Source organism: Sphingomonas metalli (assembly GCF_014641735.1).
Classification (GTDB): domain Bacteria; phylum Pseudomonadota; class Alphaproteobacteria; order Sphingomonadales; family Sphingomonadaceae; genus Sphingomonas; species Sphingomonas metalli.
This window is the reverse complement of record NZ_BMIH01000002.1, coordinates 618,742-675,273: the sequence shown is the minus strand read 5'-3', so window position 1 is coordinate 675,273 and position 56,532 is coordinate 618,742. Positions and strand designations below refer to the sequence as shown.

Below are 56,532 nucleotides of genomic sequence, written 5' to 3'. Positions count from 1 at the left end.
CGCGACGGCCGCACCTTCGTCTATCGCTGCCGCGCGGACGCCGGTCGGCGGTACGAGGTTTGGTTCAACGACGACACGTACAGAAATTTCCGTGGCACGAACGGCGCGGCGGCCGAACCGCATACGCTGACTTTCACGAGCGCGGCGTGGTAAGGCATTTCGCCCCCTCGCCATCCCGGCCTCGCGCGACCTTTGCCCGGGCCGGTTCGGTGCATAGCGTTCCGTCACCCCGGACCTGTTCCGGGGTCCACCGTGCCGCACAAACAATGGCTTGATCGCGTGCGGGGCCGTGGATGCCGGGACGAGCCCGGCATGACGGATGAGGTTTGCCAAGATCCGGCCCGCGCCGGGCCGATGAGGACGGTCGCAAGTGCAAGAATGCGGTCCGACCGGCCGCCACCGGCGAGATTACGCCACGCTGACCAGCAGCTTGTCGATCCGGCGGCCGTCGAGGTCGACGATCTCGAACTTCCAGCCCTGCTCGACGAAGCTCTCGCCCTCGCCCGGCAGGCGGCGGAGGATGGCGAGGGCGAGGCCGGCGACGGTGGCGTAGTCGCGGTCTTCGGGCAGGTCGATGCCCAGCCGCTCGGCGAGCGCGTCCGCGGCCATGGTGCCGGCGACGAGCAGCGATCCGTCGTCGCGGACGACCACGTCGGGCGCCTCGTCGGGATCGGCGTCCGACGCGAAGGCGCCGCCGATCGCCGCGAGCAGGTCGGCGGGCGTCACGATCCCTTCGAAATGCCCGTATTCGTCGTGGATCAGCGCCATCGGCACCTCCGCCCCGCGCAGGGCGAGCAGCGCGTCGGGCGCATCGAGCCGGTCGATCACCACCGGCGCCTTGCGCATCAGCCGCGGCAGGTCGAGCGGCTCGCCGCGCAGCAGCGCCGCGGCGATGTCGCGCGCCTGGACCACGCCGAGCACCGAGTCGATCGATCCGTCGCCGACCGGCAGGCGGGTGTGCTGGCTGACGCTCAGCTTCTCGCGGATCGCGGCGGGATCGGCGCGACAGTCGAGCCAGTCGACCTCGGTGCGCGGCGTCATCACCTCGCGCACCGGCCGGTCGGCGAGGCGGACGACGCCGGAGATGATCGAGCGCTCATGCTCCTCGATCACGCCGGACTTGGACGCCTCTGCGACGATCAGTTGGAGCTCCTCCGCCGTCACCTGCTCGTCGCCGTCGCGGTCGAGCCGCAGGAGCTTGAAGATCAGCGCGCTCGACGAATCGAGCACCCAGACGAGCGGCGCGGTGATCTTCGCGATCCAGCCCATCGGCCGCGCCACGACCGAGGCCACCGCCTCGGGCGAGCGGAGCGCGATCTGCTTGGGCACCAGCTCGCCGACGATCAGCGAGGCGAAGGTGGTGAGGCCGATGACGAGCGCGAAGCCGAGCGACTGCGCCGCCTCCGCCGGAACGCCCGCCGCCTGGAGCCTCGCCGCGGTAGGAGTGCCGAGGCTCGCCCCCGAATAGGCGCCGGCGAGGATGCCGATCAGGGTGATGCCGATCTGCACGGTCGAGAGGAACTTGCCCGGATCCGCGGCGAGCGTCATCGCCGCGCGCGCGCCGCCGCGACCGCTACGCGCCATCGCCTCCAGCCGCGCCTTGCGCGCCGAGACAAGGGCGAGCTCGCTCATCGCGAACACGCCGTTCAGCGCGACCAGCGCCAGGATGATCGCGACATCGATCCAGGGAAAGGGGGGAAGGGGTGCCATCGGCGTGTGCGCACCTGTAATGGCGGCAAAAGCGGCGCGCGACAACCATGCGTGTGCGGGGTGCGTAATTTCGTTGCGGGACCGGCCTCGCCGCGGCGGGGAACTAGGACCGGTGCGGCCGGGTTGATCCGGTCTGACAGCAAAAGGGCAGTGCATGCGTATCCAGCGTCTTCTCCTCGCCGCCGCGGCGGCCTCCACCCTCGCCACGGCGGGCTGCACCACCGACCCGGAGACGGGGCAGCGGCGCATCTCCAAGGCGGCGATCGGCGGGATCGGCGGGGCGCTCGGCGGCTATCTGCTGGGCGACGTGGTCGGCGGGCGGCGCGACCGGACCGAGAAGATCGTCGGCGCCGGGATCGGCGGCCTCGCCGGGGCAGGGATCGGCGCCTATATGGACCGGCAGGAGCGGGCGCTGCGCGAGCGGACCGCGGGCACCGACGTGCAGGTGATCCGTCGCGGCGACGATCTGGTGCTCAACATCCCGTCGGGCATCACCTTCGCCTATGACAGTGCGGACGTGCAGCCGCAGTTCCGCCGGACGCTCGACCAGGTCGCGGACACGCTCGCCGAATACAACCAGACCTATGTCGACGTGTACGGCCACACCGATTCGACGGGCAGCGACGCCTATAACCAGACGCTGTCGGAGCGGCGCGCGACCTCGGTCGCCGACTATCTGGCGAGCCATGGCGTGCAGAGCGCCCGGATCGGCACGCGCGGCTATGGCGAGACGCAGCCGATCGCGTCGAATGATACCGACGAGGGCCGGGCGGCGAATCGCCGGGTCGAGATCAAGATCGTGCCGGTGACGCAGAGCGACGTCGCGCGGTAATGACGTCTCGAAGCTGAGCCAATTGGCCGCACCCGTCGCCCCAGCGCAGGCTGGGGCCTTTTGCGGCTTTTGTCCCGCGCAACAACCGGGAGATCCCAGCCTTCGCTGGGATGACGGACTGGTCTGAATGGATCGCGGCCTACCGCCGCGCGGCGAAGAAGTCCCTGAGCAGCCTGGCGGCCTCTGCCTCACCGATCGCCGGATAGACGTCCGGCCGGTGGTGGCAGGTCGGCTGGGCGAAGAGGCGCGGGCCGTGCTCGACCGCGCCGCCCTTGGGATCGCTGGCGGCGTAGAAGAGGCGGCGGAGCCGTGCATGGGCGATCGCCCCCGCGCACATGGCGCAGGGCTCCAGCGTCACCCACAGGTCGCAGTCCTGCAAACGATCGTCGCCCAGCGCGGCGGCGGCGGCGCGAATCGCCAGCATCTCGGCATGGGCGGTGGGATCGTGGAGCGCGCGCGGGGAATTGGCCGCGACCGCGATCACCGAATCGCCCCGCATCACCACTGCGCCCACCGGCACCTCGCCCGCGCGTGCCGCCTCGGCAGCGGCATCGAGCGCGCGGCGCATCGGCGGGGGCAGCGGGATCATCGCGCCGCCCTGCCGCGCGCGCGACGCGCCTGTCAAAGCCTCAATTGGCGTTGGCGGGACGCTCCACCTCGACCGTGGGAACCGCCACCGTCTTGTTCTCCGTCCCGACCGAGACGCGGGCGACATCCGCCTTGAACGCAGGCGCCTGCACCACCGCGGGGCGGGTCTGGTCGATCGAGATCAGCTGGAAATGCATCGCCACCGCGACCCCGAGGATGACGACAGCCAGGATGACCAACAGCGCGCGCATGGACGTTCCCTCTCCGGTTGTTACGCCAGGATAACGCCGCGCGCGGCGGGCCGTTGCATGGCGTGGATGTTGACGTGCCCGCCAGCCTTCGCTAAGCGCGCGGCCTTTCCGGGCAAACCCCGAAACCAGGATATTCGATCATGTCGCGCATTTGCGAGCTGACCGGCAAGGGCCGGCAGGTGGGGAACAACGTTTCCCACGCCAACAACAAGACCAAGCGCACGTTCCTGCCGAACCTGCAGAACGTCACCCTGCTGTCCGACGCGCTGGAAACCGGCGTGCGCCTGCGCGTCTCGACCCACGGCCTGCGCTCGGTCGAGCACAATGGCGGTCTCGACAACTGGCTGGTGAAGACCAGCGACGACAAACTGTCGCTGCGCTGCCGCCGCCTGAAGCGCGACATCCTCAAGAAGCGCGCCGCCGTCGCGGCCTGATTCGCAGGCGGCCCCCTTCCGGGGCTGCTGCGAATTGCGTGGACATCGCCCCTGCCGGCCTTGCCGGCGGGGGTTTCGTCGTGTCGTTTTGCCGGGCATTCCCGCGTCATCCCGGCTAAGGCGAGACCTTTGCGAGAGCCGCGACGGCAACCCCTCCCAGTCGTCATCCCGGACTGGTTTCGGGATCCACCGTTCCGCGGATACCATAGCATGTGCGCTTGCCGCGCCGTGGATGCCGGAACAGGTCCGGCATGACGAGGTCACTTTCGCAGAGGTCTCGCCTTCGCGGCGATGACGCAAGATTGGCTAGTGCAGAGGTGTCCGGCTGCCGGTGATGGCGCACGGCAGGGACCGCATGAGGCGCCAGCCTGCGCCGGGCGACGGTTCAGAATGGCTGCATGATACTCGAATCCGGAAGGGTGCCCTCGGGACATTTCGAGTCGTCCCGCCTCACCCCACCGGCTGAAAGTTCCGCAGCGGCCCGCCCTGTGACGGATCGGGCGCGAAGGCGCGGAGGAAGCAGCGGGCGACGCGCGTGGCGTTCTCGTCCATCTCCGCCGCGGTCATCGTCCGGTTGTTCCACAAGAGCCGCGTGTGCGGGCCGGCACTCATGTTGCTCAGGACCTCCGCCATATGGGCGGGGCCCGAGTCGCGCAGCCATCCCGCGGCGATATGGTCGGCCAGGAAGGCCGCGAGCCGCGCCCGGGTCGGCTCGACCGCCTGCTGGTAGAAGATCCGGCCGACCTCCGGAAACCGCCCGCTCTCGCCGACGACCAGCCGGTAGGTGGCAATCGAATCGGGATTGTTGAGCTTGCGCATCAGGCTGCGGCAATAGGCGGTCAGCGCGGGTTCCAGCTCGGTCGCGGTCGACAGCGCCTCCGCCATCTCGAGTCGCGACGCCTGGGTCAGGTCGGCGATCACCGCGGCGAACAGCTCTTCCTTCGAGCGGAAATAGCTCCACAGCGTCGCCTTCGACCCGCCCAGCGTCTTGAGCAGTCCGGACATCGACGTCGCCGCATAGCCGTCTTCGAGAAACGAGATCTTCGCCGCATCGACAATGGCCTGGCGGCGGTCCTGTTTGCGCTGCTCGCGTCGGGTGGCGCAGGGGTCAGCAATCTCCGGTGGCATCTGCGTACTATAGGGTACAGTTTCCCATTGACAAGCCGCACCGGCGGGACCACTTGGCGCACCTGTACCCAACAGTACGGCTTTTGCCATGGACCGTCGCTTCTCTCTCCCACGGATCGCCGCACCGGTGGCGCTGCTCGGGCTGGCCCTGGACCTCGGCGCGTGCGCCGCCGTGCCGCATCTCGGCGCCGCGCCGGAGGTGCGCACGCCCGACAGCTTCGCCGCGTCCCGCAGCCTGAGCGCCGACGGCGATGCGCCGGCCGCATGGCCCGTCGCCGACTGGTGGCACAGCTATGGCGATCCGCAGCTCGACGGCCTGATCGCCGAGGGGCTGGCCGGTTCGCCCGACCTTGCCGCCGCACTGGCGCGCGTGCGCCGCGCCGATGCGCTGGCCGAACAGGCCGGCGCGGCGCGGCTGCCGTCGCTCGACGTCGGCGCGACGGTCGGCGCGACCAAGCAGAGCTATAACAACGGCATTCCGGCGGATTTCGTCCCGAAAGGGTGGAACGACACCGGCCGGCTCGAGGCGGATCTCGGCTTCGATCTCGATCTGTGGGGCCGCAACCGCGCCGCGTTCGCGGCCGCGCGCTCGGATGCGGAGGCGGCGCGGCTTGATCGCGAACAGGCCGCGCTGACGCTGACGACCGGGATTGCCGGCGCCTATGCCGATCTCGCCGCGCTCTATGCCGTGCGCGCGATCCAGCAGAATGCGCTGGAGGTGCGGCAGGGCACGCAGAAGCTGACGGCCGATCGCGTCGCCAACGGCCTCGACACCCAGGCCGAGCAGAAGCAGGCGGATGCCGCGGTACCGGCCGGTCGCGCGGCGATCGCCGCCACCGACGAACAGATCGCGCTGACCCGCAACCGGCTGGCGGCGCTGCTCGGCAAGGGACCGGACCGCGGGCTCGACATCGCCGCGCCGGCGCTCCCCGCCTCGGTGCAGGGCGTCCCCGCCGGGCTGACCACGGACCTGATCGGCCGCCGTCCGGACATCGTCGCCGCCCGCGCCCGCGTCGAGGCCGCCGCGAGCCGCATCAAGGTGGCGCGGGCGGACTTTTATCCCGCGATCAACCTGTCGGCGATCGTCGGTCTGCAATCGCTGGGCCTCGGCAATCTGCTGAAGGGCGGATCGACCTTCGGCACCGCGGGGCCGGCGCTCAGCCTGCCGATCTTCCGCGGCGGCGAGCTGCAGGGGCGCTATCGCGGCGCGCGGGCGGATTATGACGAGGCGGTCGCTTCCTACGACCGTACCGTCACCGATGCCTATCGCGCCGTCGCCGACGCGCTCGCCAGCCGCCGCTCGCTCGGCGTGCAGCTCGACGAATCGCGCCGCGCGCTCGCCGATTCCGAAGCCGCCTATCGCGTCGCCCGGCTCCGCTACGAAGGGGGGCTGTCGCGCTTCCTCGACGTGCTCGCCGCGCAGGACCGGGTGCTGGAGGCGCGGCGCAGCGTCGCCGACCTCCAGGCGCGCGGCTTCTCCCTCGATATCGCCCTAGTCCGGGCGCTGGGCGGCGGCTTCACCGCGCCCCAGCTCGCCACCCGGACCAGCAGGAACTGACCGCCGTGACCGACAGCACTTCCGACATCGTTCAGCCGAAGAACGGCAAGCGCCGCAAGGCGCTGACCGGCATTGCCATCGCCGTGCTGGCGATCGGGCTGGTCTATGGCATCTGGTACGCGCTCGCGGGGCGCTTCCATATCGAGACCGACAACGCCTATGTCGGCGCGGATACCGCGCAGATCACGCCGATGGTCGCCGGACAGGCGGTGGCGGTGACGGTGTCGGATACCGACCGCGTCCGGCGCGGCGACGTGCTGGTGCGGCTCGACGACAGCGACGCGCGGATCGCGCTCGCCTCCGCCCAGGCGGACCTTGCCAAGGCGCGGCGGCAATTCGGCCAGACCGCAGCGAGCAGCGACGCGCTCGACGCGCAGGTGGAGGCGCGCGACGCCGACATCGCCGCGGCGCGCGCGACCGTCCAGTCGGCCGAGGCTGCCTTCGCCAAGGCGCGGGTCGATCTCGACCGCCGTACCAGGCTGGCCCCGCAGGGTGCGGTGTCGGGCGACGAGCTGACCAGCGCCACCAACGCCTTCGCCGCCGCGCAGGCCGGGCTGGCGCAGGCGCGCGCGGCCCTGCGCCAGGCGCAGTCGCAGCGCGGCACCGCACGCGGCAACCTGGCCGCCAACGAGGCGCTGATCCGCGGCACCACCGCCGCGACCGCGCCCGACGTGCTGGCGGCGGAGGCGAAAGTGCGGCAGGCGCAGCTCGACCTGCAACGCACCGTGATCCGCGCGCCGGTCGACGGCGTCGTCGCCAGCCGCAGCATCCAGGTCGGCCAGCGCGTCGCCGCCGGCACCACGGTGATGCGGATCGTGCCGATCGACCAGGTCTATGTCGACGCCAACTTCAAGGAAGGCCAGCTGGAGCGGGTGCGTCCCGGCCAGCGCGTCACCCTGACCTCCGACCTCTATGGCGGCGGCGTCGAATATCATGGCCGGGTGGCGGGCTTCGCCGGCGGCACCGGCTCCGCCTTCGCGCTGATCCCGGCGCAGAACGCGACCGGCAACTGGATCAAGGTGGTGCAGCGCCTGCCCGTCCGCATCCGGCTGGACCCGAAGGAGCTGGCCGCGCATCCGCTGCGCGTCGGCCTGTCGATGACCGCCGAGATCGACGTCAAGGCGCAGGACTGAAGGGAGTTCGGGCGATGGCCGGAGCCGACGACTTTCCGCCGATCACCGGCGCCCGGCTGATCGTCGCGGGGCTGGTGCTGGCGCTGACCAACTTCATGGTGGTGCTCGACACGACCATCGCCAACGTCTCGGTGCCGCACATCGCCGGCTCGCTTGGCATCTCGTCGAGCCAGGGGACGTGGATCATCACCTCCTATGCGGTGGCGGAGGCGATCTGCGTGCCGCTGACCGGCTGGCTGGCGGGGCGGTTCGGCGCGGTGCGCACCTTCACCTGGGGCGTGATCGGCTTCGGCGCCTTTTCGATCCTGTGCGGTCTGTCGGTCAGCCTGCCGATGCTGGTCGTGTGCCGGATCGGCCAGGGGCTGTGCGGCGGCCCGCTGATGCCGCTGACCCAGACGCTGCTGCTGCGCATCTTTCCCAAGGAGCAGCATGGGCAGGCGATGGGCCTGTGGGCGATGACCACGGTCGTCGCGCCGATCCTGGGGCCGATCCTGGGCGGGACGATCAGCGACAGCTGGTCGTGGCACTGGATCTTCTTCATCAACATTCCGGTCGCGATCGTCTGCACGATCGGCGCGGGGCGGCTGCTGCGCCAGGTGGAGACGAAGGTGCAGGCGATGGGCATCGACCTGATCGGGCTGATGCTGCTGGTCCTGTGGATCGGCGCGCTCCAGATCATGCTTGATATCGGGCGCGAGCATGACTGGTTCGCCGACGCGACGATCGTCTGGCTGGCGATCGTCGCCGCGATCGGCTGCGCGGTGTTCGTGGCGTGGGAGCTGACCGACCGGCGTCCGGTGGTCGACCTGCGCGTCTTCCGCCATCGCGGCTTCACCGTCGCGGTGCTGGCGCTCGCCTTCACCTATGGCACCTTCTTCGCCTCGGCCGTGCTGATCCCGCAATGGTTGCAGGCGACGATGGGCTATACGGCGACCAATGCCGGCTACGTCACCGCCTTCTCCGGCGTCGGCGCGGTGATCATGGCGCCGGTCGTCGCACGGCTGGTGAACAGGGTCGATCCGCGCGGGCTGGTCTGTTTCGGCATCGCCTGGCTCGGCTTCACCGCGCTGCTGCGCGTCCACTGGACGAGCGGATCGGATTTCTGGACGCTGGCGATCCCGCAGATGCTGCAGGGCATCGGCATGCCCTTCTTCTTCATCCCGGTCACCACCATCGCGCTCGGCGCGGTGGCACCGGGCGAGACGGCGTCGGCGGCGGGCGTGATGAGCTTTCTCAGGACCATGGCGGGCGCGATCGGCACCGCCATCTCGACCACCGACTTCGCCAACCAGACCACCGTCGCCCGGTCGGAAATCGTCGCGCGGATGCATACGGATGCGACCGCGACCGCGTTGCAGAACAACGGCTTCTCGCTCGAGCAGGTGCGGCTGGCGGTGGAGCGGACGGTCAATCAGGAAAGCGCGGCGCTGGCGATCAACCACGTCTTCCTCGTGTCCGCGATCATCTTCGCCCTGTCGGCGATGCTGATCTGGGCGGCCCGCCGCCCGCGCCGGCCGGTGGAGGCCGGCGCGGCGCATTGAGGTGTGGACGGGTGTGGTGACACGATATGTGGCCGAGCCACCCCCCTCCCCTTCAGGGGAGGGCTAGGATAGCGACTTCACCCCGCCACCGCCTCCAGCGTCACGCGAAACGTCGCGCCTTCGGTCGTGTCGACCAGATCGATCGCGCCGCCATGCGCCTGCAAGAGCGAGCGCGCGATCGGCAGGCCGAGGCCGGTCCCGCCCTGCGCCCGGCGGGCGGTGAAGAAGGGTTCGAAGATGCGGCCACGGTCGCCAGTCGGGATGCCCGGCCCGTCGTCGGCGACGGTCAGGACGATCCGTGCGCCCTCGCGCGCGGCGGCGAGCGACACGCTTCCGGCCCCCGCCTGCCGGCTGTTCTCAACCAGCGCGGTCACCACCGCCTCCACCGCCACGGCGGGGATGGCGGCGGGTGGCAGGTTCGGCGCGATCTGCAGCGCGATCGCAAAGCCGGATGCGCGGTGGGCGTCGGCGACCCGCCTCAGCGCGCCGGCCAGATCGGTGGCGGCCCCCGCATCCGCCGCAGCCATGTCCGCGCGCGCCAGATCGAGCAGCCGGCTGGTCAGCTGGTGCAGCCGCACGGCGTCGGCGGCGATGTTGGACAGGAAGCGCGCGCGATCGGCCGCGGCCATGTCGGGATGGTCCTGCAACAGCTCGATTGCACCGCCGATCCCGGCGAGCGGCGTCTTGAACTCGTGGCTGACCGCATGCGCGAAGTCGCGCACATAGCGCGAACGCCGCTCGATCGCCTCTGCCATGGTCGCGAAGTCGCGATAGAGCGCCTGGATCTCGACCGCAGCGGTGGTCGGCGGCGGATCGACCGTGCCGCCCTTGCCAGATGCCACGGCCCGCGTCGCCGCGCCCAGCGCCTCGACCGGGCGGACGATCCCGCGCGACAGCAATCCGCTCAGCGCCACCAGCGTCGCGAAGATCAGGACGATGCCGATCGCGATCTTGCCGCCGTCCGCCATCAGCCCGGTGACGAGCGCGCGCGGGGTGCGCGCCAGGAGGATCACGCCGACCACCTTTCCGCCGACCAGCACCGGCCGGGCATGATGGATGCGCAGGTCTGACGCGCGGCTCAGCCATTCGAGCGGGTAGTGCTGGCGATAGGCATCGTTGCGGCGGAGCACGGTCGCCGGCCGCCCTGCGAGCGCGGCGCGCACTTCCGGCAGCATGGCCCAGCTGCCCGGCGCGGGACCGATCAGGATGCGGCCGCCTCTGTCGAGCAGGGCGATGCTCGCGCGCGTCGTGCGCGCGGTCTGGCGTAGGACGGGGGCGAGCTTCGCGCTCCATCCGGCGTCCTCGCTCCCGGCGGATGGATCGGGCAGCGGGTCGGGGCGCTCGGGCAGGATCGGCGTCAGGCTGAGATCGATCGATCCGAGCTCGGGCGGCGCCCGAACCGGCAGCGCGCCGCCGCCGGGCCACTCGACCGCCGCGATCGCCGCCAGCGCGCTGCCCTGCGCCACCAGCTCCGCCTCGGTCTGGCGGACCAGCGCATTCTCGTACACCCGCAGGAACAGCGCGCCGAAGCCCGGCAGCGCGGCGACGAAGGTGAAGGTGAGGAGCAGGATCGTGCGCAGCCGCAGCCGCGGCCAGTGGCGCCGGACGACGCGCTTGAACGGCTCGATCATCCCGCCCCGCAGCTGCCGAGCCGATAGCCGATGCCGGGCCGCGTCTCGATCACGTCCTCGGCGCCCGCGCGCGCGAACTTGCCGCGCAGGTTGCGGACATGGCTGTCGACCGTGCGGTCGGTGATGGCGAAGCCGGGACCATGCAGCCGGTCGATGATCGCGTCGCGGCTGAACACCTTGGACGGCATCGCGGCGAGCGTGCGCAGGATGCCGAACTCCGTCACGGTCAAGGGCACCTCCCGGCCGTCCCACGCCGCCTGCCAGCCATCGGGATCGAGGGTGAGCCGGCCGTGCCGGAGCGGCGCGGTCGCGCCGGCTGGGGCGGGTGGCCGGGCGGCGGTGCGGCGCAGGATCGCGGTGACGCGGGCCACCACCTCGCGCGGGGAGAAGGGCTTGGTGACGTAGTCGTCCGCGCCGAGCTCGATCCCCAGCACCCGGTCGATCTCGTCGTCGCGGCTCGACAGGAACAGGATCGGCAGCTCGCCCGCGGCGCGCAGGCGGCGGCACACCTCGATCCCGTCGAGCCGCGGCATGTTGATGTCGAGCACCACGAGATCGACGCCCCCCGCCGCCACGGCGGCGAGCGCCGCCTCGCCATCCTCCGCCTCGACCGTGTCGAGCCCCGCCTTGGCGAGCGCGAAGACGAGCAGCTGCCGGATATGCGCATCGTCGTCGGCGATCAGGATGGTGCGCGGCATGGGACAGGGGATCATCGCTCGTCTCCCGCGGGTCAAGACCAGGGCGCGTCGACGATCGCGCCGTTGCAGTCGCGGGTCTTGCCCTTGGGCAGGGACAGGGGCGGCGACGGACGCGGACCGAGCGCCGCCTGCGCCGCCGAGAGCCGCCGCGCGCCGCGCGGGGTCCATTGCCGCCAGTCCGCCTGCCGCGTCGCGAGGCGTTGCAGCATTTCCGCCCGGATATAGGCGATGCCGTCTCGCGTCGCGGGATCGGCGGTGCGCGCCTCCAGCGCGATCAGCGGCAGCAGCGCGCCGTCGCCGACATTGCGCAGATAGCAAAGGTCGACCCGCGCGGGATCGGCGGCGCGCACGTTCCACGCGGCGACGAGCGCGCCGAGATCGAGCATCGCGCAGGCCGCCAACACCAGCGCCGCCGCGCCGGCGTTGAGATTTACCAGCCAGCGCGCGCTGTGACCCTTGGCGATCCGCCAGCCGATCGAGAGCAGCCCGAGGGCGACGAGCGCCATCCAGACCAGCGCCGCGATCCGCCAGGCGGTGAGCATCGAGGCGGCGATATAGTCGAGCGTGCGCAGCGCGCTGGAGGCGACGAGGATCAAATTCTGCCCGACCCAGACCGTCACCAGCAGGCGCGCGCGGCGATCATCGGCGGCGGGGCTGCCGGGGCGCAGCATCGCCAGCGCCATCACGCCGGCGATTAGCGCGGTGACGATCAGCGGATAGGCGCCCTGATGGACATAGCCGGCGCGGCTGGTGCCCGCGGGCAGCGGGGCGCCGCTCCACAGGAACAGGATGTCGAGCAGATTCTGTACCGCGAACAGCGCATTGAACAGCGCCAGCGCGATCAGGACCGAGGGCAGCGAGGTGCCCGGCAGCAACGGCTCGGGTTCCGGCAGCCGGTGCGCGATGCGGATGGCGAGGGGATGCGGGCGCAGGCTCGCCCAGACGAAGAGCAGCGCGAAGCCCCAGAGCAGGATCCGCCACACGGGCGGCAGGCGGAGCGCGGCGAGCAGCTGGCCAATGAGCGGATTGGCGGCGGCGAAGAGCAGGAGGAAGAGCGTCCCGCCGATCGCCGGCAGCGCCAGCGTCGCGGCGACGGCGCGACCGCCGATCCGGATCCGCTTCTGGCTGCGGAGCAGCGCGGCGGCGTCGATGACGGGGCGGAACAGGCCGGTCAGTCCGTGCACGGCGAGGCGTGCGGACCATCGCCACGCATCGTCGAACCGCGTCGTCCGCGGGGCGAGCGTCGCGAAGGAGAGGGCGACCCAGAAGAGCAGCCAGGCGAGCGGACCCGGATCGTCGGCCAGGCTGAGCGCTAACCACGCCGCAGCGGCCAGGCCTGCCCATGCCAGTCGCCGTCGTCGCACATCGGCGCGGGCAGCCACCACCCCGATCAGCCACCCGCCCGCCAGCATGCCGAGGCCGATGCCCTCGACCTCGAAGGCGACGATCCGGTCGAGCAGCCCCACCAGCATCGCGGCGACCGCGACTTTCCACCAGAAACCGAAGCGCATGGAACGAAGCCTCCCTGTGATCGGGGAGGGGGGTAGTGGTCCGATATGGGGATGCTGTGGTGGATGTCGTGCAGAAGCGGTGCAGGAGGTGGCGCGGGTGGGTGGTGAGATTGCAGCCACTACCGGCCCGGCCTGGTTTGATGCGTGGGCGACAATCGTCATCCCGACGAAGGCATGACGGACACGCGCTCGTCCGTCGTTCGTGCGAAGGCGAAACCTCTGTGAAACTCACCCCGTCATGCCGGACCTGTTCCGGCATCCACGGCGCGGCAAACGCACAAGCTGTTGCTTTGGCGGAACGGTAGATCCCGGAACAAGTCCGGAATGACGGATGGGAGGTTGCCGTCGCGACTTTCGCAAAGGTTTCGCCTTCGCTGCGATGACGCCGGTTCAGCGTGAAACATGGCAGATCGACGCCTTACGGCAGGGCGGCGATCTGGGCCTGATTGGCGCGCATCTCGTCGGTCACCAGCAGTTCCGGATCCAGCCGCGTGCCGCTGACGAACGCGTCGGTCACCACCACGGTCGTGCCCAGTTGCGTCGTCTCGAACAGCTTCTTGGCGAACCCGGCCGGCAGGCGGACGCAGCCGTGCGAGGCGGGGAAGCCGGGATTGCGACCGGCGTGCAGGGCGATCCCGTCCCAGGTCAGCCGCTGCATGAAGGGCATGGGCGCGCTGTCGTAGAGGTTCGACTTGTGGTTCTGGTTCTTCTGCAGGATTGGGTAGATGCCGGTCGGTGTCTCCTTCCCGTCCTTGCCCGTCGACACGCTCGACGCGGCGACCAGCGTCTCGCCGCGATAGACGAAGGCGCGCTGTTGCGGAATGCTGACGACCACCGTCACCGGTTCGGCGGAGCTGGCATCGTCCTTCCAGACATAGGCGTTGGGGGTCAGCGTTTCGGCCGCTTCCTCGATCGCGGCATCGCTTCCCGCCGCCGCGAATGCCGGGGCGGCCGGCACCATCGCCATCGTCGCCAGAGCAAGGAACAAGGCGCGCTTCATAACAGACCCTCTTTGTCAATACCCTTTCGATGATTTCAACGCGCCTCGTCGGATTTGGTGCCATCGCATTGTCGACGCGGCGAACCGTTAACGCGTCGCGACCAGCGGAGGTTTTGAACATGCAACCAAAGCCGATGCGGGGCGGATGTTAACCCTTTTCCGTGCTATAGAGGCCGGCACTGGGGGATCATCTTCACGATCCGGAATGTCGATGCACGAACAGCCTGCCGCGCGCAGTCGGCGCGCGCTTTTGAAGAATGGCCTGACCCTTGCCGGGGCGCTGGCGGTGCCGGGCGCGGTGCACGGGTTCACCCGTCGGCTCAGCCTGCCGATCCAGCCCCAGCCGGCCGCGCCGGCGGGCGCCGCGGTGCCGGGCCTGGTCTCCGCCAACCCGATCCGCCCGGAGCTTCTCCGGCGCGCCATGGCCGCGCTCCAGCAGCATGGCGGCCAGGTCCAGCGCGACAGGATGGCGATCGTCGATTTCGCCACCGGCTCCGCCCAGCCGCGCTTCCACTTCGTCGATCTGGTCAATGGCCGGTCGAGCGCGCTGCTCGTCGCGCACGGCAGCGGCTCCGATCCGGCGCATACCGGCTATCTGAAGCGCTTCTCCAACGATTTCGGCTCCAACGCCTCGTGCGAGGGCGCCTTTCTCACCAGCGACTATTATGTCGGCAAGCACGGCCGCTCGCAGCGGCTGATCGGGCTCGACCCCACCAACAGCAATGCGCTGGGTCGCGCGATCGTGGTCCATTCGGCCTGGTATGCGAATCCCGACATGCTGCGCACCCACGGGATGCTGGGCCGCAGCCAGGGCTGTTTCGCGGTGGGCGAGCGGGACCTCGACCAGGTGTTCGCCCGGCTGGGCCAGGGGCGGATGATCTACGCCGCCAAGGTGTGACGGTCAGGCGGTGGTGAGGGTTCCGCCCTGCACCGCCACCGGCCAGGGCGTGAGCGACTGGCCCATGCACGGCCCGCCGACGCAGGCGCCGTCCGCGATCCGGAACAGGGCGCTGTGCCAGGTGCAGGCGATCAGCCCGCCGTCCGGCGTCAGATAGTCGTCCAGCGCCTGCGCCAGCGGAAAGCCGACATGGGGACAGCGGTCGACATAGCCATGCACGGCCTCCCCCTGCCGGACGACGAAGCCGTGGAACCGGCCCGCGCGCATTTCCAGAACGAAGCCGCGCGCCTTGCCGTCCGGGATCAGGTCCAGCGGGCCGAGCGCCACCCCGGCGGGCGTGGCGTAGAGGCGCGCGACCTCGCTCACCCTCGCGCCGGTGCGATGCGCGCGCGGCACTCGCCGAAGCCGATCGGTACATAGCCCTCGGCTGCGGCATGGGCGGACAGGATCAGCTCGTCGCCATCCTCCAGAAAGCTGCGCGTCTCGCCGCCGGGAAGTGCGATCGGCGCCGTGCCGCCGCGGCTGATCTCCAACAGGCTGCCGAGCCCGTCATCCGTCGGCGCGGAGATCGTGCCGGTGCCGAGCAGGTCACCCGGCCGCAGGTCGCAGCCGTTCGACGCGTGATGGGCGACGATCTGCGCGATCGTCCAGTACATGTTCGACGCGGGACCGCGGCTGAGGCGGTGCGGCGGCGTACCCTGTGCGCGCATCGCGGCAGTGGAGAGATGGACTTCCAGCTCGATCGCCAGCGCGCCCCGCGCCTGATCCGCCGCGTCGGCCAGATAGGGCAGCGGCGCGGGGTCGCCGTCCGGCCGCGGCGGCTGGGCGATGCGGAAGGGGGCCAGCGCCTCCGCCGTCACCACCCAGGGGCTGACGCTGGTGTGGAAGTTCTTGGCAAGAAAGGGCCCGAGCGGCTGATACTCCCAGGCCTGGAAGTCGCGCGCCGACCAGTCGTTGAGGAGCGACAGGCCGACGATGTGCTCGCCCGCCTCCGCGATCGGGATCGGCTCGCCCAACGCATTGCCGCGGCCGATCCAGACGCCCAGCTCCAGCTCATAGTCGAGGCGGCGGGTGGGGCCGTAGTCGGGCGCGTCCGCCTGGGGCGGCTTGCGCTGGCCGCGCGGCCGGATCACCGGCTCGCCCGAGGGCCGGACCGACGAGGCGCGGCCGTGATAGCCGATCGGCACCCATTTGTAGTTGGGCAGCAGCGGGTTGTCCGGCCGGAACTGGCGGCCGACATTGGTCGCGTGGTGGATGCCGACATAGAAGTCGGTGTAATCGCCGATCGCCGCGGGCAGGTGGAGCGTGCAGTCGGCGGCGCGGTGCAGCGCCGGCTCGACCACATCGCGCTGCCCCTCGTCGCTCAGCAGCGCCGAGACGCGGCGGCGCAGCGCGCGCCGGTCGGCGGCGGGGAGCGCGAACAGGGGGTTGAGGGTCGCGCCGCCCAATGCGCGTGCGGGGGCATCGGGCAGCAGCGCAGCGACGGCTTGCAGGTCGAGGATCCGGTCGCCGATCGCGATGCCCGGCCGCGGCGCGCCGCCGGCTGGCGCGAAGATGCCGAGGGGCAGGTTCTGGACGGGATACTCGGCATGTCCCGCCGCGCTCTCCACCCAGCAGCGCAGGTCTGGGTCGTGGGTCTCGTCGATCATGGCAGCACGGCTTTCGGGAAATCGGACCAGACGGCATCATAGTCGAGTTGCGCATGGTCGAGCGCGTAGGATGTCGGGCGGTAGGGCCAGCAGCTTTCGATCATGAAGGCCATCGTCCCCTCGATCCGGTGCGGCTTCAGCTCCGCCTGCGACGCGGCCTGCCAGCTGGCGTGGTCGGGGCCATGTCCGGCCATCAGATTGTGCAGCGACAGCCCGCCGGGGCGAAAGCCTTCCGCCTTCGCGTCGTACGCGCCGTGGATCAGCCCCATCGCCTCCGACATCACGTTGCGGTGGAACCAGGGCGGGCGGAACGTGTCCTCCGCCACCATCCAGCGCGGCGGAAAGATCACGAAATCGGCGTTGGCGCGGCCGGGCACGTCGCTGGGGCTGGTCAGCACGGTGAAGATCGACGGATCGGGATGGTCGAACGACACGGTGTTGATCGTGTTGAAGCGCGACAGGTCGTAGCGCCACGGCGCGAGATTGCCGTGCCACGCCACCACGTCGAGCGGCGAATGGTCGAGCGTGGTCGTCCACAGCGAACCCATGAACTTCTGGATCACATCGGTGGCTGCATCGCGATCCTCGAACCAGGCGACCGGGGTCTCGAAATCGCGGGGGTTGGCCAAGCCGTTGGCGCCGATCGGGCCAAGATCGGGCAGGCGGAAGAGCGCGCCGTGATTCTCTGCGACATAGCCGCGCGCCGTCCCGTCGGGCAGCAGCGCGCGGAAGCGGACGCCGCGGGGGATCAGCGCGACCTGCCCGGGCGCGATGTCGATCCGGCCCATCTCGGTCAGCAGCGTCAGTCGCCCCGCCTGCGGCAGGAACAAGAGCTCGCCATCGGCATCGACGAAGACGCGGTTCGTCATGTCGCGATTAGCGGCATAGACGTGCACCGCGACCCCCTCCAGCTCGGCGGGATCGCGATTGGCGAGCATCGTCGTCATGCCGTCGACCAGATCGGTTCCGGGCGCCGGCTCCGCTACCGGATCCCAGCGCAGCCGGTTGGGGGCGAGCGGCGCGTCGCTCGTCCCGGGCGCGAAGCGTGGTGCGCCGTCATAGCGGGTGAAGGCGGGATGCTCGGCGGTCGGCCGCATCCGGTAGAGCCAGCTGCGCCGGTTCTCGTGCCGCGGGGCGGTGAAGGCGGTGCCGGAGAGCTGCTCGGTATAGAGGCCGAAGGCGGGCCGCTGCGGCGCATTCCGCCCGACCGGCAGCGCGCCGGGCACGGCCTCGGTCGAGACATGGTTGGCGAAGCCGGGGATGTAGTCGGTCATCTTCACCTCAAAGATCCTCCCCGGCACGGGGAGGGGGACCAGCGAAGCTGGTGGAGGGGGGTATCCACCAGCGATACCGTGTGCGGCCAGCCCCCTCCACCAGCCTGCGGCTGGTCCCCCTCCCCGCGGAGCGGGGATGATTCAGGCATCCACCTTGATGACGCCGCGCCGGATCTGGTCCAGCTCAATGCTTTCAAACAACGCCTGGAAATTCCCGTTCCCGAACCCCTGATTGCCCTTGCGCTGGATGATCTCGAAGAAGATCGGCCCGACCATATTCTCGGTGAAGATCTGGAGCAGGATGCCCTCGTCGCCGACATTGCCGTCGATCAGGATGCGGTTGCGCTTGAGCCGCTCCAGATCCTCGCCATGGCCGGGGACGCGCTTGTCGACCAGTTCGTAATAGGTCTCGATCGTGTCCTGCAGCCGCACGCCGCGGGCGCGGAGTTTCTCCACCGTGTCGTAGATATCGTCGGTGGTCAGGGCGAGGTGCTGGATGCCCTCGCCCTGATATTCGCGGATGAACTCCTCGATCTGGCTGTTGTCGTCCTGGCTCTCGTTGAGCGGGATGCGGATCGCGCCGTCGGGCGCGATCATCGCCTGGCTGAACAGGCCGGTCGCCTTGCCCTTGATGTCGAAGTATTTCTGCTCCTCGAAGCCGAACAATCGGCCGTAGAAGCTCGACCAGGTCCGCATCTCGCCGCGGCGGACATTGTGGGTGAGGTGGTCGAGCAGGTCGAGACCGACGCCATTCTCCGCCGCCGCCTGCTCCCAGCCGGGCACCTCGTTCCAGTCGGCATAGAGATCGGCGCCGGCGCGCACGAGATAGAGATAGCTGCCGCCGATCCCCTCGATCACGCACGAGCCCTCGCCCAGCGTGCCGCGTGCGGCATCGACCGCGGTCGCGCCCTCGGCGATCGCGTGGTTGTAGGCAGCGGCGGGATCGGCGACGCGAAAGGCCATGCCGCTCGCCGAGGGTCCGTGCGCGGCGCGGAAGTCGGCCGCCTGCCCGGTCGCCTCGCGGTTGAGGAGCAGGTTGATGCGCCCCTGGCGGTAGCGGGTGACGTCGCGGGCCGGATGCGTATGCGACGCGACGAAGCCCATCGCCTCGAACTGCCGCGCCAGCAGGTCGGGATCGGGCGAGGTGAACTCGCAGAACTCGAATCCGTCGAGGCCCAGCGGGTTGTCGGCCGCCGTCACCGCCCCGGGCGTCTCCATCGTCGTCACCATGGCATCCTCCAATCCGGTATCATTTGCAACTGGATCGCATGGTTGCGGAGATGGTGTCAAATGCTACCATCATGCGATGGCTTCTTCGGACGCATCCTCTTCCGAGCCGGCGCAGCTCAGGCTGGACGATTTCCTGCCCTATCGCCTGTCCTTCACCTCCAACCTCGTCAGCGACACGGTAGCGGGAACCTATATCGCGCTGTTCGACCTCCGGATCCCGGAATGGCGGCTGATCGCGGTCGTCGCCGAGGAAGAGGGTGGGATCACCCAGCAGGGCATCGGCGCGCGGACCCGGATGGACAAGGTGACGGTCAGCCGCGCCGCGATCGCGCTGGTCGAGCGCGGGCTGATGGCGCGAATGCCCCATAAGGGCGACAAGCGCTCCCACCATCTCGTGCTGACCGAGGCGGGGCGCGAGCTCTATGCGGCGGTGGCGCCCAAGGCGCTGGAACTGGAACGCCGCATCTTCGCGCGCTTCGATCCGGAGGAGCTGGCGGCGTTCACGCGCATGCTGCGCCGGATCGATGCGGCGATTTTGGACGGGGTGTGATAGTCGAAGAGTGAAGTGTCCGGCTTCGGACCCGCTTCCTTTCACCAGAAGCGCGTCATCCCAGCAAAGGCTGGGATCTCCTGGCGACGGCGCGAGGCTGGATCCGCCCGAGGCCCCAGCCTGAGCTGGGGCGACGGTTTCGGCCGAGTGGCTCGAACTTCAAGACGTCAGAACGAGGTCGACAGCTGGACGAACCAGTTGCGCGGCCGGGCGAAGATGCGTTCGGCATAGCCCAGCGTCGCCAGCGACGCGTTGCCCTGGATGAGATAGCGCTCGTCGAACAGGTTGTTGACGCCCGCGCTCACCTCGATCCCGCTGTTCAGCTTCAGGATCAGTGAGGCGTTGCCGACGAAATAGCCATTCTCCTCGATCAGCGGGATGCTGCCGGTGATGAAGGTGAACTTCGAGCTGTAATTGCCGTCGAAGCGCGGCGTCAGCGAGGTGCCGCCGCCCAGTTCGATCTTGTAGCCGATGCCGACATTGGCGGTGAGATCGGGGGTGAAGGGCAGGTCGTCGCCCGGCGCGACGGTGGCGGTGGCGCCGGGGATCTGGGTGATGCTCTTGATCTTGTCGCCGAGCACGCTGATCCCGCCGTCGAAGATCAGGCCCCAGGGCGCCCGATAGCTCGCCTCCGCCTCCAGCCCGCGGATGCGCGCCTTGCCGGCGTTGAACAGCAGCGGCACCACGCCCTGGCGGAAGATCAGTTGGATATCGTCATATTCCGCCTGGAAGGCGGCGAGGTTCAGCCGCAGCCGGCCGATATTGGTCTTCACGCCGATCTCGTAGCTCGTCACCTTCTCGTCGGCGAAGGGGACGGGCAGATTGTCGGTCGTGGCGGCGTTGTAGCGGGTGTTGAACCCGCCCGACTTGAAGCTGCGCGCCCAGGAGGCATAGGTGCTGATCGCGTCCGACCAGCGATATTGCGCGCTGGCCGAGCCGGTCAGCGCCGCGAAGTCGCGGACGAACGGCCGGTTGAAGATGAACAGCGGCCCGCCCTGCGTCGTCGCCAGCGAGGGCAGCGGATTGGGATCGGGCTGGGTCGCCGGGAAGAGGTTGAGCACCGTCCCCTGATAGTATTTGCGGTCCGAGGTGTAGCGCAGGCCGCCGGTCAGCTCGAGCCGCTCGATCGGAGTCCAGCTGACCTCGCCGAAGGCGGCGACCGAATTGGTCTTGAGCCGCGAGACTTGAAGGTCGCGGCTGCCGGGGCCGCCGCGCAGCAGCGACGAGATCACCGGGGGCGAGGGCGGGAAGGCCAGATAGACGGTGGCGCGCTCGTCGGTCACCTCGTCGAAATAATAGCCGCCCAGGATGCCGCTGACCTTGCCGAAGTCGAGCTGGAGCTGGACCTCCTGGCTGAACTGGTGCGACTTCGATCCGACATCGGTGGTGATGAGGGTGAGCGGCGTATTGTCCGCATCGCGCACGCCGCGCGACGTCGTCTCGCGATAGGCGGTGATCAGCTTGATCAGTGCCTGCTCGGTCAACCGGATGTTGGCGGTGTTGGCGAGGCCCCACACCTCCGACATGCTCATCACCGGCGCGGTGCCGCCGTTGGTGAAATCGCCCTTGGCCTGGAAGTCGTTGGCGCAGCGGGGATCGTTGATCTGCGGTACGTTGGGCGCGCCGAAGCGCGGGTCGCCGCGCACGATCGGGCTGAACGGGATGGTCGCGCCCGGACAGCCGGCGGCGACGCTGGCAATCGCCGCGACTGGCGCCTGTTCGTTGATCCCGGCGAAGACGAAGGGTGCGCCATGCTCGTCGCGGCGCGAATAGTCGCCGCGCAGGAACATGTCGAAGGCGCTCGACGGCTCCCACTTCAGCGCGCCGTTGAACGAATAGCCGTTCTCGTTGCCCAGATCGAGATTGTCGGAGGCGCGGCGGACATAGCCGTCGCGCTTGCGGAAGCCGGCGGAGACGCGCGCCGCCAGCGTCTCGCCGATCGGAATGTTGAGCGCGGTGAATCCCTCGAAGAGGTTGTAGTCGCCGACGCGCACGCGCGAGCGGGTCGACCAGACACCCAGTTCGGGCTGGCGGGTGCGAACCAGGATCGCGCCGCCGATCGTGTTGCGGCCGAACAGCGTGCCCTGCGGACCGCGCAGAACCTCCACCCCGGCGATGTCGCCGAAATCGATCGCGCCGCCGACCGCGCGGCCCAGATAGACCTCGTCCAGATAGATGCCGACACCGGGATCGACGGCCGCGGTCGGGTCGACCTGTCCCACGCCGCGGATGAACACCACCGAAGAGGCACTGTTGCCCGAGAGCTGCCCGGCGGGCTTGAACTGCAGGCTGGGCGTGACCTTTTCGAGGTCCTGGGTCTGGACGATCTGCCGGTCCTGCAGCGTTTCGGCGCTCAGCGCGGTGATCGCGATCGGCGTGTCCTGCAGGCTCTCCTCGCGGCGGCGCGCGGTGACGACGATGTCGGCGTCCTCCGGCGCTGCGCTCGCCTCCGGCGCGGCGGCGGGCGGCACGTCCTGTGCGATGGCCGGCGTGGTCAGCGTCAGAATGGCGGCGGTGCTACAGGCCAGCAGCGCGCGCACGGTCGATCGATGCCCGGTCATTCCATCCTCCCGATGTCGAAAAGGTCTTCGCCCCTTCTTTGCGACCGGATGGTAGAACTGGATCAGCTATTGTCAATAACTGTAATGGCAGAAAACTATATTAGAAGGTCAGCAGAGGCTAACTATCCGTTTGTTCAACATCTTCATCGGCGGACACGATCCGGCCCTGCCGCTCCTCGGTCAGGATCCGCCAGCCGGTCAGGAACAGCGCCGCGACCAGCGGGCCGACGACGATGCCGCTCAGGCCGATCAGGTCGATGCCGCCCAGCGTCGTCACCAGCACCAGCCAGTCGGGAATGCCGGTATCGCGCCCCACCAGGATCGGCCGGAGGATATTGTCGGCCAGTCCGATGACCAGCACGCCCGATGCGATAACCACCGCCCCCTGCCAGATCGCGCCGGTCGCGAGCAGATAGATGGCGACCGGTCCCCAGATGATCGCGGGGCCGATCGCCGGCAGCAGCGCCGCGATCGCCATCAGCACGCCCCACAGGAGCGCGGCGGGCAGGCCGACGATCCAGAAGGTGATCGCGCCGAGCGCGCCCTGCGCCAGCGCGACGAGGCCCGAGCCCTTGATGGTCGCGCGCACCACCGCAACGAACTTGGCAGTCAGTCGCTCGGCCACGGGCCGCGGCAGCGGCAGCGCGCGGATCACCGCGGGGCCGATCCGCTCCCCGTCGCGCAGCAGGAAGAAGGTGACGTAGAGCCCGACGCCGAAGGCGAGCAGGAAGGCGGCGGCATTGGCGCCGATCGACAGCGCCCGGCGCGCGAGCATGCTCGCGCTATTGCCCAGCGTCTGCGACACTTGCTCGCGCGCGCGGTCGAAACTGCCGAAGCCCGAACTGTCGACCAGATGCTGGAGCCGGGCGGGCAGGGCATCGTGGATCTGCTCGAAATAGACGGCGAAGTTGATCTGGCCGCTGCGCAGCTGGGCATAGACGCCCGCCGCCTGGTCGGCGACCAGGCTGGCGATGATAGCGGCCGGCAGGATCACCGCGACCGTGATGATCAGCAGCGTCGCCGCTGCGGCGCTGTTGCGCCGATCCGGCCAGCGGCGCAGCAGGCGCCGGAACAGCGGCTGGAACAGGATCGCCGCGAGCACCGCCCAGAGCAGCGCGCCGATAAAGCTCGAGACGATCGCGATCAGCCCGAGGGTGATGAGGGCGAGGAACAGGATCAGGCCGCCATGTTCGACCCGGTCTTTGGAAATCAGCATCGTCCGCCCGTCTCTGTCCCTGGGACGATCAGCCTTGGCACGGGGGCGGGCGCATGGCGAGCGACAACAGCCCGCCCGCCGCGGTCAGCGCCGCCAGCGCGATCAGCAGCGGGCTGAAATTCTGCGGCGTCGCCAGCCACCAGGTCAGGATCGGTCCGATCACGGCGGGAATGGTGTTGGACAGGTTGTACAGTCCCAGGTCGCGCCCCCGCCAGGCGGGGTCGGGCAGCAGCCGGAACGAGAAGCCGATATGCAGCGCGAGGAAGATCGCGGAGCCGGCGGTGTAGACGTAGAAGGCCGCGATCGCCGTCCGCCAGTCGCCGGCGGCGGCCATCACCGTCATCCCCAGCGCCGCCACCAGCCCGGCGGCGACGAGGAACAGGCGGCGCTGCTGGATCCGGTCGGACAGATGGCCGAGCAGCAGGGCGATCGGCACCGGAATGACATAGCCGATGGTCAGCAGGGTGCCGACCCGGGCCGCGAGCTCGGCCTGCGGGATCGGTCCCGACACAGACTCGAGATAATAGAAGAGATAGAGGCCCAATACGCTGCCCGCCGCCTGCACCAGCAGCCGCGCCGCGATCGCCAGCGCCAGCGCCCGGCGGCTGGCGGCGGCCTCGACGGGGGCGGGGCGCGGTTCGGGCGGCAGGGGATCGCTGCCGCGCAACAGGAAGGGCAGCATGCCCAGCGCGATCAGCACCGGCAGCAGCAGCAGCCGGGCCGCCTCCGATATCGCGGGCAGCGAGACCATCAGCGCCAGGATCGCCGCCGCGATCGGCTGCCCCAGCGAGAGCAGCCCGCCGAGCTTGCCGCGATCGGCTTCCGGCACCTCGTCGGCGAGCAGCGCAAGAAAGGGGGCGAGCACGGCGTTGAAGCTCACCTGGACCGCCACTACCCCCGCGACGATCCCCAGCGGCGTGGTCGCCGCGGTCAGCAGGGCATAGGCGAGCGTGACCGCCACCAGCCCCGCCGCGATCACCGCACGTCGGGCAATGCCGCGTGCGAGCAGCACATCGCTCAGCCAGCCGAACAGGATGTTGGCGACGCTCGCCGCGATGCCGCCGACGACCGCGCTGATCGCCAGCAGCGCGATCCGCATGTCCGGCGCCAGCCGGTCGATCCGCAGGGCGAGCAGCAGGTTGAGGAGCGGCAGCCAGCCGACTACCGTGGCGGCATTGGCGAGCCCGCAAGCAGGAAGGAGCGGGACGGCGAAGCGGCGGACCATGGCTGTGCCCCCGATGTGCCGGACGCCGCCGCCGGTGGCAAGCGCCCGTCGAGCCGCTCTAATCCTCCGCGATCGCGCTGGCGTGGCGGGTGTCGCGCATCCGCAGATAGGTGATGAGCGAGATCGCGATCATCGCCGTCACATACCAGTAGAAGCCCCGCTCCCACCCTGCGTCCTTGAAGCGGAGCGCGACATATTCGGCGCTGCCGCCGAACAGCGTGTTCGCCAAGGCATAGGGCAGGGCGACACCGAGCGCGCGGATGTGTGCGGGGAACAGCTCCGCCTTCACCACCGCGTTGATCGACGTGTAGCCGGTGACGATCACCAGCCCGCCCATGACGAGGAGGAAGGCGGTGACGGGATCGCGCGTCGTCTCCAGCGTGGCGAACAGCGGATAGGTGAGCAGCGTGCCCAGCACGCCGAAGCCGACCAGCAGCGGCTTGCGGCCGATCCGGTCGCTCAGCGCGCCGGCGACCGGCTGGAGCAGCATGAACAGGAACAGCGTGCCGCCATTGATCCGCGAGGCGACCTCGCGGCTGAAGCCGCTCGTATTCACCAGGAACTTCTGCATGTAGATCGAATAGGCGTAGAAGGCGAGCGTGCCGCCCGCGGTCAGCAGCATCACCGTGATCGCCTCGCGCGGGTGATGGCGGAACAGCGCGAACATCCCCGATGACGGCGCCGCCCCGTCCTTGCGAGCATTGGCGAAGCTCTGCGTCTCCGCAAGGCCCCGGCGGATCCAGAAGACGACGATCGCCAGCACCGCGCCGATCGCGAAGGGGATGCGCCACCCCCACGCCTCGAGCGCCGCTTCGGACAGGATCGACTGGAGCAGCAGCAGCACGCCGATCGCCACGAGCTGCCCGCCGATCAGCGTGACATATTGGAAGGACGAGAAGAAGCCGCGCCGGTTCCGGCCCGCCATTTCGGACAGATAGGTCGCGCTCGCGCCATATTCGCCGCCGACCGACAGCCCCTGGAGCAGCCGCGCCAGCACCAGGATGGCGGGCGCGACCAGGCCGACTCTCTCATAGGTCGGTGCGACCGCGATCAGCGCCGAGCCGGCGCACATCAGCGTGACCGACAGCGCCAGCCCGCTCTTGCGGCCCTTGCGATCGGCATAGATGCCCATGATCCACGCGCCGAGCGGACGCATGAGAAAGCCGACCGCGAACACCGCCGCCGCACCCAGCAACTGCGCGGTCCGGTCGCCCGAGGGGAAGAAGTGCGGCGCGAAATAGAGGGTGAAGGCCGCATAGGCATACCAGTCGTACCATTCGACCAGATTGCCCGTCGATCCGCCGACGATCGCCTTGACCCGGTCGCGCGTGGCGGGGCCGGTTTCCGCGGCGGGTGAAGCGGTCATCGCGCGATCCTGTCCTGGCCCATCGGCGCGATGCTCTACCGCACCGGGCGTCAGGGCAAGGTCAAAACCGGCGGTCAGTAGCGGACGCTGATCGTCCCCAGCACGGTGCGCGGCGCGCCGTAATAGCTCTGGTCGACATTGGCGGCGACGAGATACCTGGTGTTGGTGACGTTGCGCAGGTTCGCGCTCACCGAGATCCGATCGGTCAGCGCATAGCGGGCGAACAGGTCGAGCAGCGCATAGTCCTTCTGCCGGAACACGCCCGAGGGATTGACGATGCGGCTCTGATATTGGGCGGACGCGCCGAGCTTCAGCGCGGGCAGGGCCGGCGGGGCGTAGCTGAGGTTCAGCCGACCGGTGTTGCGCGGCACGTAGCGGCGCACGGGCTGGCCGTCCTCGCCCTCGATCCGCATCAGCGTATAGCCGCCGGTCGCCTGCAAGCCCGGCGCGATCTGGCCGCCGAAATCGAGCTCGATCCCCTCCGACTTGGCGTCGATGCCGGTGTAATAGCTGCGGCCGTTGGCGAAGCCCGCATATTCGGCGGTATTGTCCTGCCGGGTCTGGAACACGGCGACGCTGGCATTGAGCCGCCCGCCATACCAGGCGCCCTTCAGCCCCGCTTCCAGATTGTTGCCGCGGATCGGTGCGAGGATGCGGTTGTCCACGTCCGTCTCGGTCTGCGGATTGAAGATCGTGGCGTAGCTCGCATAGGCGCTGACGTTGGTCGACAGGTCCAGCACCGCACCCACGAAGGGCAGGAAGCGGGTCGCATCGAAGCGCGACGGTACGCCATAGGAATAGCCGTCGCTCTTCGCATGGGTCAGGTTCGCGCCCAGCATCAGCTTGAGCGGATCGGCGAGGTCGAGGCGGACCATGCCATAGGCGGTCTCGCGCCGCGTATGCTGGTCGAGGCTGAGCGTGTAGGTCTGCGGGAAGTTCGGCTTCGGATAGGAGCCGGCCAGGATGTCGGGCAGCAGCACCGGCACATCGACCGCGGCGTAGCTCGAATATTGCTTGTAGGTCTGCGCGCTGCGGTTGACGCCCAGCATCACCTCGTGCCGGCGCCCGAACAGGTTCAGCGGCCCCGTGGCATAGGCCTCGAGCGTCAGGTTGCGCGTCGGGGCGAGGAAGGCGCCGGGATAGGCGAGGATGCCGGTGCCCGTCGTCCGGTCCGGATTGCCGTAGACGTAGAAGAGCTCGTTGTCCTCGTTCGTCGCCCGGCGGATCGCGCTGACCCGAACGACCCAGTCGTTGCCCAGCTTGTGGGTGATGTCGCCGAAGATCTGGCGGTCGATCACGTTCCAGCTCGACCAGTCGGGCGCGACGCTCGAGGAGCGGTCGTAATCGATCCGCGTGCCGTCGCTATAGGTCAGCGGCAGGCTGCCCCACAGTGCGCCGTGGCTCTGGTGATCCTGATGGCCATAGCCCCCGCTGATCGTGGTATTCGCGCCCAGGTCCGCCTCGACGATGCCATAGCCGGTCCAGCGTCGCAGATGGTAGCGGTCGAGATGGCTGTCGCCGTCCTGATAGACGCCGACGCCGCGCGCCCGGATGCTGCCGTCGCCGGTCAGCGGCACGCTGACGTCCGCATCGAGGCGCAGCGTGTCGAACGAGCCATATTGCGCGCTGGCGCTCGCGCTGAGCTCGCGGGTCGGGCGCTTGCGGATGAAGTTGACGACCGCCGAGGGATTGCCGGTCGAGGACAGCAGCCCCGGCGCCCCGCGCAGCACCTCGATATGGTCGTAGATCGCCGTATCGATCGATCCCGTCTGGATGCCGAAGGCGAAGGGGACGCCGATCCCGTCGATCTGGAAGGTCTGGATGTCGAAGCCGCGCGCCGAATAGTAGACGCGGTCGCTTTCCACCGCCTGCACGTTGATGCCCGGCACCGTGGTCAACAGCGCGTTGATGTCGTTGAGCTGGAAGTCCTGGATCTGCGCGCGCGTCACCGTGCTGATCGACTGCGGCGTCTCGCGCAGGGTGAGCGGCAGCCGGGTCGCGGTGCTCTGGCTAGAGATGGTATAGTCCTCGCTGCCCTCGGTCCGCGTTCCCGTAACCACGATCTCCTCGCCGCGCTGGTCGACATTGGCCGCCGGAACGGCGGCGCCCTCGACGGTAGCGGCGGAGGGATCGGCAACGGCGGCGAGAAGGGCGAGAGCGATCGACATGCGGGCAAGTCCCTGAATCTGTTGTTGCGAGCCCTTTGCAATTGCTCCGAGGTAAATGCAAGTCGTTATCATTAGCTCTGGTTAGAAGCGCCGGGTGGCGCGATGACGGCTTCCCGGCTATCGGGCGGTGCATGACGACGTCCGGCCTGCTGCCCGAAGGATTCCACGATCGCCTCCCCCCCGCCGCGGACATCGCCGCCGGGGTGGAGAGGCAGGTGCTCGAGGCGGCGCGGCTGCACGGCTACGAGCGGGTCGATCCGCCGCTCGCCGAATATGCCGAGGCGCTGGCGGCGCGGCTCAAGGCGGGCGGCCTCACCAATGCGGTGCGCTTCGTCGACCCGGTCGGCCAGGCCACGCTGGCGATCCGACCCGATCTGACCGCGCAGGTCGCGCGGATCGCAGCGACCCGGATGGGGCATCATCCGCGCCCGGTGCGCCTCTCCTATGCCGGCTCGGTGCTGTCGCTCCGCGCCTCGCAGCTCGCCCCGGCCCGCGAGCGGCGGCAGGTCGGGGCCGAGCTGATCGGCCTGGATTCGGTCGCCGCGGCGACCGAGGTCGTCGGCGTCGCGGTGGAGGGGCTGACGGCGGCGGGGATCGCCGACCCGTCGATCGACTTCACCCTGCCCGATCTGGTCGACACGCTCGCAGCCGGGCCGTTGCCGGTCGCGGTCGAGGCGATCGGTTCCCTGCGCGAGCGGCTCGATGCCAAGGATGCGGGCGGGGTCGCCGCGATCGCGCCCGCCTATCTGCCGCTGGTCGAGGCGGCAGGGCCCTTTGCCGGGGCGGTCACCCGGCTGCGCGCCTTCGACACGTTCGGCGCCCTGACCAGCCGGCTCGACGCGCTGGAGGCGATCGCCGCGACTCTCCCGTCTTCGGTCGCGCTGACGCTCGACCCGACCGAGCGGCACGGCTTCGAATATCAGTCCTGGCTCGGCTTCTCGCTCTTCGCCGCGGGCGCCGCGCGCGAGCTGGGGCGGGGGGGCACCTATCTGATCGTCCACGCCGATGGCCGCGAGGAGCCCGCCACCGGCTTCTCGCTCTATGCCGAGGCGCTGGCGGCGCTCGGCGCGGGCGGGGAGCGACGGCGCCTGTTCCTGCCGTACGGCACGCCGGCGGACGTCGGCGCGCGGCTGCGCAGCGAGGGCTGGGTCACCGTCCGCGCGCTGGAACCGGGCGACTCGCCCGAGGCGCAACTGGCGACGCATGTCTGGGACGGCGCGGCGGTTCGGGCGGTGTGAGGGCTGTTCCGTTCTGGTCCATACGAATCGAACCACGCCGATGACAGCATCGCTGCCGGCCCTTTAGCGCAGGCGTCGGCGGCAATCCCGCCGCCGATCCAATGGGAGACAGCCATGTCGTTTGGCGATGTGTGCCTGTTCCTTGCGGCGCTGTTCGGCTTCGGCACCCTTGTCCTCAAGGTTGTCGAAGTGGCACGTCGCGAATAGGCCAACGGGCGGGGGGCGCGTTGCCGCGCGTCCCCCAAACGATTGAACCCCCGCCATTGCCGTGGCGGGGGTTCATCCAATGGCAGAGCCATGTCGTTTGGCGATGCCGTATATAATCGATCTCGCTTCCCCACGCAACCGACCGCCCTTTCCCGGTTGACCCGCCACCGTCCTGCCGGTAGGCGCGCCACCGCATCACTGGCATCCCCGCCGCGCCGAGTCCTGTCGAAGGGCGCGCCGGGTTCCTCCGGCAGGGGGACGAGGCATATCATGGCGAACGTGGCGGTCATCGGCGCGCAATGGGGCGACGAGGGCAAGGGCAAGATCGTCGACTGGCTGGCCGAGCGCGCCGACATGGTCGTGCGCTTCCAGGGCGGGCACAATGCCGGGCATACGCTGGTGGTCGGCGAGAATGTCTACAAGCTTTCGCTGCTTCCCTCCGGCATCGTGCGCGGTACGCCCTCGGTGATCGGCAACGGTGTGGTCCTCGATCCCTGGGCGCTGAAGGCCGAGATCGAGCGGCTGGGCGCACAGGGCGTGGTCGCCACGCCCGAGACGCTGCGCATCGCCGACAATTGCGCGCTGATCCTGCCGCTCCACCGCGATCTCGACGCGCTGCGCGAGGATGCGAGCGGCGCCGGCAAGATCGGCACCACGCGCCGCGGCATCGGCCCGGCCTATGAGGACAAGGTCGGCCGCCGCGCGATCCGCGTCTGCGACCTGGCGCATCTCGACGCACTGGGACCGCAGCTCGACCGGCTGCTCGCGCATCATGACGCGCTGCGCGCCGGTTTCGGCACCGATCCGATCGACCGCGAGGCGCTGATCGCCGAGTTGCGCGCGATCGCCGGCTTCGTCCTGCCCTTCGCCAAGCCGGTGTGGCGCGACCTGAACGAAGCGCGCGCGGCCGGGCGGCGCATCCTGTTCGAGGGTGCGCAGGGCGTGCTGCTCGACGTCGATCACGGCACCTATCCCTTCGTCACCTCGTCCAACACCATCGCCGGCACGGCGGCGGGCGGTTCGGGTCTCGGGCCGGGCGCGGTCGGCTTCGTGCTCGGGATCGCCAAGGCCTATACGACCCGGGTCGGCTCCGGCCCCTTCCCCACCGAGCTCGAGGACGACACCGGCGAGCGGCTGGGCGTGCGCGGGCATGAGTTCGGCACCGTCACCGGGCGCAAACGCCGCTGCGGCTGGTTCGACGCCGTGCTGGTCCGCCAGTCGGCGGCGGTCAGCGGCATCACCGGAATCGCGCTGACCAAGCTCGACGTGCTCGACGGGTTCGAGGAGGTCCGCATCTGCACCGGCTATCGCCTGCGCGGCGAGACGCTGGACTATTTTCCCTCGCATGCCGCCGACCAGGCCGCGGTCGAGCCGGTCTACGAGACGATGGAGGGCTGGAGCCAGTCGACGGCCGGCGCGCGCAGCTGGGCGGACCTGCCGGCCCAGGCGATCAAATATATCCGCCGGGTCGAGGAGCTGATCCGCTGCCCGGTCGCGCTGGTATCGACCAGTCCGGAACGCGAGGACACGATCCTCGTCCGCGACCCCTTCGCGGACTGACGCCGCTATTTCGGCGGTGCGTCGCTGGCGCTGGTCGGTTCGCCGGCCGGCGGCGCGGCGTCGGCGCGGCGCGAGTTCGCACTGTCGGGCACCGGATCGCCCGGAGGTGCCGCAGGCGGATCGACTTGGTCGGCTGCGGGCGTGGCCGTCGCCGTGGGTGAGGGTGATGGGGTCGGCGAGGGGCGCGGGGACTGGGCGACAGCTATCGTCGATAGGGTCAGCGCGCCGACAAGAAGCGGAATACGCATCGGATCGCCTCCTGATGCAAGACGGGCCGCCCTTTCGGGCGGCCCGGATCTGAGATCAGCCGCGCGGCGGGGTGGTGGAGCCCGTCGTCGGCGTCGCACCGCTGCCGACGGCATTGCCGGTCGCCGTCGTGGTGCTGCCGGTCATGCCGGCATTGGCACCGTCATAGGTGCCCGCCGAACCCGCGCCCATCGGCGTCGTCGTGCCCATCTGGCCCGTCGTGCCCGTGCCCGCGCTGGTGCCGGACTCGACCCCGGTACCCGTCGTGGTGCCGGTGCCGCCCGTCGTGGTCGAGCCGCGGCGGGTCGACCGGCCCCGCGTGGTCGAGCGGGTGCTGGTCGTGGTGCCGGTACCGACGCTCGTGCCGGTCTGACCGCTCATCGTCGTGCCGGTCTGGCCCATCGTGCTGTCGGTGCCAACGCCGGTGCCCATCGTACCGCCGACGCCCACGCCGGTGCCGCCGACCGATCCGGTCCCGGTGCCACCCACGCCAACGCCGGCGCCGGTGCCGGTCTGGGCCAGAGCGGCCGCGGGCAGCATCATCGCTGCGATCATCATCATCGGACGCATGACATTCTCTCCTGCTGGAAGTGCGGGCTAGAACGGTCACGCGAAGGCGGGCGTTCCGTTAGTTAACCATAATCATCCCATTTGGGCCCGGTGCAACAACGCCTGGTCGGCCAGCACCAGCGCCATCATCGCCTCGACTACCGGCACCCCGCGAATGCCCACGCAGGGGTCATGCCGGCCGCGGGTGGCGATCTCCGTTGCCGCACCGTCGCGGGTGATCGTCTCGACCGGCGTCAGGATCGAGCTGGTCGGCTTGAACGCCGCGCGCACGCGGATCGGCTGGCCCGTAGCGATCCCGCCCGCGATCCCGCCGGCATGGTTGGCGAGGAAGCGCGGCCCCGCTGCATCGGTGCCGCCCGGCCGCATCGCGTCGGCGTTCGCCTCGCCCGACAGCGCGGCCGCGGCGAAGCCGTCGCCGATCTCGACGCCCTTCACCGCGTTGATCGACATGATCGCGGCGGCCAGCTCGCTGTCGAGCTTGGCGTAGAGCGGCGCGCCCCAGCCCGCCGGCACGCCGGTCGCCTCGCACGTCACCACCGCGCCGAGCGACGAGCCAGCCTTTCGCGCGGCGTCGACCAGTACCTCCCAGCGCGCCGCCGCGGCCCGGTCGGGGCAGAAGAACGGGTTCTCGTCGATGGCCGCGTCGTCGAACGCCGCCGGATCGACGGCGTCGCCGCCGATCGCCTCTACCCAGGCGCGGATGCGCACCTGCGGGATCACCTTGCGCGCGACGGCCCCCGCCGCGACCCGCGCCGCGGTCTCGCGCGCCGACGAGCGCCCGCCGCCGCGATAGTCGCGAAAGCCGTATTTGGCGTCATAGGCGTAATCGGCATGGCCCGGCCGATAGGCGAGCGCGACCTCGCCATAGTCCTTCGACCGCTGATCCACATTCTCGATCATCAGGCTGATCGGTGTGCCGGTCGTCCGCCCCTCGAACACGCCGGACAGGATCCGCACCTCGTCGGGCTCCCGCCGCTGGGTGGTGAAGCGGCTGGTTCCCGGCCGACGCCGGTCGAGCCAGGGCTGGATGTCCGCTTCGGACAGCGACAGTCCGGCCGGGCAGCCATCGACCACCGCGCCCAGCGCCGGCCCATGCGACTCGCCCCAGGTCGTGAAGCGGAAGACGCGCCCGAAGGTGTTGTAGCTCATCGCCGGTCGCCCGGCGCGAAGGGGAGAGGCTGGACCATGGGCTCGCCCATGGCAGATCGGCGGCGGTTAGAACATAGCCGGGCGTCAGCGCACCGGCCGCAACCGCGAAGCGAGCGCGATCCCCGCCGCCAGCTGCAACAGGCCATAGGCGCGGCGACGGCCGGGGTGGCCGGCGAAGGGACGGACCAGGGCGTCCACGGTAGTGACCCGCGACCGCCACAGATCGACGTGCCGCTCCGGCTGCAGCAGCCCGAGCAGGCCATCGCCGATCATGAACACGCTCGCCATCTCGGCCGTGCGGCGGATCGCGAGTTTACGGGTGGTGCTGTGCATGCTGGCCTCCGAGTATGGATCGTCAACGTATCGACACCCGCAAACGCCCCATCGCCCTGTCCGCTGGCGTCGGGCGGTCAGGCCGGCTCGGGCCGCTCGTACCGCCGTGCCGCGACGTGCAGTCGGTCCGGGCAGCGGAAGAGCCACGCCGTCCATCGCGTCGCCGTCGCCCGGTGCACGGCCAGGCTGCCTGCGACCGAAAGCGCCGCGATCAGCGGCAGCAGTAGATAGGCCTCTGCCCCGGCCCGGGTCGGGAAGACGTAGCGCGTCAGCATGATGATGAAGAACATGTGCAGCAGATAGACGGGCAGGGTGTTGCGTCCGATCCAGCAGAGCCATGGCGCATCCCGTCCCGCGAACAGGGCCCGGCCGATATTGAGCGCGACGACGCAGCCGGCGATGCGCACGGCAAGCCCCATCAGCCTCAGGTCGGTCGATCGGCTGGCGGCGAAGTGCAGGGCGAGGATGACGCAGAAGGCGGCGATCGCCATCAGCAGCAGCCGCGTCGAGACAGGCGTGCCGAGCATCGCGCGGAGGCGGTCGGCATAGAGCGCGCCCGCGAAGTAGAAGACGCTGAAGCGCAGGATGTTGTTCTGTGACGGATGGATCTCGATCAGCCCCAGGCAGGACACGAAGCTGATCAGGCCGGCAGCGACGAGAACGCGCCGCCGATCGCGACCGCGGATGAGCGGTGTCAGGATGGTGTAGATGCACAGGACCCAGATGAACCACAAATGGGTCGACGGATGCAGCGCCTCGCGCGCGAGTTCGAGTGGCAGAAAGCTTGCCGGCGAAATCTCGACGTTGATGATCAGCCCGAGGTGTAGCGCCAGGGCAAGCGGCAGCCAGATCGCGCAGAGCCAGGCGAGGCTGATCGCGCGATTGAGCGCCCGCAACGGCTCGCGCACCAGTGACGCGCACACGAAGCCGCTCAGCAGGAAGAGCGTCGGCATGCGAAGCGCGGTCAAGACCGCGCCCATGGCCCGATAGGGCGCCGGTACCGCCATCAAGCCGAAGCCGCAGCTATGGTCGAATACGACCAGCAGCAGCGCGCAGCCGCGCAGGGCGTCGATGATTTCGATCCGCGGTGTCGATCGCCGATCGACCGACCGCGTCGAATAGTCCGTCCCGTCGCCGGCGATGTGCGTCAATCCCGATCTCGCTGAAAGTACCGATCCGGCCAAGATCAAGAGGTAATGCCGGATATGTGAGTAATCGGCGACTTCAGCAGGACAATCCGGAGTTAACGCCAAAATGGCGCGGACGGCGCGCCTTTGTCTCCACTACGGACACAGTAAGACTTGTCGTCGCGGCGGAGGGTCGGCCTCTCCTGTCCGCGCAACTATCCTTTACGGCTCGATGTTCGGCACGGGTGGATCGATGATCGTTTGCGCCGGACGGGCCAGCCTTGTGGCCGGCCGCCGCCGGTCACGGATGGGCGGCAGTCCGTGGTCCGGGGAGCGGGCCGCAAGGGCCACGCCGATTCCGTGTGCCGCGATCCTGCGCAATGGTGGTGATTGGATGCCCGACGTGGATTCGAACCACGATTGACGGAGTCAGAGTCCGTAGTCTTGCCGTTAGACGATCGGGCAACAGGTCGGCGCGTCTAGGCGCGCGGCGGCGCAGGGTCAAGTCCGTTTGCGCCGCTATCGCCGCAGCGGTGAAAAGCCCTGTGCGCCAGCCCGCTTGTCGACGGCGACGGGGCTCGCTACGTTGACGGCAAGCACCGGCGCGGCAGGCGATCCTTCGGGTCGCTTCGTCCGCGTGACGGGATAACACGAACGAAAGACAAGAAGCACGGCTATGGGGGATCGATCCACCCGACAGCCGTACCGGCAGGACCGTCCTGCCCGTCCGGCGCCGACCCGGCCGCCCCGCGGCCGCTGGTCCGATGCGCGAGCCTATGCGGCGCTCGACCTCGGCACCAACAATTGCCGGCTGCTGATCGCGCGTCCCCAGGGCGGCGGGTTCGCCGTCATCGACGCCTTTTCCCGGATCGTCCGGCTGGGCGAGGGGCTCGGCGCGAGCGGGCGGCTCTCCGACGCCGCGATCGACCGGACGCTGGCGGCGCTGCGCGTCTGCGCGGACAAGCTGAAGCGCCGCAACGTGGTCCTGTCGCGCGCGGTCGCGACCGAGGCATGCCGCCGCGCCGCCAACGGGGCAGAGTTCATCGCGCGCGCGCACCGGGAGACCGGCATCCGGCTCGACATCATCTCGGCCGAGGAAGAGGCGCGGCTGGCGGTACTCGGCTGCCATGCGCTGATTGAGCCGGGCGCGGACCCGGCGCTGGTCTTCGACATCGGCGGCGGCTCGACCGAGCTGGTGCTGGTCGACACGGGCGGGGAGGAGCCGCGCGTCCTCGACTGGCATTCGGCGCCCTGGGGCGTGGTGTCGCTGACCGAGAGCGTCGCCGGGCTGATCGGCGATGGCCGCGACCCCGTGCGGCGTACCGATGCCTATGCGCAGATGTGCCGCACGGTCGCGGCGGCGATCGCGCCCTTCGCCGCGCGGCTGCCGACCGTGGCGCGGCCGCGGCTGCTCGGCACTAGCGGCACGGTGACGACGCTGGGCAGCGTGCATCTCGGTCTCGATCATTATGATCGCGCCGCGGTGGACGGCATGATCGCCCCGGCCGAGGCGATGCGCGCCATCTGCCGGGGCCTGTCCGGCCAGTCCGTGGCCGAACGGGCGACGGTCGCTTGCATCGGCCCCGAGCGCGCCGATCTGGTCGTTGCGGGCTGCGCGATCCTGGAGACAATCATGGACATTTGGCCGGCCGAGCGGCTCGGCATCGCCGATCGCGGCATCCGCGAGGGCATATTGCGCTGCCTGATGGGGGAGCGGCGGCCATGAGGAACGCGGGTATGGAGTGTCAGGCATGAGTCGCGGCGGTGGCCTGCGCCAGCGGGTGAAGACGGCGCGGGGACGCACCGCGGCCTCCACGCGTTGGCTCGAGCGGCAGCTCAACGATCCCTATGTCCGCCGCGCCAAGGCCGACGGCTATCGCAGCCGGGCCGCCTACAAGCTGCTCGAACTGGACGAGCGCTTCGCCCTGCTGAAGGGACGCAGGCGCGTGGTCGATCTGGGCATCGCGCCGGGCGGCTGGAGCCAGGTCGTGCGCCGCCGCTTGCCCCAGGCGGAGGTGGTCGGCATCGACCTGCTGCCGGTCGACCCGATCGACGGCGTTACCATCTTCCAGCTCGACTTCATGGCCGACGAGGCGCCCGAGCGGCTGACCGCGGCGCTGGGCGGCGCGCCCGATCTCGTCCTGTCGGACATGGCCGCCAATACCGTCGGCCATCCGCAGACCGACGCGCTGCGCACCATGGCGCTGGTCGAGGCCGCGCTCGCCTTCGCCTGCGACGTGCTGGCCCCCGGCGGGACCTTCGTCGCCAAGGTATTCGCCGGCGGTGCGGATTCGACGCTCGTGGCCGAGATGAAGCGCAATTTCGCCACGGTGAAGCACGCCAAGCCGCCCGCCAGCCGCAAGGGCTCGGTGGAATGGTTCGTGGTGGCGCAGGGCTTCAAGGGGCGGACGGAAGGGGCCTAGATCGGGTCGTATCCCACGGACGGCGCGGTTGCGTTAAAACATCTTCGCGCGCCTGTGACGCTTCCTGCCCCGCAAGACCGACCTCGACGCTAAACCCCACGCCTTGGTTCACCGGCTCAATGACTTGCCCGGGAAATGCCTCGACTGCCAAACCCCCGGGGAGGCGTTTCCACGAACCTTAAGCGCTCCACTTCAAACGCAAATCCATAACCGCGCCTTTGCCGAGACGACGGAAGACAGCAGGCTGTGCGCGTGTGTGAATGTCTCGCCCCTGCCGATTGTCTCTGCGGCTCGGCGGGAATATTGCGTTCCTAGCGAATGAAGGGGGGAGGGACACGGCGATAACGATTAGGTTAACGAGCCGCACCCTCCCCATCTTCGAACCTTGTGTGCCACCTCCCCCTGCGGGGAAGGATGACCAGGCTCAGGCAGTCCGCATCTTGACGATCTTGCCGGGCTCGCGCGGCGGTTCGCCCTTGGGCAGCGCGTCGATCAGGTCCATGCCGTCGGTCACCTCGCCCCACACGGTATATTGGCCGTCGAGGAAGCGGGCGTCGTCGAAGCAGATGAAGAACTGCGAGTTGGCGGAATTGGGATCCATCGTCCGCGCCATCGAGCAGGTGCCGCGGACATGCGGCTCCTTCGAGAATTCCTGTTTCAGGTTCGGCTTGTCCGAGCCATGCATGCCGGTGCCGGTCGGGTCGCCGCCCTGCGCCATGAAGCCGGGAATGACCCGGTGGAAGACGACGCCGTCATAGAAGCCCTCGTCCGCCAGCTCGGCGATGCGCTTCACATGTTCGGGCGCCAGGTCGGGGCGCAGGCGGATCGTCACATCGCCGCCATCCAGCGTCATGATCAGCGTCTCGGGGGTGTCGGCCATGGGTCTTCTCCGTGTTGTCGCGCCCGCAGATAGGGATAGCCGACGCCGCTGGCAAATCGCGGGCGGCCGGGATAGGACGCTGGCTCGCACCGGCAGGCAAGGGAGGCGGCAATGGGCGAAAGCGAGCTTCCCGAAGCGGATACCGAGCGCGACCTCGACGAGCTGGACGAGGACGACCGGCTGCGGCCCGAATTCGTCCGTGCGGTGCTCGATGCCGTCGAGGAGGGCGATGTCGACGCGGCGCGCGCGCTGGTCGAGCCGCTCCATCCCGCCGACATCGCCGACCTGTTCGAGCTGGTGCCGCACGAGCAGCGCGGCGCGCTGGCGCATGCGGTCAGCGACCTGCTCGACGCCGACGTCTTCGCGGAAATGAACGATTATGTCCGCGAGGACCTGATCGACGCGCTGACCCCGACCGAGGTCGCCGATCTCGCCGCGGAGCTCGATACCGACGACGCGGTCGCGATCATCGAGGACATGGAGCCCGAGGACCAGCGCGAGGTGTTGCGCGCGCTGGACCCCGACGATCGCGCCGCGATCGAGGAGGCGCTGTCCTATCCCGAGGAATCCGCCGGCCGCCTGATGCAGCGCGACCTGGTCGCGGTGCCCGAACATTGGACCGTCGGCGACGTCATCACCTATCTGCGCGGGCATGAGGAGCTGACCACCGATTTCTGGGAGGTGTTCGTGGTCGATCCCGGACACCGCCCGGTCGGGACCTGCGCGCTGTCGTGGATCCTGCGCACCCCGCGCTGGGTGCCGGTGGCCGATGTGATGGCGCGCGAGCAGACGCTGATCCCGGTCGACATGGACCAGGAGGAGGTGGCGCTCCGCTTCCAGAAATATGCGCTGATCTCCGCCGCGGTGGTCGACGGGGCGGGACGGCTGGTCGGGATGATCACCGTCGACGACGTCGTCCACATCATCCAGCAGGAGGCGGGCGAGGACGTGCTACGGCTGTCGGGCGCGGGCGAGGGCGACATCAACGAGCCGATCCGGCTGACGGTGCGCACGCGGCTGATGTGGCTGCTGATCAACCTGCCCACCGCGATGCTGGCGGCGACGGTGGTCGGGCTGTTCGACGAGCGGATCGCGCGCTTCGCGGTGCTGGCGCAGCTGATGGGGATCGTCAGCGGCATGGGCGGCAATGCCGGCACGCAGACGCTGGCGGTGGTCGTCCGCGCGCTGGCGACCAACCAGCTGACCAGCTCCAACACGATGCGGATGATCTGGCGGGAGCTGCGCATCGCCGCCAGCAACGGCAGCGCGCTGGGGCTGGTGGTGGGTGCGGGCTGCTATTTCTGGTCGGGCAACCCGGCGCTGGCGGTCGTGTTCGGGCTGGCCCTGCTGATCAACAATGTCGTGGCGGGACTGGCGGGCGTGTTCGTGCCGATCACGCTCGACCGGTTCGACGTGGATCCGGCCGTCTCCTCCTCCGTGTTCGTGACGATGTGCACCGACACGATGGGCTTCCTGTCGTTTCTGGGACTTGCGACGCTCTGGGGGCTCGGCGGCTAGCGCTTGCGGCCCCGCGGCGGCGGCCCATATCGGGCCGATGCTGCATCTGACCAAGGTCGCGTTCGGGATCACCAGCGTCGAGCATCTTGCCGAACGGCTGGCGACGCGTGCCGAGGCGGGAGAGCTGTTCCTCACCACCCGCTTCCTGCCCAAGCGGCACGAGGAGATCGCCGGCGCCGGCTCGCTCTACTGGATCTTCAAGCACCAGCTGATCGCGCGCTCGCCGATCGTCCGCTTCGGCGAGGCGGAGGGCGGCCGGGTGGCGATCCATCTCGGCCCCGACTTCCAGCTGGTCGAGGCGCGGCCGAAGCGTGCGCATCAGGGCTGGCGCTATCTGGAGGCGGGCGACGCGCCGGCCGATCTGGGGGGCGGCGCAAGCGGACTCGCCGCGATGCCGCCGTCGCTGGTGGGGAAGCTGGCGGAGCTGGCGTTGATCTGAGGGTTTGTTTCACGCAAAGGCGCGAAGGCGGTTGGTTCGCGCGACGGCGCTGAGGCCGCAGAGGATTTTTTCACGCGGAGACGCGGAGGCGCGGAGGTGTTGCGCGTACCGCGGCAGCAGCTCTTCATCTTGGGCGCAGGCGAAGATGAAGCGCCGCGCGCGGCGTGTGCCACGGCCCTCTCATTCCCTTCTTCTCCGCGCCTCCGCGCCTCCGCGCGAACCAACCTTCTTCGCGGCGCAGCGCCTTCGCGCGACCGAAGCACATTAGGCGAACATCACCCCTGGTCGCTCTTCACGAAGTCGCTGAACAGCCAGTCGTGGAAGATCCGCACCGGCCGCGCCTGCATGGCGCGGGGGCGGCAGACGAACCAGTGGCTGTAGGGGCTCTCCACCTCGATCTCCGGAAAGAGACGCACCAGCCGCGGGTCGTTGGCATGGTTGAAGTGGCTCGCATGCATGAAGGCGACGCCGAGGCCCTGTGCCGTCGCCTCCAGCATCAGCCCCCCGGCATCGAAATAGTCGACTGCGAGCGGCTTGATCGGGTCGACGCCCGCCGCGCTCGCCCAGGCGCTGATCGTGTCGGGCATTTCGCGGTGCAGCAGCGCGGTCTGGCCGGACAGCTGCTCCGGCCGGGTGATCGGCCGCGGACCTTCCTGCATCGCGCGCGAGCCGATGACATAGACCGAATTGGTGTCGATCCGCTTGGCGTAGAGCGAGGGCTCGATGTCGCGCGCGAGTGCGATCACCGCATCCAGCCCGTCGCCCAGCCGCGCGATGCCATGGCCCGCCGTGTCGATGTCGAGGTGCAGATCGGGATGGGCCCGCCGCAGGTCGCCGACCCGGGGGAAGAGCCGTTGCGCCGCGAACAGCGGCAGCACGCCGAGCCGCAGCCGCAGCAGCTCGCGCCCCGCGGTCATCGCCTCGACCGCATTGGACAGCTGGTCGAGGACCGGCGCGATCTCGGTCAGCAGCCGCTCGCCATCCTCGTTGAGGACCATCGCCTGATGCCGGCGGGCAAAGAGCGGCCGGCCGATAAAGCGTTCGAGCGACTGGACGCGCCGCGACAGCGCCGGTGCGGACAGCGCGAGTTCCTCGGCCGCGGCCTTGACCGAGCCGAGCCGCGCAACCTGGACGAACGCCTCGATGGCGCCCAATGGGGGAAGCCTTCGCATCTCTCCGGTCTCCGGTATCGTCCCGTTCTATAACGATTGCGGTTGATGCAATCTTAATCACTCTTTTCGCACTTGCAACATACCACGGTGCAGCGCAAAACGAACCTGCCTTTCAGGCATCCTCTCCTAAAAACTTCCAGGGCTGGTCCATTCGGACCGGCCCTTTTTTTCGCGTCTGCGATCGCTACCTGCTGCCGACACACGCCGGAACCCGGTTACGGGCCATGCGCTTGCCGGCAGGAAAGGACAAAAGACGATGGCCGATGCCGAGACTCCCCAGCGCAAGATCCAGGTGGCCAATAGCCGGCCGGAGGATTCGGGCCGCGGCCTTGCGCATCTGCCGCGCACCCTGATGGCGGCGCTGGGAGTCGGCGAGGGCGATATCGTCGAGATCATCGGCAAGCTCTCCACCCCCGCCCGCGCCGTCGCCCCCTATCCAGAGGACGAGGGGCTGGAGATCCTGCGCATCGACGGGCTCCAGCGCGCCAATGCCGGGGTCGGTTCGGGTGATTTCGTCGAGGTCCGCCGTGCCGTATCGCGGCCGGCGACGCGGGTCGTCTTCGCGCCGGCGCAGCAGAACCTGCGCCTCCAGGGCTCGGCGAACGCGTTGAAGCGCACGTTCCTCGGCCGGCCCTTCTGCCAGGGCGACGTGGTCGCGACCGCCGGGCACCAACGGGTGGCGGACATGCCGCCGACCGTCCAGCGCTTCATGAACGCGCCCGCCTATGCCCTGCAGGAGATCCGGCTGCAGGTCGTCTCGGCCAGTCCCAAGGGCATCGTCCATATCGACGAGAATACGGAGATCGAGCTCCGTCCCGAATATCAGGAGGCGGGCGATACCCGCCGGGCGGACGTCACCTATGACGATATCGGCGGCATGGCCTCGACGATCGACCAGCTGCGCGAGATGGTCGAGCTGCCGCTCCGCTATCCCGAGCTGTTCGAGCGGCTGGGGGTCGAGCCGCCCAAGGGGCTGCTCCTCTACGGCCCGCCGGGCACCGGCAAGACCCGCCTCGCGCGCGCGGTGGCGAACGAGAGCGACGCGCAGTTCTTCCTGATCAACGGGCCGGAGATCATGGGCTCCGCCTATGGCGAGTCCGAAGGGCGGCTGCGCGAGATCTTCGAGGAGGCGGCCAAGTCCGCGCCCTCGATCGTCTTCATCGACGAGATCGACTCGATAGCCCCCAAGCGCGGCAATGTGCAGGGCGAGGCGGAGAAGCGGCTGGTGGCGCAGCTGCTGACGCTGATGGACGGGCTGGAAGCGCGCGCGAACCTGATCGTGATTGCCGCCACCAACCGGCCCGAGGCGATCGACGAGGCGCTGCGCCGGCCCGGCCGGTTCGATCGCGAGATCGTGGTCGGCGTGCCCGACGAGCGCGGGCGGCGCGAGATCCTGGGCATCCACACCCGCGGCATGCCGCTGGGCGAGGGCGTCGACCTGACCGAGCTGGCGCGCACCACCTACGGCTTCGTCGGTGCCGACCTCGCCGCGCTGACCCGCGAGGCGGCGATCGAGGCGGTGCGCCGGATCATGCCGAAGCTCAATCTCGAGGAGCGGACCATTCCGCCCGAGGTGCTGGAGACGCTGTCGGTGACGCGCGACGACTTTCTCGGCGCGCTCAAGCGGGTCCAGCCCTCGGCGATGCGCGAGGTGATGGTGCAGGCGCCGACCGTCCGCTGGGAGGATGTCGGCGGGCTCGACGCGGCTCAGGAGCGGCTGAAGGAGGGCGTGGAGCTGCCGCTCAAGGATCCCGACGCCTTCCGCCGGCTGGGCATTCGCCCGGCCAAGGGCTTCCTGCTCTACGGGCCGCCGGGCACGGGCAAGACATTGCTCGCCAAGGCGGTGGCGCGCGAGGCGGAGGCGAACTTCATCGCCACCAAGTCGAGCGACCTGCTGAGCAAGTGGTATGGCGAGAGCGAGCAGCAGATCAGCCGGCTCTTCGCCCGGGCACGCCAGGTCGCGCCGACGGTGATCTTCATCGACGAGCTCGACAGCCTCGTCCCCGCCCGCGGCGGCGGACTGGGCGAGCCGCAGGTGACCGAGCGGGTGGTCAACACGATCCTCGCCGAGATGGACGGGCTGGAGGAGCTGCAATCGGTGGTGGTGATCGGCGCGACCAACCGGCCCAACCTCGTCGATCCGGCGCTGCTGCGGCCGGGCCGCTTCGACGAGCTGGTCTATGTCGGCGTGCCCACCGCCGAGGGGCGGCGGCGCATCCTGTCGATCCAGACGCAGAAGATGCCGCTCGCCGCGGATGTCGATCTCGACGAGGTGGCGCGGCGGACCGAGCGCTATACCGGCGCCGACCTTGAGGACGTGGTGCGCCGCGCCGGCCTCGTCGCGCTGCGCCGGTCGCTCGGCGCACGCGAGGTCTATATGAGCGACTTCGAGAAGGCGCTGGAGGACAGCCGCGCCAGCGTGACCGCCGAAATGGAGCGCGACTATGAGCAGATCGCCGCGCGGCTGAAGCAGGAGGCCGCGGCGATCCAGCCGATCGGCTTCATCTCGCCGGGGCAGCTGACGCCGCGGGGGGAAAAGGGGCGGTAAGGACCAGACTGTTCCCCGGCGCAGGCGAAACCTTTACGCAAAGCCCGTCGTCATGCCGAAATTGTTCCGGCATCCACGGCGCCGCAAACGCACATCCCTTTGATTTCGCGGAGCAGTGGATCCCGGAACACGTCCGGGATGACGAGTGGGAGAGCGCGCTATCGCGGCTTTCACAAAGATCGGGGAACAGTGGGCGCTCGAGTTGGATAACATGACACCGACCCGTTCGTGCTGAGCGAAGTCGAAGCACAGCTTACGTCTCAGGCCCTTCGACTGCGCTCAGGGCGAACGGTGAGAGGTGGGTCAACCTCAAGTCATCTTGCTCTAATGAACCCTACCCCCGCACCCAGCGATAGCCGCGCGTTACCTGCGCCACCGTCACCTCGTACCTGTCATACCATAGCGCCCGCCCCCGCTCGCGCACCGCGGCGTGCGCCGGGTCGTCGCGCCACGCGATCGCGGCGGCCTCGTCGGCCCACCAGCTGATGGTGATGCCGACGCCCTCGGCATCGCGGACGCTCTCGATCCCGCGATAGCCGGGCATGGCCGCCGCGCGCACCTCCATCGCCGCGGCCGCGGCGGCATAGCCTGCCGGATCGGTCCCGTTGCGTTGCGAACGGAAGATCACCGCGATCTCGCCGGGCCCATCCTGAGTCATGTCGGAAACTTCCCCCTCGCCTCTGCACCCATAGATCGGCTTGTCCTTCGTCGACAGTACGCCCCTCCATTCGTCGCGAAACCGTCATCCGTGCGCAGCGTCCGGTCACGGATATGAAACTCGCCGGCTTGAAACCCGTTTGGGAGTTGTGCGACGGAGAGGCAGACCTCGCCGTTCGTGTGGGGACCACGATCGACAGGACCTTTCATGGCCACTTCCAGCTCTGCTGCCCGCCGTGCCCGCCCCGCTGGCATTCCCTCTCCGGCGCAGATGTTCTTTCAGGGTTTCCTCAAGCACCCGGTGATGGTCGGATCGATCATCCCCTCGTCGGACAAGCTGATCCGCAAGATGCTGGGGCCGGTCGACTGGGCGAACTGCAAGCTGTTCGTGGAATATGGGCCGGGCGTCGGCACCTTCTGCCGGCCGATCCTGGAGCGGATGGCCCCCGATGCGACGCTGATCGCGATCGACACCAATGCGGACTTCATCCGCTATCTCGACGCGACGATCGTCGATTCGCGGTTTCAGGCGGTCGAGGGGTCGGCGGCCGACGTGCAGCGGATCATCGGCGAGCGCGGTTTCGATCATGCCGACTATATCCTGTCGGGCCTGCCCTTCTCCACCCTGCCCGCCGGCGTCGGCCCTGCGATCGCCGCGGCGACGCATCAGGCGCTGCGCCCGGGCGGCGCCTTCCTCGTCTATCAGTTCAGCCCCAAGGTGAAGGACTTCCTGGTCCCGCACTGGCAGCGGATCGACCATGCGATGGAATGGTGGAACGTCCCGCCGGCGCAGCTCTACTGGGGCTGGAAGGACTGACGGGCCGGCCTCGAACTGGATGACATCAGGTCGACCCGCCCTCTGACCGTTCGCCCCGAGTGCCGTCGAAGGGCCTGAGACCCGCCTGTGCTTCGACTTCGCTCCGCTCCGACGGGGCAATCTCCCGCAATTTCGACCTAATCGTCGATCCCGAAATTGAGGCCGCGCGACAGGCCCGGATCGACGAAGGCGAGCAGGACATAGGCGCCGAACTGCTTGGCCCGCTGCCACCAGCCGGTGCGCGCCCGATAGCCGGCGGCATCGATCTCCTCCGACCGCGCCACCTCGCCATCGACATAGCGGCGGACATGCGCCGCGAAGGCGGCGTCCTCGATCCGGAGCATCAGCTCCAGATTGATGAACAGGCTGCGCATGTCGAAATTGGCCGAGCCGATATGGACGGCATCGTCGACCACGTAGAGCTTGGTGTGGAGCTTGGTCGGCTGATATTCGAAGATCCGCACCCCGCGCCGGAGCAGGCCCGCATAGGTGAAGCGTGCGGCGGCGATCGTGGCATTGTTGTCCGACCGGGCGGCCGTCACGACGCGCACCCGCTGGCTGGCACGACCCGCCTTCTCGATCCGTCGCAGCAGCAGCGGGCTGGGGGTGAAATAGCCGGCAATCATGTCGATGCAGCGGCCCTGTTCCAGGTCGCGACGTAGCGCTCGGGCCCAGGGCGACAGCTTGCGCGTCGGTCCGCCGATCAGCCAGCGCAGCGGCCCGTCTTCCTCGCTGAAGCGTGCGAGCGTCTTGTTGAGCGGTCGGACCCGCAGCGCGCGCCCCTCGATACCGGCGCGCAGCGTGTCGAAATAGCCGCGCATCCGCGTCGCCGCCGGCCCCTCGACGAGCAGGCCGAGATCGCGCCACGCCTGATCGGCGGCGGTGCCGAAATAATCGTCCTCGACGTTGAAGCCGCCGATGATGATCCGCGGCGCAGGCCCCTCGGCATCGGCCAGCGCCAGCTTCTGGTGATTGCGCAACAGGTAGCGCCGGCCGAAGCGCGGGGCGAAGCGGCACAGGTCGACGCCGGCGGCGACGACCTCGTCGAAAAAGTCCTCGGGCGTGTCGTCGCTGCCGAACCCGTCGATCACCAGCGCCACGCGCACGCCGCGCCTGGCGGCGGCGGCGAGCGCGGCGTTGACCCGCCGGCCGGTCGCGTCGTCGGCGTAGATATAGTAGAGGATCCGCAACGAGCGGGTCGCGCCCTCGATCAGGGCGATCAGCGCCTCCAGCCGGCGCGGTCCGGTGTCGAGCAACGTCAGCCGATTGCCCGCGACGACGAACACCGGCTGCTCCTCGGCAGCGGCGGGCGGGACGGGGTCGGGCAGGCGCGCGAGCGACAACATGGTTCCGATGATACGCGCGGCGGAGCCGTGCGATCCAGCCCGCGAGGGTCGCCGCGACGCAAACCTTGCTTTTCGGCGCGGCTTCCGCTAGCTCCCGTCAATCCCACCATTGGTGCTTATCAAGGACACGGCATGGCGCGCGTCACCGTCGAGGATTGCGTCGACAAGGTTTCCAACCGGTTCGATCTGGTATTGTTCGCGGCGCAGCGCGCCCGGCAGATTTCGGGCGGCGCCGAGCTGACGCTCGACCGCGATCGCGACAAGAACCCCGTCGTCGCGCTGCGCGAGATCGCCGAGGAGACGGTGCATCCGGCGCATCTCGAGGATTCGGTGGTCGCCAGCCTCCAGCGCGTCCAGATCGACGACGATGACGAGGTCGATGCGGTCGGCTCGCTGTCCGGCGCGGCCGAGGCACTCCGCCTGACCGCGGCGGCCCCGCCCCGGAACCAGAATCTGGGCGCCGACTACGAGGGCTGACCGGACCGGGTCCGGCGCAGGGCCGGACTGGACAGATGTGGACGCCGCGGCCTTGCCGCGGCGCTTGTTTGTGGGGGATGTTTCTGGTTCTGGAAGCCGCCGGGTCGATCCGTTCGATCCGATGCCTTCGCAAGATCAAGCGCTTGCTCGCTTGTCGCGCGGGGGATGCCGGAACAGGCCCGGCATGACGAGGTGTCCTTCGTAAAGCTCTCGCCATCGCAGGGAAGATGGAAGAACTGGCGGAAGGGTACCGTGCGGGCTGAGAACAGCCCGACGCGACGGAGCTACAGCCCGCCGCGCCCGCGCCCTGGCGCAACCCATGGCCCCGCTCGCGCATTCCCCTTGCCATGCAGACCGACGCTACGCGCCCCGCCGAGCACGATGACGCGATCGTGCCGCCCGACACCAAGCGTGCGCTGCTGCGCCGGCCGGTCCTGCCCTGGTGGACGATGCTCTTCCCCGCGGCGGGGATCGTGGCGGTGGTCACCTCGCTCTACGCGCTCAACACCATCGGTATGGTCGCCGCGATCGTCGTGCTGATCGGCAGCGTCCTGGCGGCGGTCCATCACGCCGAGGTCGTCGCCCATCGCGTCGGCGAGCCCTTCGGCACGCTGATCCTGGCGGTCGCCGTCACCGTGATCGAGGTATCGCTGATCGTCAGCCTGATGCTGTCCGACGCCGGCGATGCCTCCGCCCTCGCGCGCGACACGGTGTTCGCGGCGATCATGATCATCCTCAACGGGATCGTCGGCCTGTGCCTGCTGGCCGGCGGCGTCCGCCATGGCGAGCAGCGCTTCTCGCTGCGCGGCGCGAGCGCGGCGCTCAACGTGCTCGCTGCGATGGCGGTCCTGTCGCTGGTCCTGCCCAACTACGTCTCCAGCGCGCCGGGCCCGCTCTATTCCCCGTCGCAGCTGGTGATGGTCGCGGTCGTCAGCCTGATCCTCTACGGCACCTTCGTGATGGTGCAGACCGTCCGCCACCGCGAATATTTCCTGCCCGCCGAGGAGGATCTGCCGGGCGAGGCGCATGCCGAGCCGCCCGGCGACCGCGCCACGCTGGCGGCGCTCGGCGTGCTGGTGGTGGCGCTGGTCGCGGTGGTGCTGCTCGCCAAGGGCCTGTCCGCCAAGGTCGAGAGCGCGATCCTGTCGGCCGGGCTGCCGCTCGCCATCGTCGGCGTGGTCATCGCCGCGCTCGTCCTCGCGCCCGAAAGCCTCGCCGCCTATCGCGCGGCGAAGCGCAACCGGCTCCAGACCAGCCTCAACCTCGCGCTCGGCTCGGCCCTGGCGACGATCGGCCTGACCATCCCCTCGGTCGCGGTCGTGTCGCTGTTCCTCGGCCTGCCGCTGGCACTCGGCATCGGCGCCAAGCAGATGACGCTGCTGGTGCTGTCGCTCTTCACCATCACGCTGACGCTCGGCAACGGGCGCACCACCGTGCTCGGCGGGGCGGTGCACCTCGTCATCTTCGCGGTCTATCTGTTCGTCACCGTCGTGCCGTAGGGCGGGATTCAGACTGATCCGGCGTTATCCCGGCGAAGTCTGGGATCTCCCGGTTAGAGCACGAGGCAGGAGCCGCAGGAGGCCCCAGCCTGCGCTGGGGCGACGCTTCTGACCAAATGGATCGGGCCGCAAAGGCCGACGCGGCGGGTCAGCCGCAATTGACGCGGCCGCCGCCCATCTTGGTCACCGAGCACTTCGCGCCCCCGCCGATCGTCACGTCGCCCGATCCCATGATCGTGACCTCCGCCGTGCGGGTGATCGTCGCCTGCACGTCGCCCGCGCCGGCGATCGTCACCTCGCCGGTCTCGGCGCGCAGCGGCTGGAGGCGCACCTTGCCCGAGCCGCCGATCGACACCTCCACCGACCTGGCGGTGCCCGCCGCCGCGATCTCGCCCGAGCCGCCGATCGCGAATTCGAGCTTGTCGACCGCGACCTGGCGCAGGTCCAGCCGGCCCGATCCGCCGATATTGCCCTCGAACGATCCGCCCGACACCTTGTCGACCGTGATCGTCCCCGATCCGCCGATATCCGCCCCCTCAATCCTGGGCATGGTGACGAGGAACCGGACCTTGCCGCTGCCCCAGCTCATCCCCTTCTTCCGCCGCAGCTTCAGCGTCTTGCCGTCGCGCTCGACGACGATCTTGTCGAGCTGGTCGGGGTCGCCCATCGCCTTGACCGAATAGCTGCCGCCGGTGCGCACCTCGACATCCCCCGCCGCGCCGAGGCCGATCTGGTCGAAATCGGCGACCGCATAGGTGCGCTCGTTGCCCGAGCCCTGGCCGGCGACCCCTTCGCCGTCGCCATCGCCCCACGACATGGAACAGGCGGCCACGGGCACGGCGATCAGCGCGAGCAGCGGCAGGGCGATGTAACGACGGATCATGCGGGCCTCCCGTTGTGTGTTGGTGTTATAATACACGCCGCGGTGGGGTTCGCAATGGGAAAGGGGCAGGTGATGGAGGCGGTTCGTGCGCGACCCTCTTCCCGTTCGTGCTGAGCCTGTCGAAGCACTGGTCTTGTTCTCTCTCCCGTGTTCCTTTGGAGAGGAAGAAAGGCAGTGCTTCGACAAGCTCAGCACGAACGGAGGGGTGACGCGGGGGCCGGGGGGCGGTGCGGGCGGACAGTCACTCACTCACTCAGCCCCAAATGAAAAGGGCGGCCCCGCAGGACCGCCCCCTTCATCGAACCGGTGATCCGCCCGATCAGGCGACCGCCTTGTCCTTGTTGTAGATCGCTGCGGCGGCGCGGAGGATCTCGAGGATCTTCTCCTGCGCGCGCGGCTCGTCGATCTCTTCCATCGCGGCCAGTTCGCGGGCGAGGCGGCTGCACGCGGCCTCGAAGATCTGCCGCTCCGAATAGCTCTGCTCGGGCTGGTCGTCCGCGCGGAAGAGGTCGCGGGTCACCTCGGCGATCGAGACGAGGTCGCCGGAGTTGATCTTCGCCTCATATTCCTGCGCGCGGCGCGACCACATGGTGCGCTTGACCTTCGGCTTGCCCTTCAGCGTCTCCATCGCCTCGCGCATCGTCTTGTCCGACGACAGCTTGCGCATGCCGACGCTTTCCGCCTTGTTGGTCGGGACGCGCAGCGTCATGCGCTCCTTCTCGAACCGGAGGACGTAGAGTTCGAGGCTCGTGCCGGCGATTTCCTGCTTCTGCAGTTCGATCACCCGACCGACACCGTGCTTGGGATAGACAACATAATCGCCGACGTCGAAGAACAGCGCCTTGGCAGCCATGATGGGCCTTTCATCGGAACGCCGGTGCCGCCGACTGGAACGCCGGGGACCGGTTACGGGAATGCAAACAGACGGGGCGCACGCGGGCGGCCCTGCCGGATTCGCATTTAACACGTCCGCAACAAAATTACCAGCGGCGCGGCGATTCGCCGCGCGCGTCGGGCAGCCTGCGATCGATGCCGGGGAAAGACCAAGCTTTCCCTAACGTCGATCAGTCGCCCTTGCCCGGCTCCGGCGAGAAGAACTGCTCATACTTGTTCTCCACGCCCTTCATCGCATCCGCATCGGGCGGTGTCTGGTCGAGCTTGCGCGTCACGTTCGGCCATTGCGCGGAGAAGGTGGTGTTGAGCTCCAGCCACTTCTCCAGCCCGTTCTCGGTGTCCGGCAGGATCGCCTCGGCCGGACATTCGGGCTCGCACACGCCGCAGTCGATACACTCCGACGGGTTGATGACGAGCATGTTCTCGCCTTCATAGAAGCAGTCGACCGGGCATACCTCGACGCAGTCCATATATTTGCAGCGAATACATGCGTCGGTGACGACGTAGGTCATAACAGGCTCCGGGAACGTCTGGCCGCGCTGCTATGCGGGCATGGCCGGCGCGTCAATCAAGCTCGCCTTGCTGCGACACGTTAGCAGCTTGTTGCAGATCGATGTAACACAGCTGCGCCTCGGCCGGCGGCCCGCGCCGGCGGGGCAGGGCCTCGACCCGCAGCACCCGCACCCGCCCGCCATGCGCGACATAGGTCAGGATGTTCCCGGGCCGCACCGCGACATGCGCGCGATCGATCAGCCGGCCGTCGAGGCGCAGCCGGCCGTCCTCCGCCAGAGTCTGCGCCGCCGTGCGCGTCCGCGCGAGCCGTGCCCACCACAGGAACCGGTCGAGCCGCATCGAGGCGGCGGCGCCAAGGGCCGATCCGTCAGCCATGGCCGATCAGCTCGGACAGGCCGGCAAAGGCGTTGCCCGGCCGCGCAGGCGCTGGGCTCGCGCCCGCGCGCGCCGGCGGCCGGCCGCGCCACGACCATTGCGCCGCGTCCCCTTTCAGCCGCTGGAAGCCCAGTTCCGCCATCAACCGCGCGATCGTCTCCGCTTCCAGCCCCATCGAGGTGGCGAGCGCCGGATCGGGGGCAAAGGGCGCGCGCCCGCTGCGCGCATCATGGGCCGCGCGCGCGATCCGCTCGACCAGGTCCACCCGCACCGCCTGCGCGCCGATCGGTCGGAAGCCGGACGCGACCACCGCGCCATCCTCGCCGCGCGCCAGCACCGTCGCACCGTCCCGCGCCGGCGCCACCGACTGGCCCCGCACCGCCATCAGCGCGCGGCGCAGCTCCGCCGCGGCCGGCTTCATCAGGCGCGGGTCGAACATGTCGAGCGTGCCGACGACGATCCCCATCGTCCGCAGCCGCCGCCGCTCCTCCGGCGGCAAGGCATCGAGCGCGGCCGCCAGCGGCCGGCGCGGCGCGATCCCGCCCGCCGTCTCGAGCGCCGCGGCGATGCTGCGGAATCCGGCGGTCGCCCGGGGGTCGCGCGCGGCGTCGGCCAGCGCCGCCAGCACCGGCGCGCGCCGCGCCACCGTCGCCGTCAGCCACCGCGCCAGCCGCTCGGCCACCGCCGACCGCCTGTCCTTGTCGAGACAGTCGAGGTCGCGGTCGGCCACGATCCGCGGTCGGGCCAGCGCAATGCCCGGCGCCAGCATGCCGACCCGGTGCCCGCCCCACAGGATCGCACCGTCAATCAGCGTGAAATCGGCATCGGGCGCGTCGATCAGCGCGTCCGCGCGCTTCGCCCGCTCGCCGCCCAGCCGCTTCTCGGCGGCGGCGAGCAGCAGGCGCTTGTCGGCCGCGCGGGCGCCCGGCTCGACCGCGAAGCGAAAGCCCTCCAGCCGGCCGATCGGCTGGTCTTCCACCGTCACCTCGCCCTCGGGCCCGACGGTGACCGGCAGCGCCCCGGCATCGGCGCCGATGCGGCGGATCAGCGCCGTGGTGCGCTTGTCGACGAAACGCTGGGTCAGGCTGGCATGGAGCCCGTCCGACAGCCGCTCCTCGATCGCGCGGGTGCGGTCCGCCCAGTGCGCCGGGTCGGCCAGCCAGTCGCGCCGCTGCGCGATATAGGCCCAGCTGCGGATCGCCGACAGCCGCCCGGCCAGCGTCTCGACATCGCCCGCCACCGTGTCGAGCCGCGCGATCTCGTCGGCGAACCACTGGTGCGGGATATGGCCATGGCCCTCGGACAAATGCCGGAACACCCGCTCGACGAAGCGCGCATGGGGGTCGAGCCCCAGCTTGCGGAAGTCCGGGATGCCGCACGCCGCCCAGAGCCGCGCCACCATGCCGCGCCCGCGCAGCCGGTCGCGCACCCAGGGCTCGTCGGCCAGGCGCTTGAGCACCGCAAGATCGGTCGCCTGCGGCGCGGCGCGCAGTACCCCGGCCGGCGGCGGCGCCTCCAGCGAGGCGATCAGCGCATCGACGGTCGACAGGTCGGGGGCGCCGTCGCGCCAGAACAGATGCTCCAGCCGCGGGAAGCGATGCTCCTCGATCGCCAGGATCTCTTCGGGCAGGAAGGCGTCCGGCCCCTCCTCGGCGATCGCGCCGAAGGTGCCGTCGCGCTGGTGCCGCCCGGCGCGGCCCGCGATCTGCGCCATCTCCGCCACGGTCAGCCGGCGGCGGCGCCGGCCGTCGAACTTGTGCAGCCCGGCAAAGGCGACGTGCGCGACGTCCATGTTGAGGCCCATGCCGATCGCGTCGGTCGCGACGAGATAGTCGACCTCGCCCGCCTGGAACATCGCCACCTGCGCGTTGCGGGTGCGGGGGGACAGCGCGCCCATCACCACCGCCGCGCCCCCGCGCAGCCGGCGCAGCATCTCCGCGACGGCATAGACCTCCTCGGCGCTGAACGCGACGATCGCCGAGCGCTTGGGCAGCCGGCTGATCTTCTTGGCGCCGGCATAGGTCAGCGTCGAGAAGCGCGGCCGGCCGACGATCTCCGCCTCGGGCACCAGCTCGCGGATCATCGGCCGCAACGCCTCCGATCCCAGGATCATCGTCTCCTCGCGCCCGCGGGTGCGCAGCAGGCGATCGGTGAAGACATGGCCGCGTTCGGCGTCCGCGCCCAGCTGCGCCTCGTCGAGCGCGACGAAGGCCGCCTCCTGGTCGGGCATGCTCTCGGCGGTGCAGAGGAACCAGCGCGCGTCGGGCGGAACGATCTTCTCCTCGCCGGTCACCAGCGCCACCCGGTCCGCGCCCTTGATCGCGACGACGCGGTCATAGACCTCGCGCGCGAGCAGGCGCAGCGGAAAGCCGATGATGCCGCTCGAATGCGCGCACATCCGCTCCACCGCCAGATGCGTCTTGCCCGTGTTGGTGGGCCCCAGAACGGCGGTCACGCTGCCGGAAGCGCGGCTGGTCATGGCGATGAACATCGGCATTTGCAGGCCCCGGCGCAATAACCTGTCGGTCGCGATCGGCGGATCGGCGCGGGCGCGCCACCTCTGGTCGCAGCGAAGCCGCCGCGCATGCCTGCTTAATTTGACTTTAGCACCTTGGCTTCACAAGCATTCCCGCCATCGCCGGGGGGATCGGCGGCCATTCGATCAACAACAAGAGCGTCGCCGACGTGTTTCTGAAGAACGATCAGGGCCTGGAGCTTGCCGGTGGCACCAGCATGCGCGGCTTCGGCCGGCTCGCCACCCCGCCTGCCCCGACCGACTGGCGCGCCCGCGCCGCGACGATCGACTGGGTTCCCGACCTCGGCACGCAGATCGGCACCCGCCACTGGTGGCGCGGGGTGGCGACCTGTTCGGCGCTGTGCGCCGCGACCTGGATGCTGTCGCCGGGCCTCGACCGGTCGCTGGTCGGGGCCGTGCCCGCACCGCTCGCGGGCAGCGACTGGGACGAGGCGCGGACGCTCGGCGTCGCGCCGCTCGGCCTGGGCGCCGGCACCGGCCGCCGCATGGCCGCCGCCACCGACTTCGTCCGCCCCCTCGCCGAAGCGCCCGAGCGCCCGCTGATCGAGCTGACCGCGACGCTGGGCGACGGCGACAGCTTCAGCCGCGCGCTGGAGCGCGCCGGGGTGGGGCGCACCGACGCTGGCGCCGCGGCGCGGCTGGTCGGCGACGCCGCCAGCCTGTCCGATATCCCCTCGGGCACCCGCATCGCGCTGACCCTGGGCCGGCGGCCGAGCCGCACCATGCCGCGCCCGCTCGAGCAGCTGTCGCTGCGCGCGCGCTTCGACCTCGCCGTCACCGTCGCCCGCGCGGCCGACGGCAGCCTGTCGCTCGAGCGCAAGCCGATCGCGATCGACCATACCCCGCTCCGCCTCCAGGGTCTGGTCGGCTCCAGCCTCTACCGCTCCGCCCGCGCCGCCGGCGCGCCCGCCCATGCGGTCGAGGCCTATATCAAGGCGATCGCGACCCGCCTGTCGATCGGCCGCGATGTCGCCTCCGCCGACACCTTCGACCTCGTCATCGAGCAGGATCGCGCCGCGACCGGCGAGGTGCGCCTCGGCGAGCTGCTCTATGCCGGGCTCGACCAGGGGCGACGCAAGCTGCGCCTCGTCCACTGGACCGCGGCCGGCGAGCGCCAGCCCGACTGGTTCGATGCCGCCGGCCAGGTCGAGCGGCGGGGCAATATGGGCATGCCCGTGGCCGGGCGCGTCACCAGCAATTTCGGCATGCGCATGCATCCGCTGCTCGGTTTCCTGCGCATGCACAAGGGGATGGACATCGCCGCCCCCTATGGCACGCCGATCCTCGCCGCGCGCGACGGCACCGTCGCCAGCGCCGGGCGCAATGCGGGCTATGGCAATTTCGTCAAGCTCAACCATCCCGGCGGCCTGGCGAGCGGCTATGGCCATATGAGCCGCATCGCGGTGCGCGGCGGCCAGCAGGTGCGGCAAGGGCAGGTGATCGGCTATGTCGGCTCGACCGGCTTGTCGACCGGCCCACACCTTCACTGGGAAGTGTGGAAGAACGGCCAGTCGGTCAATCCGCGCTCCATCTCCTTCGCCAGCGTCGCGCGCCTGTCGGGCGGAAACCTCGCGGCGTTCAAGCGCCGTGTCGCGGAGCTCGCCGGGCTGCACGTGGGTCGCTGATCCGCCGGGAGTCGCTTCGTCTTCTCAGGCGCTAGAATCCAGACGGATCCGCCGGCCACCGTCATCAGGCCGTGACAGAGGCCCGTAAGTTGTTGATGCTACGACCAACAAGTCAATGGTGCGCAGGCTGTGCCAAATTGACGCTAAGGTAACACTGGTTACTCTGCACGCCGCGGAGCTATCAAGTTCGTGGCGCAAGCATCTTCCGGAACCTCCTGAGTCGAGGCTTGCACCTTCAGAACCTTCCTCAGGGTCGCCGGTCTGTCCCGGCGACCCCTTTTCTTTCCGAGTCGGACGATGAGCGGCATTTTGTAACGGGAATACAGCATCGAAATCGAGCAGCCGACATGTCGGCGCTGTCGATGCTTGCTACTGCAGCGGCATCACAGCACGAACGGGCGAAAACGCGGGCTTAATAGTATTGCAGATTCCGTGCCACTCGGCACGATCATGCCGACGTGCTATGAACTACGTTAAGTAGTTGAAGTTTTAGGCAAAATGAAAAAATGCCGCTGAAACGGCGCTATCCCGCCCGCCGACGTGATCCGGCAAGTGGCTGCAATGCCTTCGCAATTGATGCGTCACAACGAATTAACGTCTTGTTGGTTCCAAAAAGAGACTGGGTTTACGGTTACCTGAACCGAAGATGACCGATATCAGGTCATCCGACGCTACCGGTAACGGCCGGCTGATCGTCGAAGTCCTTCCGCCCAGGAGAAATTTCATGCGCAATCTCGCCCTTGCGGCAGCCCTTGGTGCTGCCGTTTTCGCCTCGCCCGCCCTTGCTGCCAACACCGTCAGCGGCACCACCAGCGCCACCTTCACCAACCCGCAGCCGAGCACCGGCGTGACGACCGGTATCGGCACCGCCAATGTGACCTGGGGGACCGCCGCCACCGACGTGAACAAGGATTTCAAGGCGAACAGCCTGAGCTTCAAGAGCAATTCGCCCTTCGCGGCCGCTTTGGGGCAGCAGTTCACCATCGGCTCGCTGACCTATTACAACGGCACGATCCTGAACGGCACCGAATTGACCGGCCTGACCTTCAATCTCTCCATCAACTTCACCGATCCCGCCCTCGGCCTGTTGACCAAGAGCTTCGCGCTGGGCCTGAAGAGCACGCCGAACACCGGAACGGATGACGAGAACGCCGACTACATCTATCTGCCCTCGCTGCAGAGCACCGCGAACTTCACCGCCAACGGCCAGTCCTATGCCTTCGAGTTGCGCGGCTTCGCCAACGTCAAGGGCGACGGCTACCTGAACTCGACCTCGCGCGAGTTCCACGTCCGCGAGAACGGCACCGCCACCGCCGACGTCTACGGCGTGCTGACGGCGGTGCCGGAA

50 protein-coding genes and 1 tRNA gene (2 of these 51 cut by a window edge) are annotated in these 56,532 nt (G+C 69.4%); 20 read left to right on the top strand and 31 right to left on the bottom strand.

Going from position 1 to position 56,532, the window contains the following annotated elements:
- Window positions 1-153, top strand: the 3' portion of a protein-coding gene (locus IEX18_RS09305) for a helix-turn-helix domain-containing protein (protein WP_188658466.1). It extends 594 nt beyond the left edge of the window; 153 of the gene's 747 nt are visible here — the last part of the coding sequence; the start codon falls outside the window, past its left edge; its stop codon occupies window positions 151-153.
- A gap of 255 nt (window positions 154-408) precedes the next feature.
- Here the strand turns inward: IEX18_RS09305 and IEX18_RS09300 are convergent, their stop codons facing one another.
- Complete coding sequence (locus IEX18_RS09300; RefSeq protein ID WP_188658465.1) at window positions 409-1,710, bottom strand: hemolysin family protein; 1,302 nt, start codon at window positions 1,708-1,710, stop codon at window positions 409-411.
- A gap of 154 nt (window positions 1,711-1,864) precedes the next feature.
- Between IEX18_RS09300 and IEX18_RS09295 the strand changes: the two genes are divergently transcribed.
- Complete coding sequence (locus tag IEX18_RS09295) at window positions 1,865-2,542, top strand: YiaD family glycine zipper/OmpA-like lipoprotein (protein ID WP_188658464.1); 678 nt, start codon at window positions 1,865-1,867, stop codon at window positions 2,540-2,542.
- 139 nt (window positions 2,543-2,681) lie between these two features.
- On the opposite strand, the gene IEX18_RS09290 is transcribed toward IEX18_RS09295, so the two are convergent.
- Together IEX18_RS09290 and IEX18_RS09285 are read right to left on the bottom strand one after the other, a co-directional pair.
- On the bottom strand, window positions 2,682-3,131 hold the full coding sequence (locus IEX18_RS09290) for a nucleoside deaminase (protein ID WP_229664473.1): 450 nt from the start codon (window positions 3,129-3,131) through the stop codon (window positions 2,682-2,684).
- Window positions 3,132-3,171: 40 nt separating this feature from the next.
- The gene (locus IEX18_RS09285) at window positions 3,172-3,381 is read right to left on the bottom strand and encodes a hypothetical protein (RefSeq protein ID WP_188658463.1); all 210 of its coding nucleotides are present in this window, start codon (window positions 3,379-3,381) and stop codon (window positions 3,172-3,174) included.
- 140 nt (window positions 3,382-3,521) lie between these two features.
- Between IEX18_RS09285 and rpmB the strand changes: the two genes are divergently transcribed.
- Entirely contained in the window at window positions 3,522-3,815 is a 294-nt protein-coding gene (rpmB, locus tag IEX18_RS09280) for a 50S ribosomal protein L28 (RefSeq protein WP_188658462.1), read from the top strand.
- A gap of 450 nt (window positions 3,816-4,265) precedes the next feature.
- Here rpmB and IEX18_RS09275 read toward each other — a convergent pair whose 3' ends face one another.
- A complete protein-coding gene (locus IEX18_RS09275; protein ID WP_188658461.1) occupies window positions 4,266-4,943 on the bottom strand; it encodes a TetR/AcrR family transcriptional regulator in 678 nt (225 codons plus the stop codon).
- Window positions 4,944-5,031: 88 nt separating this feature from the next.
- Here IEX18_RS09275 and IEX18_RS09270 point away from each other — a divergent pair, with 88 nt between their 5' ends.
- From IEX18_RS09270 to IEX18_RS09260, 3 genes are read left to right on the top strand one after another with little or no spacing between them, the layout of a single operon-like run.
- Window positions 5,032-6,501: an efflux transporter outer membrane subunit gene (locus IEX18_RS09270; protein ID WP_188658459.1), complete on the top strand. Its 1,470-nt coding sequence runs from the start codon at window positions 5,032-5,034 to the stop codon at window positions 6,499-6,501.
- Between the two features lie 5 nt (window positions 6,502-6,506).
- Window positions 6,507-7,634, top strand: coding sequence for an HlyD family secretion protein (locus tag IEX18_RS09265; RefSeq protein WP_229664472.1), 1,128 nt, complete (start codon window positions 6,507-6,509; stop codon window positions 7,632-7,634).
- Between the two features lie 14 nt (window positions 7,635-7,648).
- Window positions 7,649-9,175, top strand: coding sequence for a DHA2 family efflux MFS transporter permease subunit (locus IEX18_RS09260; protein WP_188658458.1), 1,527 nt, complete (start codon window positions 7,649-7,651; stop codon window positions 9,173-9,175).
- Between the two features lie 77 nt (window positions 9,176-9,252).
- Here the strand turns inward: IEX18_RS09260 and IEX18_RS09255 are convergent, their stop codons facing one another.
- The 4 genes from IEX18_RS09255 to IEX18_RS09240 all read right to left on the bottom strand — a co-directional run bounded on the left by IEX18_RS09255 (window position 9,253) and on the right by IEX18_RS09240 (window position 14,015).
- A complete protein-coding gene (locus IEX18_RS09255; RefSeq protein ID WP_188658456.1) occupies window positions 9,253-10,806 on the bottom strand; it encodes a sensor histidine kinase in 1,554 nt (517 codons plus the stop codon).
- Window positions 10,803-11,519, bottom strand: a complete 717-nt coding sequence (locus tag IEX18_RS09250; RefSeq protein WP_229664471.1) for a response regulator transcription factor — start codon at window positions 11,517-11,519, stop codon at window positions 10,803-10,805. The genes IEX18_RS09255 and IEX18_RS09250 overlap by 4 nt, the downstream gene beginning before the upstream one ends.
- Window positions 11,520-11,536: 17 nt before the next feature.
- Entirely contained in the window at window positions 11,537-13,015 is a 1,479-nt protein-coding gene (locus IEX18_RS09245; RefSeq protein ID WP_188658455.1) for a DUF4153 domain-containing protein, read from the bottom strand.
- A 418-nt stretch (window positions 13,016-13,433) separates the two neighbouring features.
- Window positions 13,434-14,015, bottom strand: a complete 582-nt coding sequence (locus IEX18_RS09240) for a L,D-transpeptidase family protein (protein WP_188658453.1) — start codon at window positions 14,013-14,015, stop codon at window positions 13,434-13,436.
- 211 nt (window positions 14,016-14,226) lie between these two features.
- On the opposite strand from IEX18_RS09240, the gene IEX18_RS09235 reads away from it, so the two are divergent.
- Entirely contained in the window at window positions 14,227-14,913 is a 687-nt protein-coding gene (locus IEX18_RS09235; RefSeq protein ID WP_188658451.1) for a murein L,D-transpeptidase catalytic domain family protein, read from the top strand.
- Between the two features lie 3 nt (window positions 14,914-14,916).
- Here the strand turns inward: IEX18_RS09235 and IEX18_RS09230 are convergent, their stop codons facing one another.
- The 4 genes from IEX18_RS09230 to hppD all read right to left on the bottom strand — a co-directional run bounded on the left by IEX18_RS09230 (window position 14,917) and on the right by hppD (window position 19,066).
- Window positions 14,917-15,279, bottom strand: a complete 363-nt coding sequence (locus tag IEX18_RS09230; RefSeq protein ID WP_188658449.1) for a Rieske (2Fe-2S) protein — start codon at window positions 15,277-15,279, stop codon at window positions 14,917-14,919.
- Window positions 15,276-16,562, bottom strand: a complete 1,287-nt coding sequence (fahA, locus tag IEX18_RS09225; RefSeq protein ID WP_188658447.1) for a fumarylacetoacetase — start codon at window positions 16,560-16,562, stop codon at window positions 15,276-15,278. The genes IEX18_RS09230 and fahA overlap by 4 nt, the downstream gene beginning before the upstream one ends.
- The gene (gene hmgA, locus IEX18_RS09220; protein WP_188658445.1) at window positions 16,559-17,836 is read right to left on the bottom strand and encodes a homogentisate 1,2-dioxygenase; all 1,278 of its coding nucleotides are present in this window, start codon (window positions 17,834-17,836) and stop codon (window positions 16,559-16,561) included. The genes fahA and hmgA overlap by 4 nt, the downstream gene beginning before the upstream one ends.
- Window positions 17,837-17,977: 141 nt before the next feature.
- The gene (gene hppD, locus IEX18_RS09215) at window positions 17,978-19,066 is read right to left on the bottom strand and encodes a 4-hydroxyphenylpyruvate dioxygenase (protein WP_229664470.1); all 1,089 of its coding nucleotides are present in this window, start codon (window positions 19,064-19,066) and stop codon (window positions 17,978-17,980) included.
- 76 nt (window positions 19,067-19,142) lie between these two features.
- Between hppD and IEX18_RS09210 the strand changes: the two genes are divergently transcribed.
- Entirely contained in the window at window positions 19,143-19,616 is a 474-nt protein-coding gene (locus tag IEX18_RS09210) for a MarR family winged helix-turn-helix transcriptional regulator (RefSeq protein WP_188658443.1), read from the top strand.
- A 167-nt stretch (window positions 19,617-19,783) separates the two neighbouring features.
- Here the strand turns inward: IEX18_RS09210 and IEX18_RS09205 are convergent, their stop codons facing one another.
- From IEX18_RS09205 to IEX18_RS09185, 5 genes are all read right to left on the bottom strand, one after another.
- Entirely contained in the window at window positions 19,784-22,177 is a 2,394-nt protein-coding gene (locus IEX18_RS09205) for a TonB-dependent receptor (protein WP_188658441.1), read from the bottom strand.
- A gap of 118 nt (window positions 22,178-22,295) precedes the next feature.
- Window positions 22,296-23,393, bottom strand: a complete 1,098-nt coding sequence (locus IEX18_RS09200) for an AI-2E family transporter (protein WP_188658439.1) — start codon at window positions 23,391-23,393, stop codon at window positions 22,296-22,298.
- Between the two features lie 28 nt (window positions 23,394-23,421).
- Entirely contained in the window at window positions 23,422-24,618 is a 1,197-nt protein-coding gene (locus tag IEX18_RS09195; protein WP_188658438.1) for an MFS transporter, read from the bottom strand.
- Window positions 24,619-24,676: 58 nt separating this feature from the next.
- Window positions 24,677-25,984 carry an MFS transporter gene (locus IEX18_RS09190; protein WP_188658436.1) on the bottom strand — a complete coding sequence of 436 codons (1,308 nt, stop codon included), beginning with the start codon at window positions 25,982-25,984 and terminating at the stop codon, window positions 24,677-24,679.
- Window positions 25,985-26,058: 74 nt separating this feature from the next.
- Window positions 26,059-28,152 (bottom strand): TonB-dependent siderophore receptor, encoded by a 2,094-nt coding sequence (locus IEX18_RS09185; RefSeq protein ID WP_188658434.1) that lies wholly within the window; start codon window positions 28,150-28,152, stop codon window positions 26,059-26,061.
- 131 nt (window positions 28,153-28,283) lie between these two features.
- Between IEX18_RS09185 and IEX18_RS09180 the strand changes: the two genes are divergently transcribed.
- Both IEX18_RS09180 and IEX18_RS09175 read left to right on the top strand, forming a co-directional pair.
- A complete protein-coding gene (locus IEX18_RS09180) occupies window positions 28,284-29,390 on the top strand; it encodes an ATP phosphoribosyltransferase regulatory subunit (RefSeq protein WP_188658432.1) in 1,107 nt (368 codons plus the stop codon).
- A 477-nt stretch (window positions 29,391-29,867) separates the two neighbouring features.
- Window positions 29,868-31,157, top strand: coding sequence for an adenylosuccinate synthase (locus IEX18_RS09175; protein ID WP_188658431.1), 1,290 nt, complete (start codon window positions 29,868-29,870; stop codon window positions 31,155-31,157).
- 303 nt (window positions 31,158-31,460) lie between these two features.
- Here IEX18_RS09175 and IEX18_RS09170 read toward each other — a convergent pair whose 3' ends face one another.
- The 5 genes from IEX18_RS09170 to IEX18_RS09150 form a co-directional block, all read right to left on the bottom strand.
- Complete coding sequence (locus IEX18_RS09170; protein WP_188658429.1) at window positions 31,461-31,973, bottom strand: hypothetical protein; 513 nt, start codon at window positions 31,971-31,973, stop codon at window positions 31,461-31,463.
- A gap of 72 nt (window positions 31,974-32,045) precedes the next feature.
- Window positions 32,046-33,122, bottom strand: a complete 1,077-nt coding sequence (gene aroC / locus IEX18_RS09165; RefSeq protein ID WP_188658427.1) for a chorismate synthase — start codon at window positions 33,120-33,122, stop codon at window positions 32,046-32,048.
- A gap of 84 nt (window positions 33,123-33,206) precedes the next feature.
- Window positions 33,207-33,455: a hypothetical protein gene (locus IEX18_RS09160; protein WP_188658420.1), complete on the bottom strand. Its 249-nt coding sequence runs from the start codon at window positions 33,453-33,455 to the stop codon at window positions 33,207-33,209.
- Window positions 33,456-33,532: 77 nt separating this feature from the next.
- Window positions 33,533-34,606 (bottom strand): acyltransferase family protein, encoded by a 1,074-nt coding sequence (locus IEX18_RS09155; RefSeq protein WP_188658418.1) that lies wholly within the window; start codon window positions 34,604-34,606, stop codon window positions 33,533-33,535.
- Between the two features lie 367 nt (window positions 34,607-34,973).
- A tRNA-Gln gene (locus IEX18_RS09150) sits at window positions 34,974-35,047 on the bottom strand.
- A 211-nt stretch (window positions 35,048-35,258) separates the two neighbouring features.
- Here IEX18_RS09150 and IEX18_RS09145 point away from each other — a divergent pair.
- Window positions 35,259-36,308, top strand: coding sequence for a Ppx/GppA phosphatase family protein (locus IEX18_RS09145; RefSeq protein ID WP_188658416.1), 1,050 nt, complete (start codon window positions 35,259-35,261; stop codon window positions 36,306-36,308).
- 25 nt (window positions 36,309-36,333) lie between these two features.
- On the top strand, window positions 36,334-37,005 hold the full coding sequence (locus IEX18_RS09140) for an RlmE family RNA methyltransferase (RefSeq protein WP_188658414.1): 672 nt from the start codon (window positions 36,334-36,336) through the stop codon (window positions 37,003-37,005).
- Window positions 37,006-37,429: 424 nt separating this feature from the next.
- Here the strand turns inward: IEX18_RS09140 and IEX18_RS09135 are convergent, their stop codons facing one another.
- A complete protein-coding gene (locus tag IEX18_RS09135) occupies window positions 37,430-37,885 on the bottom strand; it encodes a peptidylprolyl isomerase (RefSeq protein ID WP_188658413.1) in 456 nt (151 codons plus the stop codon).
- Between the two features lie 111 nt (window positions 37,886-37,996).
- On the opposite strand from IEX18_RS09135, the gene mgtE reads away from it, so the two are divergent.
- Both mgtE and IEX18_RS09125 read left to right on the top strand, forming a co-directional pair.
- Window positions 37,997-39,403 (top strand): magnesium transporter, encoded by a 1,407-nt coding sequence (mgtE, locus tag IEX18_RS09130; protein ID WP_188658411.1) that lies wholly within the window; start codon window positions 37,997-37,999, stop codon window positions 39,401-39,403.
- A 37-nt stretch (window positions 39,404-39,440) separates the two neighbouring features.
- Entirely contained in the window at window positions 39,441-39,842 is a 402-nt protein-coding gene (locus IEX18_RS09125; protein WP_188658409.1) for a DUF1489 family protein, read from the top strand.
- A gap of 275 nt (window positions 39,843-40,117) precedes the next feature.
- Here the strand turns inward: IEX18_RS09125 and IEX18_RS09120 are convergent, their stop codons facing one another.
- A complete protein-coding gene (locus tag IEX18_RS09120) occupies window positions 40,118-41,014 on the bottom strand; it encodes a LysR substrate-binding domain-containing protein (protein ID WP_188658407.1) in 897 nt (298 codons plus the stop codon).
- A 256-nt stretch (window positions 41,015-41,270) separates the two neighbouring features.
- Here IEX18_RS09120 and IEX18_RS09115 point away from each other — a divergent pair, with 256 nt between their 5' ends.
- Complete coding sequence (locus IEX18_RS09115) at window positions 41,271-43,562, top strand: CDC48 family AAA ATPase (RefSeq protein ID WP_188658406.1); 2,292 nt, start codon at window positions 41,271-41,273, stop codon at window positions 43,560-43,562.
- Window positions 43,563-43,896: 334 nt separating this feature from the next.
- Here IEX18_RS09115 and IEX18_RS09110 read toward each other — a convergent pair whose 3' ends face one another.
- On the bottom strand, window positions 43,897-44,220 hold the full coding sequence (locus IEX18_RS09110; RefSeq protein ID WP_188658404.1) for an antibiotic biosynthesis monooxygenase family protein: 324 nt from the start codon (window positions 44,218-44,220) through the stop codon (window positions 43,897-43,899).
- Between the two features lie 207 nt (window positions 44,221-44,427).
- Here IEX18_RS09110 and IEX18_RS09105 point away from each other — a divergent pair, with 207 nt between their 5' ends.
- Window positions 44,428-45,036, top strand: coding sequence for a class I SAM-dependent methyltransferase (locus tag IEX18_RS09105; protein WP_188658403.1), 609 nt, complete (start codon window positions 44,428-44,430; stop codon window positions 45,034-45,036).
- Window positions 45,037-45,173: 137 nt separating this feature from the next.
- Here IEX18_RS09105 and IEX18_RS09100 read toward each other — a convergent pair whose 3' ends face one another.
- Window positions 45,174-46,382, bottom strand: a complete 1,209-nt coding sequence (locus IEX18_RS09100; protein WP_188658401.1) for a phospholipase D-like domain-containing protein — start codon at window positions 46,380-46,382, stop codon at window positions 45,174-45,176.
- Between the two features lie 132 nt (window positions 46,383-46,514).
- Between IEX18_RS09100 and rpoZ the strand changes: the two genes are divergently transcribed.
- Together rpoZ and IEX18_RS09090 are read left to right on the top strand one after the other, a co-directional pair.
- Complete coding sequence (gene rpoZ, locus IEX18_RS09095) at window positions 46,515-46,859, top strand: DNA-directed RNA polymerase subunit omega (protein ID WP_188658399.1); 345 nt, start codon at window positions 46,515-46,517, stop codon at window positions 46,857-46,859.
- Between the two features lie 347 nt (window positions 46,860-47,206).
- Complete coding sequence (locus IEX18_RS09090; RefSeq protein WP_229664469.1) at window positions 47,207-48,358, top strand: calcium:cation antiporter; 1,152 nt, start codon at window positions 47,207-47,209, stop codon at window positions 48,356-48,358.
- Between the two features lie 148 nt (window positions 48,359-48,506).
- On the opposite strand, the gene IEX18_RS09085 is transcribed toward IEX18_RS09090, so the two are convergent.
- From IEX18_RS09085 to IEX18_RS09065, 5 genes are all read right to left on the bottom strand, one after another.
- A complete protein-coding gene (locus IEX18_RS09085; protein ID WP_188658398.1) occupies window positions 48,507-49,241 on the bottom strand; it encodes a head GIN domain-containing protein in 735 nt (244 codons plus the stop codon).
- Window positions 49,242-49,560: 319 nt separating this feature from the next.
- Window positions 49,561-50,094, bottom strand: coding sequence for a CarD family transcriptional regulator (locus IEX18_RS09080; protein WP_188658396.1), 534 nt, complete (start codon window positions 50,092-50,094; stop codon window positions 49,561-49,563).
- A 211-nt stretch (window positions 50,095-50,305) separates the two neighbouring features.
- Entirely contained in the window at window positions 50,306-50,647 is a 342-nt protein-coding gene (gene fdxA / locus IEX18_RS09075) for a ferredoxin FdxA (RefSeq protein WP_188658394.1), read from the bottom strand.
- 52 nt (window positions 50,648-50,699) lie between these two features.
- Window positions 50,700-51,023 carry an RNA-binding S4 domain-containing protein gene (locus IEX18_RS09070; RefSeq protein ID WP_229664468.1) on the bottom strand — a complete coding sequence of 108 codons (324 nt, stop codon included), beginning with the start codon at window positions 51,021-51,023 and terminating at the stop codon, window positions 50,700-50,702.
- Window positions 51,016-53,502, bottom strand: coding sequence for a helicase-related protein (locus IEX18_RS09065; RefSeq protein WP_188658393.1), 2,487 nt, complete (start codon window positions 53,500-53,502; stop codon window positions 51,016-51,018). The genes IEX18_RS09070 and IEX18_RS09065 overlap by 8 nt, the downstream gene beginning before the upstream one ends.
- A 206-nt stretch (window positions 53,503-53,708) precedes the next feature.
- On the opposite strand from IEX18_RS09065, the gene IEX18_RS09060 reads away from it, so the two are divergent.
- Together IEX18_RS09060 and IEX18_RS09055 are read left to right on the top strand one after the other, a co-directional pair.
- Entirely contained in the window at window positions 53,709-55,184 is a 1,476-nt protein-coding gene (locus tag IEX18_RS09060) for a M23 family metallopeptidase (protein ID WP_188658392.1), read from the top strand.
- Window positions 55,185-55,908: 724 nt separating this feature from the next.
- Window positions 55,909-56,532 carry the 5' portion of a choice-of-anchor K domain-containing protein gene (locus tag IEX18_RS09055; RefSeq protein ID WP_188658390.1) on the top strand. 93 nt of this gene lie beyond the right edge of the window, so the window shows 624 of its 717 coding nt (coding positions 1-624); its start codon is at window positions 55,909-55,911; the stop codon falls past the right edge of the window.

Coding starts and splice junctions, on each gene's coding strand:
- IEX18_RS09300 (WP_188658465.1), bottom strand. CDS start 1,710: ATGGCACCCCTTCCCCCCTTTCCCTGGATCGATGTCGCGATCATCCTG.
- IEX18_RS09295 (WP_188658464.1), top strand. CDS start 1,865: ATGCGTATCCAGCGTCTTCTCCTCGCCGCCGCGGCGGCCTCCACCCTC.
- IEX18_RS09290 (WP_229664473.1), bottom strand. CDS start 3,131: ATGATCCCGCTGCCCCCGCCGATGCGCCGCGCGCTCGATGCCGCTGCC.
- IEX18_RS09285 (WP_188658463.1), bottom strand. CDS start 3,381: ATGCGCGCGCTGTTGGTCATCCTGGCTGTCGTCATCCTCGGGGTCGCG.
- rpmB (WP_188658462.1), top strand. CDS start 3,522: ATGTCGCGCATTTGCGAGCTGACCGGCAAGGGCCGGCAGGTGGGGAAC.
- IEX18_RS09275 (WP_188658461.1), bottom strand. CDS start 4,943: ATGCCACCGGAGATTGCTGACCCCTGCGCCACCCGACGCGAGCAGCGC.
- IEX18_RS09270 (WP_188658459.1), top strand. CDS start 5,032: ATGGACCGTCGCTTCTCTCTCCCACGGATCGCCGCACCGGTGGCGCTG.
- IEX18_RS09260 (WP_188658458.1), top strand. CDS start 7,649: ATGGCCGGAGCCGACGACTTTCCGCCGATCACCGGCGCCCGGCTGATC.
- IEX18_RS09255 (WP_188658456.1), bottom strand. CDS start 10,806: ATGATCGAGCCGTTCAAGCGCGTCGTCCGGCGCCACTGGCCGCGGCTG.
- IEX18_RS09250 (WP_229664471.1), bottom strand. CDS start 11,519: ATGATCCCCTGTCCCATGCCGCGCACCATCCTGATCGCCGACGACGAT.
- IEX18_RS09245 (WP_188658455.1), bottom strand. CDS start 13,015: ATGCGCTTCGGTTTCTGGTGGAAAGTCGCGGTCGCCGCGATGCTGGTG.
- IEX18_RS09240 (WP_188658453.1), bottom strand. CDS start 14,015: ATGAAGCGCGCCTTGTTCCTTGCTCTGGCGACGATGGCGATGGTGCCG.
- IEX18_RS09235 (WP_188658451.1), top strand. CDS start 14,227: ATGCACGAACAGCCTGCCGCGCGCAGTCGGCGCGCGCTTTTGAAGAAT.
- fahA (WP_188658447.1), bottom strand. CDS start 16,562: ATGATCGACGAGACCCACGACCCAGACCTGCGCTGCTGGGTGGAGAGC.
- hmgA (WP_188658445.1), bottom strand. CDS start 17,836: ATGACCGACTACATCCCCGGCTTCGCCAACCATGTCTCGACCGAGGCC.
- hppD (WP_229664470.1), bottom strand. CDS start 19,066: ATGGTGACGACGATGGAGACGCCCGGGGCGGTGACGGCGGCCGACAAC.
- IEX18_RS09210 (WP_188658443.1), top strand. CDS start 19,143: ATGGCTTCTTCGGACGCATCCTCTTCCGAGCCGGCGCAGCTCAGGCTG.
- IEX18_RS09205 (WP_188658441.1), bottom strand. CDS start 22,177: ATGACCGGGCATCGATCGACCGTGCGCGCGCTGCTGGCCTGTAGCACC.
- IEX18_RS09200 (WP_188658439.1), bottom strand. CDS start 23,393: ATGCTGATTTCCAAAGACCGGGTCGAACATGGCGGCCTGATCCTGTTC.
- IEX18_RS09195 (WP_188658438.1), bottom strand. CDS start 24,618: ATGGTCCGCCGCTTCGCCGTCCCGCTCCTTCCTGCTTGCGGGCTCGCC.
- IEX18_RS09190 (WP_188658436.1), bottom strand. CDS start 25,984: ATGACCGCTTCACCCGCCGCGGAAACCGGCCCCGCCACGCGCGACCGG.
- IEX18_RS09185 (WP_188658434.1), bottom strand. CDS start 28,152: ATGTCGATCGCTCTCGCCCTTCTCGCCGCCGTTGCCGATCCCTCCGCC.
- IEX18_RS09180 (WP_188658432.1), top strand. CDS start 28,284: ATGACGACGTCCGGCCTGCTGCCCGAAGGATTCCACGATCGCCTCCCC.
- IEX18_RS09175 (WP_188658431.1), top strand. CDS start 29,868: ATGGCGAACGTGGCGGTCATCGGCGCGCAATGGGGCGACGAGGGCAAG.
- IEX18_RS09170 (WP_188658429.1), bottom strand. CDS start 31,973: ATGCGTCCGATGATGATGATCGCAGCGATGATGCTGCCCGCGGCCGCT.
- aroC (WP_188658427.1), bottom strand. CDS start 33,122: ATGAGCTACAACACCTTCGGGCGCGTCTTCCGCTTCACGACCTGGGGC.
- IEX18_RS09160 (WP_188658420.1), bottom strand. CDS start 33,455: ATGCACAGCACCACCCGTAAACTCGCGATCCGCCGCACGGCCGAGATG.
- IEX18_RS09145 (WP_188658416.1), top strand. CDS start 35,259: ATGGGGGATCGATCCACCCGACAGCCGTACCGGCAGGACCGTCCTGCC.
- IEX18_RS09140 (WP_188658414.1), top strand. CDS start 36,334: ATGAGTCGCGGCGGTGGCCTGCGCCAGCGGGTGAAGACGGCGCGGGGA.
- IEX18_RS09135 (WP_188658413.1), bottom strand. CDS start 37,885: ATGGCCGACACCCCCGAGACGCTGATCATGACGCTGGATGGCGGCGAT.
- mgtE (WP_188658411.1), top strand. CDS start 37,997: ATGGGCGAAAGCGAGCTTCCCGAAGCGGATACCGAGCGCGACCTCGAC.
- IEX18_RS09125 (WP_188658409.1), top strand. CDS start 39,441: ATGCTGCATCTGACCAAGGTCGCGTTCGGGATCACCAGCGTCGAGCAT.
- IEX18_RS09120 (WP_188658407.1), bottom strand. CDS start 41,014: ATGCGAAGGCTTCCCCCATTGGGCGCCATCGAGGCGTTCGTCCAGGTT.
- IEX18_RS09115 (WP_188658406.1), top strand. CDS start 41,271: ATGGCCGATGCCGAGACTCCCCAGCGCAAGATCCAGGTGGCCAATAGC.
- IEX18_RS09110 (WP_188658404.1), bottom strand. CDS start 44,220: ATGACTCAGGATGGGCCCGGCGAGATCGCGGTGATCTTCCGTTCGCAA.
- IEX18_RS09105 (WP_188658403.1), top strand. CDS start 44,428: ATGGCCACTTCCAGCTCTGCTGCCCGCCGTGCCCGCCCCGCTGGCATT.
- IEX18_RS09100 (WP_188658401.1), bottom strand. CDS start 46,382: ATGTTGTCGCTCGCGCGCCTGCCCGACCCCGTCCCGCCCGCCGCTGCC.
- rpoZ (WP_188658399.1), top strand. CDS start 46,515: ATGGCGCGCGTCACCGTCGAGGATTGCGTCGACAAGGTTTCCAACCGG.
- IEX18_RS09090 (WP_229664469.1), top strand. CDS start 47,207: ATGCAGACCGACGCTACGCGCCCCGCCGAGCACGATGACGCGATCGTG.
- IEX18_RS09085 (WP_188658398.1), bottom strand. CDS start 49,241: ATGATCCGTCGTTACATCGCCCTGCCGCTGCTCGCGCTGATCGCCGTG.
- IEX18_RS09080 (WP_188658396.1), bottom strand. CDS start 50,094: ATGGCTGCCAAGGCGCTGTTCTTCGACGTCGGCGATTATGTTGTCTAT.
- fdxA (WP_188658394.1), bottom strand. CDS start 50,647: ATGACCTACGTCGTCACCGACGCATGTATTCGCTGCAAATATATGGAC.
- IEX18_RS09070 (WP_229664468.1), bottom strand. CDS start 51,023: ATGGCTGACGGATCGGCCCTTGGCGCCGCCGCCTCGATGCGGCTCGAC.
- IEX18_RS09065 (WP_188658393.1), bottom strand. CDS start 53,502: ATGACCAGCCGCGCTTCCGGCAGCGTGACCGCCGTTCTGGGGCCCACC.